At 42.5% G+C, this 57,671-nt stretch carries 65 protein-coding genes and 7 pseudogenes (1 of these 72 running past the window's edge); 47 read left to right on the top strand and 25 right to left on the bottom strand.

The genetic code is table 11. The features are described from left to right. Positions 1-152 precede the first annotated feature (152 nt). From A6J60_RS13570 to creC, 6 genes are all read left to right on the top strand, one after another. Complete coding sequence (locus A6J60_RS13570; protein WP_264755552.1) at positions 153-281, top strand: hypothetical protein; 129 nt, start codon at positions 153-155, stop codon at positions 279-281. Positions 282-562: 281 nt separating this feature from the next. Continuing rightward, a complete protein-coding gene (locus A6J60_RS13415; RefSeq protein WP_227525988.1) occupies positions 563-844 on the top strand; it encodes a response regulator in 282 nt (93 codons plus the stop codon). A gap of 20 nt (positions 845-864) precedes the next feature. After that, on the top strand, positions 865-1,065 hold the full coding sequence (locus A6J60_RS13420; protein WP_227525989.1) for a hypothetical protein: 201 nt from the start codon (positions 865-867) through the stop codon (positions 1,063-1,065). Between the two features lie 26 nt (positions 1,066-1,091). Beyond that, a complete protein-coding gene (locus A6J60_RS13575; RefSeq protein ID WP_264755553.1) occupies positions 1,092-1,217 on the top strand; it encodes a hypothetical protein in 126 nt (41 codons plus the stop codon). A 52-nt stretch (positions 1,218-1,269) separates the two neighbouring features. Then, positions 1,270-1,362, top strand: a complete 93-nt coding sequence (locus tag A6J60_RS13580) for a hypothetical protein (protein WP_264755583.1) — start codon at positions 1,270-1,272, stop codon at positions 1,360-1,362. Next, positions 1,359-3,281 carry a two-component system sensor histidine kinase CreC gene (gene creC / locus A6J60_RS00010; RefSeq protein WP_096064184.1) on the top strand — a complete coding sequence of 641 codons (1,923 nt, stop codon included), beginning with the start codon at positions 1,359-1,361 and terminating at the stop codon, positions 3,279-3,281. The genes A6J60_RS13580 and creC overlap by 4 nt, the downstream gene beginning before the upstream one ends. 72 nt (positions 3,282-3,353) lie before the next feature. Here creC and A6J60_RS13430 read toward each other — a convergent pair whose 3' ends face one another. From A6J60_RS13430 to ispF (A6J60_RS00025), 4 genes and pseudogenes are all read right to left on the bottom strand, one after another. Then, positions 3,354-3,629 (bottom strand): hypothetical protein, encoded by a 276-nt coding sequence (locus A6J60_RS13430; protein WP_227525990.1) that lies wholly within the window; start codon positions 3,627-3,629, stop codon positions 3,354-3,356. 5 nt (positions 3,630-3,634) lie between these two features. After that, a complete protein-coding gene (locus A6J60_RS13435) occupies positions 3,635-3,838 on the bottom strand; it encodes a hypothetical protein (protein WP_227525991.1) in 204 nt (67 codons plus the stop codon). A 269-nt stretch (positions 3,839-4,107) separates the two neighbouring features. Continuing rightward, positions 4,108-4,439 (bottom strand): annotated as a pseudogene (gene grxD, locus A6J60_RS00020) (Grx4 family monothiol glutaredoxin). Positions 4,440-4,762: 323 nt separating this feature from the next. Continuing rightward, complete coding sequence (gene ispF / locus A6J60_RS00025) at positions 4,763-5,272, bottom strand: 2-C-methyl-D-erythritol 2,4-cyclodiphosphate synthase (protein ID WP_096064185.1); 510 nt, start codon at positions 5,270-5,272, stop codon at positions 4,763-4,765. Positions 5,273-5,425: 153 nt separating this feature from the next. Here ispF (A6J60_RS00025) and mnmA point away from each other — a divergent pair. After that, a pseudogene (gene mnmA / locus A6J60_RS00030) lies at positions 5,426-6,522 on the top strand (tRNA 2-thiouridine(34) synthase MnmA). A gap of 287 nt (positions 6,523-6,809) precedes the next feature. Here mnmA and A6J60_RS13685 read toward each other — a convergent pair. From A6J60_RS13685 to A6J60_RS13700, 4 genes and pseudogenes are all read right to left on the bottom strand, one after another. Next, positions 6,810-6,905: an aminomethyltransferase beta-barrel domain-containing protein gene (locus A6J60_RS13685; protein WP_413772348.1), complete on the bottom strand. Its 96-nt coding sequence runs from the start codon at positions 6,903-6,905 to the stop codon at positions 6,810-6,812. A gap of 22 nt (positions 6,906-6,927) precedes the next feature. Continuing rightward, a pseudogene (locus A6J60_RS13690) lies at positions 6,928-6,996 on the bottom strand (hypothetical protein); the annotation flags it as partial. 311 nt (positions 6,997-7,307) lie between these two features. Further along, positions 7,308-7,627 (bottom strand): annotated as a pseudogene (locus tag A6J60_RS13695) (hypothetical protein). Next, on the bottom strand, positions 7,579-7,833 hold the full coding sequence (locus tag A6J60_RS13700) for a hypothetical protein (RefSeq protein ID WP_413772349.1): 255 nt from the start codon (positions 7,831-7,833) through the stop codon (positions 7,579-7,581). The pseudogene A6J60_RS13695 and the gene A6J60_RS13700 overlap by 49 nt, the downstream one beginning before the upstream one ends. 209 nt (positions 7,834-8,042) lie before the next feature. Here A6J60_RS13700 and ispF (A6J60_RS00040) point away from each other — a divergent pair. The 4 genes and pseudogenes from ispF (A6J60_RS00040) (at position 8,043) to A6J60_RS13445 (ending at position 9,940) form a co-directional block, all read left to right on the top strand. Then, positions 8,043-8,538 (top strand): annotated as a pseudogene (gene ispF / locus A6J60_RS00040) (2-C-methyl-D-erythritol 2,4-cyclodiphosphate synthase). A gap of 320 nt (positions 8,539-8,858) precedes the next feature. Then, positions 8,859-9,204 (top strand): annotated as a pseudogene (gene grxD, locus A6J60_RS00045) (Grx4 family monothiol glutaredoxin). Positions 9,205-9,563: 359 nt separating this feature from the next. Beyond that, positions 9,564-9,761 carry a hypothetical protein gene (locus tag A6J60_RS13440; RefSeq protein WP_227525992.1) on the top strand — a complete coding sequence of 66 codons (198 nt, stop codon included), beginning with the start codon at positions 9,564-9,566 and terminating at the stop codon, positions 9,759-9,761. Continuing rightward, positions 9,758-9,940, top strand: a complete 183-nt coding sequence (locus A6J60_RS13445; RefSeq protein ID WP_227525993.1) for a hypothetical protein — start codon at positions 9,758-9,760, stop codon at positions 9,938-9,940. The genes A6J60_RS13440 and A6J60_RS13445 overlap by 4 nt, the downstream gene beginning before the upstream one ends. 71 nt (positions 9,941-10,011) lie before the next feature. Here A6J60_RS13445 and A6J60_RS13450 read toward each other — a convergent pair whose 3' ends face one another. The 10 genes from A6J60_RS13450 to A6J60_RS13595 all read right to left on the bottom strand — a co-directional run bounded on the left by A6J60_RS13450 (position 10,012) and on the right by A6J60_RS13595 (position 15,288). Beyond that, the gene (locus A6J60_RS13450; protein ID WP_227525994.1) at positions 10,012-10,371 is read right to left on the bottom strand and encodes an ATP-binding protein; all 360 of its coding nucleotides are present in this window, start codon (positions 10,369-10,371) and stop codon (positions 10,012-10,014) included. Further along, entirely contained in the window at positions 10,352-10,750 is a 399-nt protein-coding gene (locus A6J60_RS13455) for a histidine kinase dimerization/phospho-acceptor domain-containing protein (RefSeq protein WP_413772371.1), read from the bottom strand. Before A6J60_RS13455 ends, A6J60_RS13450 begins: the two co-directional genes overlap by 20 nt. After that, a complete protein-coding gene (locus A6J60_RS13460) occupies positions 10,747-11,022 on the bottom strand; it encodes a hypothetical protein (protein WP_227525996.1) in 276 nt (91 codons plus the stop codon). Before A6J60_RS13460 ends, A6J60_RS13455 begins: the two co-directional genes overlap by 4 nt. A gap of 761 nt (positions 11,023-11,783) precedes the next feature. Next, on the bottom strand, positions 11,784-11,930 hold the full coding sequence (locus A6J60_RS13330; protein ID WP_193778116.1) for a hypothetical protein: 147 nt from the start codon (positions 11,928-11,930) through the stop codon (positions 11,784-11,786). A 149-nt stretch (positions 11,931-12,079) separates the two neighbouring features. After that, the gene (locus A6J60_RS13660; protein WP_319830047.1) at positions 12,080-12,343 is read right to left on the bottom strand and encodes a hypothetical protein; all 264 of its coding nucleotides are present in this window, start codon (positions 12,341-12,343) and stop codon (positions 12,080-12,082) included. A gap of 654 nt (positions 12,344-12,997) precedes the next feature. After that, a complete protein-coding gene (locus tag A6J60_RS13470; protein WP_227525997.1) occupies positions 12,998-13,243 on the bottom strand; it encodes a hypothetical protein in 246 nt (81 codons plus the stop codon). Positions 13,244-13,612: 369 nt separating this feature from the next. After that, positions 13,613-13,777, bottom strand: coding sequence for a hypothetical protein (locus tag A6J60_RS13475; RefSeq protein ID WP_227525998.1), 165 nt, complete (start codon positions 13,775-13,777; stop codon positions 13,613-13,615). Positions 13,778-14,047: 270 nt separating this feature from the next. Continuing rightward, positions 14,048-14,440 carry a hypothetical protein gene (locus A6J60_RS13585; RefSeq protein ID WP_264755554.1) on the bottom strand — a complete coding sequence of 131 codons (393 nt, stop codon included), beginning with the start codon at positions 14,438-14,440 and terminating at the stop codon, positions 14,048-14,050. Further along, positions 14,422-14,610, bottom strand: a complete 189-nt coding sequence (locus A6J60_RS13590; RefSeq protein ID WP_264755555.1) for a hypothetical protein — start codon at positions 14,608-14,610, stop codon at positions 14,422-14,424. The genes A6J60_RS13585 and A6J60_RS13590 overlap by 19 nt, the downstream gene beginning before the upstream one ends. 72 nt (positions 14,611-14,682) lie before the next feature. Next, entirely contained in the window at positions 14,683-15,288 is a 606-nt protein-coding gene (locus A6J60_RS13595; protein ID WP_264755556.1) for a glycerophosphodiester phosphodiesterase family protein, read from the bottom strand. 301 nt (positions 15,289-15,589) lie between these two features. Here A6J60_RS13595 and A6J60_RS00075 point away from each other — a divergent pair. The 3 genes and pseudogenes from A6J60_RS00075 (at position 15,590) to A6J60_RS00085 (ending at position 18,564) form a co-directional block, all read left to right on the top strand. Then, a pseudogene (locus A6J60_RS00075) lies at positions 15,590-16,260 on the top strand (alpha/beta hydrolase). Between the two features lie 80 nt (positions 16,261-16,340). Then, on the top strand, positions 16,341-17,396 hold the full coding sequence (locus A6J60_RS00080) for an esterase/lipase family protein (RefSeq protein WP_096064186.1): 1,056 nt from the start codon (positions 16,341-16,343) through the stop codon (positions 17,394-17,396). A gap of 46 nt (positions 17,397-17,442) precedes the next feature. Further along, positions 17,443-18,564, top strand: coding sequence for a lipase secretion chaperone (locus A6J60_RS00085; RefSeq protein WP_096064187.1), 1,122 nt, complete (start codon positions 17,443-17,445; stop codon positions 18,562-18,564). A gap of 172 nt (positions 18,565-18,736) precedes the next feature. On the opposite strand, the gene A6J60_RS00090 is transcribed toward A6J60_RS00085, so the two are convergent. The 3 genes from A6J60_RS00090 to A6J60_RS00100 all read right to left on the bottom strand — a co-directional run bounded on the left by A6J60_RS00090 (position 18,737) and on the right by A6J60_RS00100 (position 20,162). Then, entirely contained in the window at positions 18,737-19,129 is a 393-nt protein-coding gene (locus tag A6J60_RS00090) for a hypothetical protein (protein WP_096064188.1), read from the bottom strand. A 93-nt stretch (positions 19,130-19,222) separates the two neighbouring features. Continuing rightward, positions 19,223-19,753, bottom strand: coding sequence for an inorganic diphosphatase (locus A6J60_RS00095; protein WP_096064189.1), 531 nt, complete (start codon positions 19,751-19,753; stop codon positions 19,223-19,225). 268 nt (positions 19,754-20,021) lie between these two features. Next, positions 20,022-20,162 carry an entericidin A/B family lipoprotein gene (locus A6J60_RS00100; RefSeq protein WP_096064190.1) on the bottom strand — a complete coding sequence of 47 codons (141 nt, stop codon included), beginning with the start codon at positions 20,160-20,162 and terminating at the stop codon, positions 20,022-20,024. A 440-nt stretch (positions 20,163-20,602) separates the two neighbouring features. Between A6J60_RS00100 and A6J60_RS00105 the strand changes: the two genes are divergently transcribed. Beyond that, positions 20,603-21,148, top strand: a complete 546-nt coding sequence (locus A6J60_RS00105) for a tRNA (cytidine(34)-2'-O)-methyltransferase (protein ID WP_096064191.1) — start codon at positions 20,603-20,605, stop codon at positions 21,146-21,148. A gap of 94 nt (positions 21,149-21,242) precedes the next feature. On the opposite strand, the gene A6J60_RS00110 is transcribed toward A6J60_RS00105, so the two are convergent. The 4 genes from A6J60_RS00110 to tusD form a co-directional block, all read right to left on the bottom strand. Beyond that, on the bottom strand, positions 21,243-21,611 hold the full coding sequence (locus A6J60_RS00110) for a TusE/DsrC/DsvC family sulfur relay protein (RefSeq protein WP_096064192.1): 369 nt from the start codon (positions 21,609-21,611) through the stop codon (positions 21,243-21,245). 155 nt (positions 21,612-21,766) lie between these two features. Beyond that, positions 21,767-22,114, bottom strand: coding sequence for a hypothetical protein (locus A6J60_RS00115; protein ID WP_096064193.1), 348 nt, complete (start codon positions 22,112-22,114; stop codon positions 21,767-21,769). Between the two features lie 101 nt (positions 22,115-22,215). Continuing rightward, positions 22,216-22,539, bottom strand: coding sequence for a hypothetical protein (locus A6J60_RS00120; protein WP_096064194.1), 324 nt, complete (start codon positions 22,537-22,539; stop codon positions 22,216-22,218). Positions 22,540-22,660: 121 nt separating this feature from the next. Continuing rightward, complete coding sequence (tusD, locus tag A6J60_RS00125) at positions 22,661-23,086, bottom strand: sulfurtransferase complex subunit TusD (RefSeq protein WP_096064195.1); 426 nt, start codon at positions 23,084-23,086, stop codon at positions 22,661-22,663. A gap of 286 nt (positions 23,087-23,372) precedes the next feature. Here tusD and A6J60_RS00130 point away from each other — a divergent pair, with 286 nt between their 5' ends. From A6J60_RS00130 to A6J60_RS00285, 32 genes are all read left to right on the top strand, one after another. Then, a complete protein-coding gene (locus A6J60_RS00130) occupies positions 23,373-24,842 on the top strand; it encodes a glycosyltransferase family 4 protein (RefSeq protein ID WP_227525999.1) in 1,470 nt (489 codons plus the stop codon). A 261-nt stretch (positions 24,843-25,103) separates the two neighbouring features. After that, entirely contained in the window at positions 25,104-25,769 is a 666-nt protein-coding gene (locus A6J60_RS00135) for a phosphatase PAP2 family protein (protein ID WP_413772350.1), read from the top strand. A gap of 351 nt (positions 25,770-26,120) precedes the next feature. After that, positions 26,121-29,030, top strand: a complete 2,910-nt coding sequence (gene glnE / locus A6J60_RS00140; RefSeq protein ID WP_413772351.1) for a bifunctional [glutamate--ammonia ligase]-adenylyl-L-tyrosine phosphorylase/[glutamate--ammonia-ligase] adenylyltransferase — start codon at positions 26,121-26,123, stop codon at positions 29,028-29,030. 285 nt (positions 29,031-29,315) lie between these two features. Further along, complete coding sequence (locus A6J60_RS00145; protein WP_096064196.1) at positions 29,316-30,245, top strand: branched-chain amino acid transaminase; 930 nt, start codon at positions 29,316-29,318, stop codon at positions 30,243-30,245. 229 nt (positions 30,246-30,474) lie between these two features. Continuing rightward, complete coding sequence (gene rfbB, locus A6J60_RS00150; protein WP_096064197.1) at positions 30,475-31,536, top strand: dTDP-glucose 4,6-dehydratase; 1,062 nt, start codon at positions 30,475-30,477, stop codon at positions 31,534-31,536. An 8-nt stretch (positions 31,537-31,544) separates the two neighbouring features. Beyond that, positions 31,545-32,423, top strand: coding sequence for a glucose-1-phosphate thymidylyltransferase RfbA (rfbA, locus tag A6J60_RS00155; RefSeq protein WP_096066388.1), 879 nt, complete (start codon positions 31,545-31,547; stop codon positions 32,421-32,423). Beyond that, positions 32,420-32,821 (top strand): sugar 3,4-ketoisomerase, encoded by a 402-nt coding sequence (locus tag A6J60_RS13665; RefSeq protein ID WP_096064198.1) that lies wholly within the window; start codon positions 32,420-32,422, stop codon positions 32,819-32,821. Before rfbA ends, A6J60_RS13665 begins: the two co-directional genes overlap by 4 nt. After that, entirely contained in the window at positions 32,818-33,207 is a 390-nt protein-coding gene (locus A6J60_RS13670; protein ID WP_096064199.1) for an acyltransferase, read from the top strand. The genes A6J60_RS13665 and A6J60_RS13670 overlap by 4 nt, the downstream gene beginning before the upstream one ends. Positions 33,208-33,260: 53 nt before the next feature. Further along, positions 33,261-34,426, top strand: a protein-coding gene (locus A6J60_RS00170) for an IS3 family transposase (RefSeq protein WP_096064200.1) whose coding sequence is annotated in 2 segments (ribosomal slippage) — positions 33,261-33,519 and positions 33,519-34,426 — 1,167 coding nt in all. Because the reading frame shifts where the segments join, the coding sequence is not laid out codon by codon here. A gap of 20 nt (positions 34,427-34,446) precedes the next feature. Continuing rightward, positions 34,447-34,713 carry a hypothetical protein gene (locus tag A6J60_RS00175; protein ID WP_096064201.1) on the top strand — a complete coding sequence of 89 codons (267 nt, stop codon included), beginning with the start codon at positions 34,447-34,449 and terminating at the stop codon, positions 34,711-34,713. Continuing rightward, positions 34,713-36,032 (top strand): phage minor head protein, encoded by a 1,320-nt coding sequence (locus tag A6J60_RS00180; protein ID WP_096064202.1) that lies wholly within the window; start codon positions 34,713-34,715, stop codon positions 36,030-36,032. The genes A6J60_RS00175 and A6J60_RS00180 overlap by 1 nt, the downstream gene beginning before the upstream one ends. Before the next feature lie 236 nt (positions 36,033-36,268). After that, positions 36,269-37,237 carry a phage protease gene (locus tag A6J60_RS00185; RefSeq protein ID WP_096064203.1) on the top strand — a complete coding sequence of 323 codons (969 nt, stop codon included), beginning with the start codon at positions 36,269-36,271 and terminating at the stop codon, positions 37,235-37,237. Between the two features lie 73 nt (positions 37,238-37,310). After that, entirely contained in the window at positions 37,311-38,222 is a 912-nt protein-coding gene (locus tag A6J60_RS00190; protein WP_096064204.1) for a Mu-like prophage major head subunit gpT family protein, read from the top strand. A 105-nt stretch (positions 38,223-38,327) separates the two neighbouring features. Continuing rightward, positions 38,328-38,798, top strand: coding sequence for a hypothetical protein (locus A6J60_RS00195; RefSeq protein ID WP_096064205.1), 471 nt, complete (start codon positions 38,328-38,330; stop codon positions 38,796-38,798). After that, the gene (locus A6J60_RS00200; protein WP_096064206.1) at positions 38,795-39,250 is read left to right on the top strand and encodes a gp436 family protein; all 456 of its coding nucleotides are present in this window, start codon (positions 38,795-38,797) and stop codon (positions 39,248-39,250) included. The genes A6J60_RS00195 and A6J60_RS00200 overlap by 4 nt, the downstream gene beginning before the upstream one ends. Before the next feature lie 25 nt (positions 39,251-39,275). Then, a complete protein-coding gene (locus A6J60_RS00205) occupies positions 39,276-39,530 on the top strand; it encodes a hypothetical protein (protein WP_096064207.1) in 255 nt (84 codons plus the stop codon). 81 nt (positions 39,531-39,611) lie between these two features. Further along, on the top strand, positions 39,612-40,031 hold the full coding sequence (locus A6J60_RS00210) for a phage virion morphogenesis protein (protein ID WP_096064208.1): 420 nt from the start codon (positions 39,612-39,614) through the stop codon (positions 40,029-40,031). Further along, entirely contained in the window at positions 40,021-40,461 is a 441-nt protein-coding gene (locus tag A6J60_RS00215) for a hypothetical protein (RefSeq protein ID WP_096064209.1), read from the top strand. The genes A6J60_RS00210 and A6J60_RS00215 overlap by 11 nt, the downstream gene beginning before the upstream one ends. Positions 40,462-40,469: 8 nt before the next feature. Further along, positions 40,470-41,405 (top strand): hypothetical protein, encoded by a 936-nt coding sequence (locus A6J60_RS00220; RefSeq protein WP_127891419.1) that lies wholly within the window; start codon positions 40,470-40,472, stop codon positions 41,403-41,405. 75 nt (positions 41,406-41,480) lie between these two features. Then, positions 41,481-41,861 (top strand): hypothetical protein, encoded by a 381-nt coding sequence (locus A6J60_RS00225; protein WP_096064211.1) that lies wholly within the window; start codon positions 41,481-41,483, stop codon positions 41,859-41,861. Positions 41,862-41,869: 8 nt separating this feature from the next. After that, positions 41,870-42,214: a hypothetical protein gene (locus A6J60_RS00230; RefSeq protein WP_096064212.1), complete on the top strand. Its 345-nt coding sequence runs from the start codon at positions 41,870-41,872 to the stop codon at positions 42,212-42,214. An 86-nt stretch (positions 42,215-42,300) separates the two neighbouring features. Continuing rightward, on the top strand, positions 42,301-45,978 hold the full coding sequence (locus tag A6J60_RS00235) for a phage tail tape measure C-terminal domain-containing protein (RefSeq protein ID WP_096064213.1): 3,678 nt from the start codon (positions 42,301-42,303) through the stop codon (positions 45,976-45,978). 68 nt (positions 45,979-46,046) lie between these two features. After that, entirely contained in the window at positions 46,047-46,634 is a 588-nt protein-coding gene (locus tag A6J60_RS00240; RefSeq protein ID WP_096064214.1) for a hypothetical protein, read from the top strand. A gap of 261 nt (positions 46,635-46,895) precedes the next feature. Next, on the top strand, positions 46,896-47,120 hold the full coding sequence (locus A6J60_RS13705; protein ID WP_096064215.1) for a Com family DNA-binding transcriptional regulator: 225 nt from the start codon (positions 46,896-46,898) through the stop codon (positions 47,118-47,120). Next, positions 47,056-47,904, top strand: coding sequence for a DNA adenine methylase (locus A6J60_RS00250; protein ID WP_227526000.1), 849 nt, complete (start codon positions 47,056-47,058; stop codon positions 47,902-47,904). Before A6J60_RS13705 ends, A6J60_RS00250 begins: the two co-directional genes overlap by 65 nt. Before the next feature lie 119 nt (positions 47,905-48,023). Beyond that, complete coding sequence (locus A6J60_RS00255; RefSeq protein WP_096064217.1) at positions 48,024-48,353, top strand: phage tail protein; 330 nt, start codon at positions 48,024-48,026, stop codon at positions 48,351-48,353. A gap of 39 nt (positions 48,354-48,392) precedes the next feature. Continuing rightward, positions 48,393-48,743 carry a hypothetical protein gene (locus tag A6J60_RS00260; protein ID WP_096064218.1) on the top strand — a complete coding sequence of 117 codons (351 nt, stop codon included), beginning with the start codon at positions 48,393-48,395 and terminating at the stop codon, positions 48,741-48,743. Next, positions 48,740-49,441, top strand: a complete 702-nt coding sequence (locus A6J60_RS00265; RefSeq protein WP_096064219.1) for a phage minor tail protein L — start codon at positions 48,740-48,742, stop codon at positions 49,439-49,441. Before A6J60_RS00260 ends, A6J60_RS00265 begins: the two co-directional genes overlap by 4 nt. After that, complete coding sequence (locus A6J60_RS00270) at positions 49,438-50,148, top strand: C40 family peptidase (RefSeq protein ID WP_096064220.1); 711 nt, start codon at positions 49,438-49,440, stop codon at positions 50,146-50,148. Before A6J60_RS00265 ends, A6J60_RS00270 begins: the two co-directional genes overlap by 4 nt. Beyond that, positions 50,148-50,858: a tail assembly protein gene (locus A6J60_RS00275; protein WP_096064221.1), complete on the top strand. Its 711-nt coding sequence runs from the start codon at positions 50,148-50,150 to the stop codon at positions 50,856-50,858. The genes A6J60_RS00270 and A6J60_RS00275 overlap by 1 nt, the downstream gene beginning before the upstream one ends. Further along, entirely contained in the window at positions 50,858-57,523 is a 6,666-nt protein-coding gene (locus A6J60_RS00280; RefSeq protein ID WP_096064222.1) for a phage tail protein, read from the top strand. The genes A6J60_RS00275 and A6J60_RS00280 overlap by 1 nt, the downstream gene beginning before the upstream one ends. 9 nt (positions 57,524-57,532) lie before the next feature. Beyond that, positions 57,533-57,671 carry the 5' portion of a hypothetical protein gene (locus A6J60_RS00285; RefSeq protein ID WP_096064223.1) on the top strand. Its footprint extends 170 nt past the window's final position, so the window shows 139 of its 309 coding nt (coding positions 1-139); its start codon is at positions 57,533-57,535; the stop codon falls past the right edge of the window.

Here is a 57,671-nt window from a genome sequence, read left to right on the forward strand (position 1 = left end):
ATTCATTCTTTGTCGGTATTGCTCAAATCAGCAGTTATGCCTTCTTTGGCGTACTCACGCAGCGCTATGGTTTATGGCCTGGTGTTAGGGGTCGGCGCCATTGTTGGTAATATGATTGGTTTATGGCCTGGTGTTAGGGGTCGGCGCCATTGTTGGGTAATATGATTGGTAAGCGCTTTTTGACCGGCATGAGTGTTACTCAGTTTCGTACTGCGCTGCTTGTTTTGATGAGTATCAGTGGTCTGGTTATGATTATTGATAATATTGATTTAATCTTATAAATCATTTACTGACAACGACATACTCAACCCTATTTATTCTCATCAATTTTCATCATCCGCTCATAGTTATCACACAACCACCAATTTGTTTATGCTAGGATAGCACTTAGCTAATGGGGCTTAACCCGTTGTGCTTTCTCATAAATTTATTATTATAGTCAGAGAAGTCTAAAATGGTTACCAGCCAACCGAGCGCAAGTACTACAAATGTAGCTTAGCGAGGTTAATACCGTAACCCTTTAGTAGTTCGCTGACTATAGTTCTTCAATCTGGCTCATACTATGACTCCCTCTATGCCACAATCAACGCCTGTACATTCAAGTTCGCCTCATATTTTAATCGTTGAAGATGATCCGGCGATTGCCACATCGTTAAGTGACTTTCAAACGCGAAGGCTGGCAAGTGACTGGCTGGATAATGCCACTAGCGTGCTACCCACTTTGACTGACTTTAATGAGCAGCAGCAGCCATTAGCTGGTATCGTGTTAGATGTAGGTTTGCCCGATGGTGATGGTCTAAATCTATGTCAGGACATACGCCGAAGTGAGCAGATTGTAGCTTAAAACAACTGCCTATCGTATTTTTGACGGCTCGCAGTGATGAGATAGATAGAATACTTGGCCTTGAAATGGGCGGCGATGATTATTGTCCCAAGCCCTTTAGTCCAAGAGAATTGGTTGCTCGATTAAAAGCCATTTGGCGCCGTGAACAACTTACCGCATCAGCAACTCTTGATACCCAAACTCAGAGCCAACAAGAGACTGAGCCGCAACAGTTGTGTTAGAGTCAGGCATTTGGCGCTATGAGCCGATGACTTATACCCTATATTGGAATGATCATAAGCTAGAGCTCAGTAATACCGAGCGCAAACTAATACTGGCCTTATTAGCCAATCCAGATCGAGTGTTTAGTCGTGAACAATTAAAATGCCATTAGTGATTATCCCGATCATCGCTTAGCTCGCACCATTGATAGTCATGTTAAATCTATTCGTAAGCAATTGGCTCAGATTAGCGAGCAGCAGGATGTTGAAATCATTCACACTCATCGTGGCTTAGGTTATGGACTTTGTGCGTCATGAGCAACACCCCTTCTCCACAATCTGAAAATCAAAGCCAACAGACCAGTGATTCCAATAGTAACGAAGACAACCGAAACACAGGTAGCACATCCACGCCGCCCAATTGGTATGCCAAGCTACACCCAATAGGCAAAGACAGTAGCGCTCACACTGCTAGCCGTAAACCTGAGAAAATTCTTAATTTGAGTTTGTTTTTTCGGATTTGGATTGCAGTTGGGGTGATTGTCATCATCTCGGGTATTGTGGTTTTCAACCAGTTGTTTACCTACGTTCGCCCTATCACCCAGCAAGTGATTGAAGATACTTTAGTGGACACCTCTAAACTGTTGGCTGCCAGCTTACAATCTGCGGTCGAAAGCGGAGAGATTTATAACAGCAGCTATCAGGCCATGCTTGATCAAGCTTTCACGACCCCTTCACTTCCTGAATCTGACTCAGGGTCGGCTGCAACTGAAATAAGCAACACATCTGAAAACATTAAGACACAGCCATCTAATTCGAGCGTAAATTCTGAGTCATCAAATGAGTCACAACCTTTAAATCCAGTGATTAAAGCGTTACCTTTCGAGACCCAAGCTACTTGGTATCATCAAAAGCAGCGCAGTAGTTTCCGAGTCTATATTACCGATAACCAAGGCATCGTTATCTATGACTCTTTGCCGGAACAAGGCAATCATACTAATCCAGAAGGAAATGCCAGAGGCGAAGATTACTCGAGTTGGAATGATGTCAATCTAACCTTACAAGGTAAGTATGGCGCACGCACCACTCGTAGTGATCCCAATGATTCATCAACGTCGGTGATGTATGTCGCTCAGCCCATATATAGCTCAGATGGTAGCGGTGATATCATCGCTGTGGTCAGTGTCGGCAAACCAACCTCAACCGTGCTACCTTACCTAAATGCCACGCGACAACGGATGTTAACTGCCTCACTGATTATCAGTATCGTCACCTTAATCATGGCAGGCTTGGTCGCTTGGTGGCTGCGTCAAAGTACCTTATTGGTCACTCGCTACACTCAGTCATTGGCACAAGATACTAAAAAGCCTTACTTTTACTTGGGTCGTGAGCTTAATGAGCTAACCGATACCATTGAAAGCATGAAGCATCGGCTTGAAAATCGAGCTTATGTGACTGACTATGTGCATACTTTGACGCATGAACTAAAAAGCCCACTGACGGCGATTCGCGCCAGTGGTGAGCTATTAGAAGAGACCGATTTAGACAGTGAAGACAGACAAATGCTCAGCCAGACCATCACTGAGCAAAGTATCAAATTGCACTCGTTGATTGACCGCTTGTTGCTATTGGCAAAAATTGAACAGCCTACATTCAAGTTAGCGATTCAAGCCATAGATCCAGATGCACTGGTTCAGACTCTAATTGCCGGCAGTGAAATGCAGCGTCAGTATCAGCATCTAGAGATTGACTATCAATGTGACCTGAAGCAGTCCAATCAAAGCTTTATTTTTGCCGATGAGTTTTGGATGACTCAAGCCTTACAAAATGTGCTTGATAATGCCTTATATTTTGCGCATCACAAAGTACTGGTGTCAGTGACTACGCAGCAAATTAACAAAGCACCTTTTATCAAGTTGTCCTTTATTAATGATGGTGAACCCATACCTGAGTATGCTTTAGCTAAAGTCTTTGATCGCTATTTCAGCTTATCGCATCAGTACAATAAGCCCACCAATAACCCAGCTCAGACACCTAGCTCACCAGCACCGAGACAACAAGGTAAAAAAGGTACCGGACTGGGACTAACCTTGGTAAAACAGGTGATTGAACGTCATGGTGGTTATGTCAGTATCCATAATCTAAGCGATCAAAGTCAGCAACATAACAAAACCCCTGAGACTAACTCAGGGGTTGAGGTGGTAATTTTATTACCTATCGCACCGCTTCAAGATTAAACGCGGGTACTATTGAATATGTGGCCTAATGAGTGTGTGTCTTAAAGGGTTTTTATCAAAGCGCTATAAATACTACTCACCCTGGCTAAGCGGTACAATACGTTCATTTTGACCACTACCAATCATACCTTGGCTACCAACGCCTTCAGGATTGCTTTGTAGATAAGCCGTCATTTCAGCAATAATTTCAGGATCATCATTGGCTAAGATACGCTGCTTGATCATCTCTACCGGGGGCACAGGTAAGTTCTTCAATAGCGACAACAGCTGAGTATCATTACCTTTGGCAACGACCAGTTCAATCAATTGACGGGCATCAATTGGCAAATCTGGTGTTGACTGAGCCATCAATGCTAAGTGATACGCACCATGAGTATCTCATCTTGCATGATGCGTCGCTCAATAGCAGTATAGGTCTCACTGGTCGCTCCGCCTGCTACTCTTAGCAAGTGAATACATTTTAATGAAGACTGTTCTTCTTGTTCAGCAATGGCCAGAATCTTTTCTGATTGTGCCTCTAGCATTTGTCTTTTTTGCTGTAATTTATCGTTGCTCATGATTATTTCCTAACGTTATTAATGGTTATTATTTATTCAAGGTTTTCATAAATGACTCTTAGGCGATAAGTAAAAACCAATCTTCTCGCCCTATTGCTACTATATGTGGTGCTAAAGATTCATTTATAAAGTGAGCATATACAAAAACATAACAGGCGGCTCTATCTTTAAAAAATCCCAAAGCAATCGTCAATAAAAAAAGCCTTAGCATGAATCTAAGGCTTTTTTTATTGAACAACTCTAATATAAACTTAAATCATTTAGTGCAATTAGCTAGCAGGGCTATGCTCTTCAACCAATGGCTTTAATTCGCCTGATTGGTACATTTCTAAGATAATGTCTGAACCGCCCATCAACTCACCATTAATCCACAATTGTGGGAATGTTGGCCAGTTGGCAATTTTTGGCAATGTCGCACGAATTTCAGGGTTTTCTAAAATATTAACGAACGCAAAAGGACGACCAATTTGAGTTAACACTTCAATGGCACGAGCAGAAAATCCACACTGTGGAAACTGTGGTGTACCTTTCATATATAAACTGGGTTTTCTTTGATTTGATTGCGGATTAACGTTTCAATATCTTGCGCTTGGTCTGTCATAATAAATCCTTAATTGATTTGGAAAATCGATTACCTAAAAAATAAAATACTAAAATATAATACTTAAAATAATGTGCTGAGTGTTTAAATTTAGGCCAATGTCTCTTTTATGGGGATGCTGATTAAAATTACAATAATAAATCCAGCATAACCACACTTTTAACTGTAGCCATCTCGAACATCTTAACGGATGCTTTCAATAACAGCTGTTGCTAAGCCCTAAAGCTAAAAGCTAGAGTCATATTATGCGTCAGCCCTAGCTGTTTTTTATTACCCCTAACTGAGTAGTGGCTACTACTTTCTATTTAGCTTTAAGCTTAATTTTAAACGTTGTCTGTCTGGGTCAGTAATACCACAGCACTGACCATGATACCCTCTTGACGTCCAGTAAAGCCAAGCTTTTCAGTGGTGGTTGCTTTAACACTGATATTATCAATCTGAGTATTTAAATCTTCAGCAATGTTGGTGCGCATCGCCAGATTGTGTTTAGCCAACTTTGGTCGCTCACACATCACCGTGATATCTGCATTTACCAAATGATAGCCTTTTTTGATAATTAAATCATAGACATGACGCAGCAGCACACGTGAATCTAGTCCAGCATTGGCCTCATCAGTATCTGGAAAGTGTTGCCCTATATCGCCAAGAGCCAATGCACCAAGCAGCGCGTCAGCCAAAGCATGCAATACCACATCACCATCTGAATGCGCCAGTAAACCGACCGGATGCGGGATATTCACCCCTGCTAAAGTCACAAACTGCTCGGCTGTATCGATCACATCTTTTGGATCGCAAAACGCGTGTACGTCAATACCTTGCCCAATTCTTATCATTATTTGCCTTTCAGTGTTATAATTTAGCCAAATTTTAGCATAGTTTGTGAGACTTATGACCACATCCCCTGTTTTTGACAACAACCACGCCACTCTTCCTGCCTAAGCCTAAGCGATGTACCCAATCCGAGTCAAACTCGGGTCATCGTCGGTATGTCAGGTGGCGTCGATTCTTCTGTTTCTGCGGTATTATTGCAGCAAGCTGGTTTTCAGGTGGAAGGCCTGTTTATGAAGAACTGGGAAGAGGATGATGGCACAGAGTACTGCACAGCGATGGAAGACTTAGCCGACGCGCAAGCGGTGTGTGACAAAATTGGTATCAAACTGCATACCGCTAACTTTGCGATGGAGTATTGGGATCGCGTATTTGAACACTTTTTGGCTGAATACCAAGCCGGACGCACCCCTAACCCAGATATTTTGTGTAACAAAGAGATCAAGTTTAAAGCCTTCCTCGACTATGCCGTAACCTTGGGTGCTGATTATATTGCAACCGGTCACTACACCCGTCGTAGCGTGAATTACACCCGTGAAGACGGCGTTGAAGTCGCGCACTTAATGCGTGGACTAGATAACAATAAAGATCAAAGCTACTTTTTGCATGCCGTTGGTGGTGACAAAATTGCCAAGACTTTATTCCCAGTTGGCGAATTAGAAAAGCCAGAAGTGCGTAAAATAGCTGAACAGCATGACTTAGCCACGGCGAAGAAAAAAGACTCCACTGGTATTTGCTTTATCGGTGAGCGCCGCTTAAAGACTTCTTACAACAGTACTTGCCTGCCAAGCCAGGTGATATTGTCACCGATGATGGCATCACGATTGGTAAGCACGATGGGCTGATGTATTATACCTTAGGTCAGCGTGGCGGTATTGGTATTGGCGGCGTTAAAGACCGCCCTGAAGAGCCTTGGTTTGTGCTACAAAAAGACCTAACCAATAACCAATTAATTGTTGGTCAAGGCCATGATCATCCGATGCTATTAAGCCAAAGCTTAGTCGCTTACAAGCTTGACTGGGTTGAACGTATTGCACCTAAAGCCATCTTTAGCGAGGACGGCCTAAAATGTGTGGCCAAAACCCGTTATCGTCAGCCCGATCAAAGCTGCACGGTATTTGCTGACTCTGAAGATGGCAACCGCGTAAAAGTCATCTTTGATGAACCTCAACGTGCGGTTACCCCAGGTCAATCAGCGGTATTTTATATTGGAGAAGTTTGCTTGGGTGGCGGTGTGATTGAGTCGTTTGAGTAGCTTTAGCATTTTAAAGGCTTTAGCACCTTAAAGTATAGTTCCGTACTTATTTTAAGCGGTTACACCCTTATAAGTTGAGGATAAGATATTGACGTTTATTCTGACGTTGGCAGTTATTTGGTTATCAGCGGCATGACTAGTGATGATCAAGCCTATCAAATGGCTAACCAAATAACTGCCAACGTCAGAATAAACGTCAATATTATCCTCAACTTATAAGGGTGTAACCGCTTAAAATAAAGTACGGAACTATACTTTAAGGTGCTAAAGCCTTTAAAATGCTAAAGCTACTCAAACGACTCAATCACACCGCCACCCAAGCAAACTTCTCCAATATAAAATACCGCTGATTGACCTGGGGGTAACCGCACGTTGAGGTTCATCAAAGATGACTTTTACGCGGTTGCCATCTTCAGAGTCAGCAAATACCGTGCAGCTTTGATCGGGCTGACGATAACGGTTTTGGCCACACATTTTAGGCCGTCCTCGCTAAAGATGGCTTTAGGTGCAATACGTTCAACCCAGTCAAGCTTGTAAGCGACTAAGCTTTGGCTTAATAGCATCGGATGATCATGGCCTTGACCAACAATTAATTGGTTATTGGTTAGGTCTTTTTGTAGCACAACCAAGGCTTCAGGGCGTCTTTAACGCCGCCAATACAATACCGCCACTGACCTAAGGTATAATACATCAGCCATCGTGCTTACCAATCGTGATGCCATCATCGGTGACAATATCACCTGGCTTGGCAGGCAAGTACTGTTAAGAAGTCTTTAAAGCGGCGCTCACCGATAAAGCAAATACCAGTGGAGTCTTTTCTTCGCCGTGGCTAAGTCATGCTGTTCAGCTATTTTACGCACTTCTGGCTTTTCTAATTCGCCAACTGGGAATAAAGTCTTGGCAATTTTGTCACCACCAACGGCATGCAAAAGTAGCTTTGATCTTTATTGTTATCTAGTCCACGCATTAAGTGCGCGACTTCAACGCCGTCTTCACGGGTGTAATTCACGCTACGACGGGTGTAGTGACCGGTTGCAATATAATCAGCACCCAAGGTTACGGCATAGTCGAGGAAGGCTTTAAACTTGATCTCTTTGTTACACAAAATATCTGGGTTAGGGGTGCGTCCGGCTTGGTATCAGCCAAAAAGTGTTCAAATACGCGATCCCAATACTCCATCGCAAAGTTAGCGGTATGCAGTTTGATACCAATTTTGTCACACACCGCTTGCGCGTCGGCTAAGTCTTCCATCGCTGTGCAGTACTCTGTGCCATCATCCTCTTCCCAGTTCTTCATAAACAGGCCTTCCACCTGAAAACCAGCTTGCTGCAATAATACCGCAGAAACAGAAGAATCGACGCCACCTGACCGACGATGACCCGAGTTTGACTCGGATTGGGTACATCGCTTAGGCTTAGGGCAGGAAGAGTGGCGTGGTTGTTGTCAAAAACAGGGATGTGGTCATAAGTCTCACAAACTATGCTAAAATTTGGCTAAATTATAACACTGAAAGGCAAATAATGATAAGAATTGGGCAAGGTATTGACGTACACGCGTTTTGCGATCCAAAGATGTGATCGATACAGCCGAGCAGTTTGTGACTTTAGCAGGGGTGAATATCCCGCATCCGGTCGGTTTACTGGCGCATTCAGATGGTGATGTGGTATGCTTTGGCTGACGCGCTGCTTGGTGCATTGGCTCTTGGCGATATAGGGCAACACTTTCCAGATACTGATGAGGCCAATGCTGGACTAGATTCACGTGTGCTGCTGCGTCATGTCTATGATTTAATTATCAAAAAAGGCTATCATTTGGTAAATGCAGATATCACGGTGATGTGTGAGCGACCAAAGTTGGCTAAACACAATCTGGCGATGCGCACTTGCTGAAGATTTAAATACTCAGATTGATAATATCAGTGTTAAAGCAACCACCACTGAAAAGCTTGGCTTTACTGGACGTCAAGAGGGTATCATGGTCAGTGCTGTGGTATTACTGACCCCAGACAACGTTTAAAATTAAGCTTAAAGCTAAATAGAAAGTAGTAGCCACTACTCAGTTAGGGGTAATAAAAAACAGCTAGGGCTGACGCATAATATGACTCTAGCTTTTAGCTTTAGGGCTTAGCAACAGCTGTTATTGAAAGCATCCGTTAAGATGTTCGAGATGGCTACAGTTAAAAGTGTGGTTATGCTGGATTTATTATTGTAATTTTTCAGCATCCCATAAAAGAGACATTGGCCTAAATTTAAACACTCAGCACATTATTTTAAGTATTATATTTTAGTATTTTATTTTTTAGGTAATCGATTTTCCAAATCAATTAAGGATTTATTATGACAGACCAAGCGCAAGATATTGAAACGTTAATCCGCAATCAAATCAAAGAAACCCAGTATTGTTATATATGAAAGGTACCCACAGTTTCCACAGTGTGGATTTTCTGCTCGTGCCATTGAAGTGTTAACTCAAATTGGTCGTCCTTTTGCGTTCGTTAATATTTTAGAAAACCCTGAAATTCGTGCGACATTGCCAAAAATTGCCAACTGGCCAACATTCCCACAATTGTGGATTAATGGTGAGTTGATGGGCGGTTCAGACATTATCTTAGAAATGTACCAATCAGGCGAATTAAAGCCATTGGTTGAAGAGCATAGCCCTGCTAGCTATTGCACTAAATGATTAAGTTTATATTAGAGTTGTTCAATAAAAAAGCCTTAGATTCATGCTAAGGCTTTTTTTATTGACGATTGCTTTGGGATTTTTTAAAGATAGAGCCGCCTGTTATGTTTTTGTATATGCTCACTTTATAAATGAATCTTTAGCACCACATATAGTAGCAATAGGGCGAGAAGATTGGTTTTTACTTATCGCTAAGAGTCATTTATGAAAACCTTGAATAAATAATAACCATTAATAACGTTAGGAAATAATCATGAGCAACGATAAATTACAGCAAAAAGACAAATGCTAGAGGCACAATCAGAAAAGATTCTGGCCATTGCTGAACAAGAGAACAGTCTTCATTAAAATGTATTCACTTGCTAAGAGTAGCAGGCGGAGCGACCAGTGAGACCTATACTGCTATTGAGCGACGCATCATGCAAGATGAAGATACTCATGGTGCGTATCACTTAGCATTGATGGCTCAGTCAACACCAGATTTGCCAATTGATGCCCGTCAATTGATTGAACTGGTCGTTGCCAAAGGTAATGATACTCAGCTGTTGTCGCTATGAAGAACTTACCTGTGCCCCCGGTAGAGATGATCAAGCAGCGTATCTTAGCCAATGATGATCCTGAAATTATTGCTGAAATGACGGCTTATCTACAAAGCAATCCTGAAGGCGTTGGTAGCCAAGGTATGATTGGTAGTGGTCAAAATGAACGTATTGTACCGCTTAGCCAGGGTGAGTAGTATTTAAGCGCTTTGATAAAAACCCTTTAAGACACACACTCATTAGGCCACATATTCAATAGTACCCGCGTTTAATCTTGAAGCGGTGCGATAGGTAATAAAATTACCACCTCAACCCCTGAGTTAGTCTCAGGGGTTTTGTTATGTTGCTGACTTTGATCGCTTAGATTATGGATACTGACATAACCACCATGACGTTCAATCACCTGTTTTACCAAGGTTAGTCCCAGTCCGGTACCTTTTTTACCTTGTTGTCTCGGTGCTGGTGAGCTAGGTGTCTGAGCTGGGTTATTGGTGGGCTTATTGTACTGATGCGATAAGCTGAAATAGCGATCAAAGACTTTAGCTAAAGCATACTCAGGTATGGGTTCACCATCATTAATAAAGGACAACTTGATAAAAGGTGCTTTGTTAATTTGCTGCGTAGTCACTGACACCAGTACTTTGTGATGCGCAAAAATAAGGCATTATCAAGCACATTTGTAAGGCTTGAGTCATCCAAAACTCATCGGCAAAAATAAAGCTTTGATTGGACTGCTTCAGGTCACATTGATAGTCAATCTCTAGATGCTGATACTGACGCTGCATTTCACTGCCGGCAATTAGAGTCTGAACCAGTGCATCTGGATCTATGGCTTGAATCGCTAACTTGAATGTAGGCTGTTCAATTTTTGCCAATAGCAACAAGCGGTCAATCAACGAGTGCAATTTGATACTTTGCTCAGTGATGGTCTGGCTGAGCATTTGTCTGTCTTCACTGTCTAAATCGGTCTCTTCTAATAGCTCACCACTGGCGCGAATCGCCGTCAGTGGGCTTTTAGTTCATGCGTCAAAGTATGCACATAGTCAGTCACATAAGCTCGATTTTCAAGCCGATGCTTCATGCTTTCAATGGTATCGGTTAGCTCATTAAGCTCACGACCCAAGTAAAAGTAAGGCTTTTTAGTATCTTGTGCCAATGACTGAGTGTAGCGAGTGACCAATAAGGTACTTTGACGCAGCCACCAAGCGACCAAGCCTGCCATGATTAAGGTGACGATACTGATAATCAGTGAGCAGTTAACATCCGTTGCGCGTGGCATTTAGGTAAGGTAGCACGGTTGAGGTTGGTTTGCCGACACTGACCACAGCGATGATATCACCGCTACCATCTGAGCTATATATGGCTGAGCGACATACATCACCGACGTTGATGAATCATGGGATCACTACGAGTGGTGCGTGCGCCATACTTACCTTGTAAGGTTAGATTGACATCATTCCAACTCGAGTAATCTTCGCCTCTGGCATTTCCTTCTGGATAGTATGATTGCCTTGTTCCGGCAAAGAGTCATAGATAACGATGCCTTGGTTATCGGTAATATAGACTCGGAAACTACGCGCTGCTTTGATGATACCAAGTAGCTTGGGTCTCGAAAGGTAACGCTTTAATCACTGGATTAAAGGTTGTGACTCATTTGATGACTCAGAATTTACGCTCGAATTAGATGGCTGTGTCTTAATGTTTTCAGATGTGTTGCTATTTTCAGTTGCAGCCGACCCTGAGTCAGATTCAGGAAGTGAAGGGGTCGTGAAAGCTGATCAAGCATGGCCTGATAGCTGCTGTTATAAATCTCTCCGCTTCGACCGCAGATTGTAAGCTGGCAGCCAACAGTTTAGAGGTGTCCACTAAAGTATCTTCAATCACTTGCTGGGTGATAGGGCGAACGTAGGTAACAACTGGTTGAAAACCACAATACCCGAGATGATGACAATCACCCCAACTGCAATCCAAATCCGAAAAAACAAACTCAAATAAGAATTTCTCAGGTTACGGCTAGCAGTGTGAGCGCTACTGCTTTGCCTATTGGGTGTAGCTTGGCATACCAATTGGGCGGCGTGGATGTGCTACCTGTGTTCGGTTGTCTTCGTTACTATTGGAATCACTGGTCTGTTGGCTTTGATTTTCAGATGTGGAGAAGGGGTGTTGCTCATGACGCACAAAGTCCATAACCTAAGCCACGATGAGTGTGAATGATTTCAACATCCTGCTGCTCGCTAATCTGAGCCAATGCTTACGAATAGATTAACATGACTATCAATGGTGCGAGCTAAGCGATGATCGGGATAATCACTAATGGCATTAATAATTGTTCACGACTAAACACTCGATCTGGATTGGCTAATAAGGCCAGTATAGTTGCGCTCGGTATTACTGAGCTCTAGCTTATGATCATTCCAATATAGGGTATAAGTCATCGGCTCATAGCGCCAAATGCCTGACTCTAACACAAACTGTTGCGGCTCAGTCTCTTGTTGGCTCTGAGTTTGGGTATCAAGAGTTGCTGATGCGGTAAGTTGTTCACGGCGCCAAATGGCTTTTAATCGAGCAACCAATTCTCTTGGACAAAGGGCTTGGGACAATAATCATCGCCGCCCATTTCAAGGCCAAAGTATCTATCTATCTCATCACTGCGAGCCGTCAAAAATACGATAGGCAGTTGTTTTAAGCTACCAATCTGCTCACTTCGGCGTATGTCCTGACATAGATTAGACCATCACCATCGGCAAACCTACATCTAACACGATACCAGCTAATGGCTGCTGCTGCTCATTAAAGTCAGTCAAAGTGGGTAGCACGCTAGTGGCATTATCCAGCCAGTCACTTGCCAGCCTTCGCGTTTGAAAGTCACTCTTAACGATGTGGCAATCGCCGGATCATCTTCAACGATTAAAATATGAGGCGAACTTGAATGTACAGGCGTGATTGTGGCATAGAGGGAGTCATAGTATGAGCCAGATTGAAGAACTATAGTCAGCGAACTACTAAAGGTTACGGTATTAACCTCGCTAAGCCTACATTTGTAGTACTTGCGCTCGGTTGGCTGGTAACCATTTAGACTTCTCTGACTATAATAATAAATTTATGAGAAAGCACAACGGGTTAAGCCCCATTAGCTAAGTGCTATCCTAGCATAAACCAAATTGGTGGTTGTGTGATAACTATGAGCGGATGATGAAAAATTGATGAAGAATAAATAGGGTTGAGTATGTCGTTGTCAGTAAATGATTATAAGATTAAATCAATATATCAATAATCATAACCAGACCACTGATACTCATCAAAACAAGCAGCGCAGTACGAAACTGAGTAACACTCATGCCGGTCAAAAAGCGCTTACCAATCATATTACCAACAATGGCGCCGACCCCTAACACCAGGCCATAAACCCATAGCGCTGGCGTGAGTACGCCAAAGAAGGCATAACTGCTGATTTGAGCAATACCGACAAAGAATGAATTGGCTGTTTTAGTGGCAATCAAATCCTTTGGTGAGGCCTGAATTCATATAAAACGGATTAAAACTGGCCCTAAGCCGCCAACTAAGGTGCTGACGAATGCAACCAAAAAGCCTAAGGAATAAAGCCTGATTTTGGCATGTGAAAGGTTTTGTCCACTTTGCCAAATTTGTATTGAAATAAGGTGGATACCAAGAATATACCAACGGCCAGCTGTATCCACTGCGCATTAAGCGGCTAAATAACAGTCCCGATAACCAAGCGCCGGCAATAGCACTAGGCACGTAATATAAGATAAGACGCCAATCAATATCATGCCAAAACAACAGCATACGTGAAGGGCGTGATAAGAAAGTACCTAGGTTAATGATGGGCGGGGCAGAAGAGGCGCCGGTTAACAAGACACGGCGGGTATTAATAGCAGTGCGCCCCCACCCCCGGAGATGGTCGATATCACAAAAGCAACCACACCCAGTAAAAATAGTGCCACAAGGTGCCAAAGCGGTAGGCCAAAGCCAACATCTACAAAAGAGGTAATGTCTAAGGCAGTGGCAATCATAAGGCACCTGTATAATAAAAATACGCAGTCGTTAGTTCATGCTATTTTTGCTAAATAGCGGTTTACTGCGTTTATTATAGCCCTTTGCAATTGGCATAGTAAGTAACAGTAGTTGGCCAGTCTGAAAAAATACCTTTTACCCCAACTTGCTGCGCTAAAACATCAATGTAATATACATATCGCCATCATTATTAATCGCATCCTCAAGCCCGGTATAATACCAGCCGCCGCCATTGGCAAGTGGCCCTGAACGCTCAAGTGACCAAGTGATCATATCAAGTCCAGCGGCTTTGGCCTGCATAGCATACGTTGAAGGTTTAATTTACCTTGGCCATCACTGCTAACCAATAGCCAAGTGGCCGGAGCAATAATATTGACACCCATTGCTTTCAGCTGCTGTGGTGAGTGCTTCCAAGTGCTCGGATCGTCTTTATTAAAGGTTTGGTTATCAGCGGTTTCATTGCTGTCATCAATCAGATACACCGCATTTTTACCAAACTCTGGATCGTGCTGCTGCCAAGCCAATACGTCTGATAACTGAAAAGATTGTGCAAATACATCATCAGGTGCCACGCCAGCACGGCGATAGGCGTTAATCAGCTGCTGACGATAATCTGCTTGAGTATAAGGCTTACCATCCGACCCTATATGTGGCATATCCACGCTAGGCGCTTTAGCTCTGGGGTGTGCTTCAATCCCAAAGACTTTGCAAGCGCAATGTGCTCGTCTAAGCTTAATAGCTGTGCATTTTGGTTATAAAGCTCAGTGCGCCAAGTAGGTGTCGCATTCATATAATCGGTTAGGCTAGTCGCCTTTTTATCAGCGGCATCCATTTTGCCCATGCAATGATTTAAATTCGGCTAAGCTAATGTCCGAGGTGCGACATTCAATATCACTGGCATTGGTCAAGTTACCCATGGCATCAAATTTAGGCGGCTGAGTACATGATTGGCCAAAGGTGTGGTCAATATATTGGTGGTGGTATGCAGATCATTTTGGGCATGGCGACATACCAACTCATGGTCTTTAGTAAAGGCCACATCACATTCTAAAACACCTGCGCCCATACGCGCCGCAGCCATATAACCATCAAGGGTGTGTTCAGGATATTGTAGCGGTGCACCACGGTGAGAAATCGAAAAATCGGTTTTTTTCGGGGTCTGAGCTTCACAGGCCTGTAGCTCTTGTTTTAACGGACTATCGTCCATATCATCTATTAAATAAAACGGCCTTGAACCATAGCTGTAGTTGACTTGTTTTGTGCGATTATCTGACTTATTATCCGCGCTATTCTGAGCATGAATTAAAGGGCTATGAGCGGATTGACTATGCTGCTGATTTTCGGTTTGACAGCCGCTTAATGTCACTGAAATCACGCCAAGGCAGGCAAGCCAAGTGCTGTGCTTTTTAAATAGGGTAGGGCTTGTCTTATTATCACAATGGGTACGCGATACGCTGTCCGACAATAACGGTTGCTTTTTTAGAGAGTGTTTTGACCTTTGGGGTAACATGGGCGCTCCTAGCCGAGTGAACTGTTAGTGATGTGATATAGTCTGCTAAATGATAAACTGACTGTGAATGATTTAAGCGGTATCTTTTAAGCTATTGTTAAAACAGTTTTTTTAACGATTATTTTTATAAAATTGTCAGTTTGGTAATAACCCTATAGATTAAAATAAGCCGGTTAAAATAGCTCATTAAAAACGGGTAAGGGTTAAACTAACCCAACTAATTGACAAGGTTATGACAATCGACACATATAACCGTTTAAACTTAAAATGATTTTAAAATAAGACAAAATAAGGAAGAAATATGACAACCTATTTAGACTGCGTCATTGTTGAACACAACCCACAAAATAAAGCGATTGATAAAGCAGTAATTTGGTTACATGGATTGGGCGCCAGTGGTCATGACTTTGAACCTGTGGTTCCTGAGCTGGGCTTAAACTCAGAGTTAGCGGTACGCTTTGTATTTCCTCATGCACCGCGAATTCCTGTCACTATTAACGGTGGTATGGTGATGCCGGCTTGGTATGACATTCTTGAGATGAGCCTTGAGCGCAAAGTTGATGTTGAGCAGATTCAAAAATCCGCCGCTGCCATTAATGACTTATCCAGCGCGAAGTGGATCGTGGCGTGTCACCTGACAATATTGTGATTGCTGGCTTTTCTCAAGGCGGCGCAATTGCCTATCAAGTTGCGCTAACTCATCCGCAAAAGCTAGCTGGTTTGCTAACATTATCGACCTACTTAGCCATTGATGATTCTGCCAATTTCAGTGATGCCAATAAAACCTTACCAGTCAAGATTGACCATGGTACTCAAGACCCGGTAGTGCCTGTACAGTTAGGGCAGCGTGCGACTGAGTCATTAAAGCAGTTGGGCTATGATGTTGACTTCACCACTTATCCGATGGCGCATCAGGTGTGTATGCCTCAAATAAAATCAATTGGCAACTGGCTAAATACTGTTTTGACCTAATAAAGATAATCTAATTTAGATCTAGATGGTTAGATTGAAAAACCGTCAAATCAATCTCATACCATAGGATAAAGGTAACTATGCAACGATTTGCTAAGTTTGTGGCTGGCAGCATGGTGACACTTAGTGCATTAAGCTTGAGTACGCAAGCAATAGCTGCTGAGTACTATAACTGCTCTAACCCCAGTGGTTGTGTGTTGGTTGCAAACGTGCATCCTGATAATGATGCAACAGCGACTCAATATCCTGTGGTACTGGTACATGGACTGGGCGGATTTAACGAAGTATTTGGTATCGTTAATTATTTTAACGGTATCCCAGAGGCGTTAATGCAAGGCGGCACTGATGTCTATGTGACCAAAACTTCTTCCATGCAAGATGCAGAGTATCGCGGCGAGCAGTTGCTACAACAGGTCAAAACCATTACGGCAGTTACCGGCAAACCAAAGGTCAATTTAATCGGTCACAGCTTAGGCGGTATCGATATTCGTTATGTGGCTGAAGTAGCACCAGAGTACGTGGCATCGGTGACCGCTGTTGCTAGCCCTGAGCAGGGCTCGAAGATGGCGGATTGGCTGTTATCTGTGGTATCCAAAGACAACCCAGCGTCAGATGCGCCCAAAGATCGATTTAACTTATTTGGCCGCGCCTTGATTGCGTTTCATAACGCGGTCGGACGTTTGTTTGACTTTGGATCTGGCATTGACGTTAAGCAGCTTCAGCATCAAGACTCTATTAAAGCAGTGATGGGCTTAACCACAGACTATATGACTGGGTATTATAACAAAAAATACCCTGCTGCCATGCCCAGTGAATATTGTGGTCAGCCTCCTGCGGAATATGTGATAAACGGCATTCCGTATTACTCTTTTTCAGGGGTAGGGACAGTGACTAATAGCTTTGATCCCAGTGACTATATGTTGGCTTTAACCGGGCTAACCTTTGATAAAGATGACCCTAATGATGGCCTAGTATCAGCCTGTTCAAGTCGTATTGGCTACGTGATTCGTGATGACTATAAGATGAATCATCTAGACTCAGTCAATCAGATATTTGGTCTTGTCTCTCGTAGTGAGGTTGATCCAGTCTCAGTGTACCGCAGTCAAGTAAATCGTTTAAAAAATCAAGGTTTTTAACAAAGTTTCAATGCAAGGTTTCACTAAGGTGTAAATAAGAGAGACTATGCCAAATCAGTCACAGCAAAATAGTCAGAAGTCGTTCAGTATAAAAGCTGCTAACCCAATTGTTTTGGCGTTGTTGTTCGTATCGATAATCGCGCTGCTTATATGGCTGTTTAAAAGCAAAGAGTCTGCTGATAATACGGATGCTAATATAGACAATACAAAGCCAGTGCAAGCTGTGAATCAGTCTCAGAATGAAAGTGATGATGTGGTGACTGATGAAGTCATCGAAGATTTAGACTATACCCCAGATGCGTTGACGATAGGCGTAGAAAATATGCCCAGATCATTGCAAGGAACACAGGTTGATGGTGATTTAATTGTCAATGAAGAGTATGAGCTGGTAGAGACTCGAGAGCTACGCCGTTTGTTTGATTACTTTTTATCGGCACAGGGTGAAGAAGACAGTGACACCATTAATAGACGCGTTGAGTCATATATTAGCAGTCGCACGCCTGAGCCCGCCGCATCGAAAGCCATTGATTTGTATTATCAATACCTAGCCTATCTACAACAGTTATCAACCATTGATGGTAAATATGGTAATCAGTCTAAACAGGCTAACGAGATGAATGTGCAGCGCATAAAACAACAACAGCGTGAGGTTCAGGCTTTAAGAAGTAAGCTGTTTTCAAAGCAAGCAAACAAGGCCTTTTTCGATGAAGATGATGCCTTGGTTGATTACAATGCGGCGATGTTAAGTATTGCTCAGGATAAGTCGCTCACTCAGGCGCAAAAGCAGCAGGCGCGTGATAAGTATATCAATCAATTACCTGAGTCTGCGATTAAGCAACACGCCAAGCAGCAAGCCAATATCGAGCAGTTATTGACGCGTACCCAACAGTTACAACAGCAAGGCGCCAGTCAAGATCAATTATTCGCGATGCGCTCGCAGATGGTAGGGAAAGAGGCGGCTCAGCGTTTAGCACAGCTTGATGCCGAGACAGCAGACTTTGATCAAAGGTTTGAGCAATATCAGGCCGTTAAGAATAAAATACTAACCGCGACAAAAGATGAGCAAAGCCAACAACGACAAATAGATCAGCTACAAAATAAGCTGTTTAGCAAAACGGAGCAAAAACGCTTAACCGGCTACGCGCTATTTAAACAACAACAACAGTAGTAGGGCGTTTGTGGTCATCGATTGCTGATTGGTTGTAGTTTTTAATCTGTCACCTATTATCTGACTAAGGTTAATTATCAAATAGCAGTTCTTTTTTATAGTTTTATAGTCCAGATTTGAGATAGAGTCTGGGCTGTAGGGTATAAAAATGTCAGATAACGACCGATAAAATCTACTTCACAAACTTCCAATAAAACAAAATAATTAAAATACAGCACACCAATAAAATAATTAGTAAGCGTTTCATCCAATAGGGAATCATTGGTTTTTGATAACCCATATTGTCTAATCTATTATCAACACTGCTTATTAAACGGTTTTGATTGACTTGACGGGTATTCGCTTTAATAGTTTTAGCTTTGCTAGTGCTGTGCTGTTTGTCGGAAATGGCCTGCACCTTTTTGGCTTGTTTTTGCTTTAAATGCTGCTCATAGTCATCGATAATGGTTTTAGCCTCACTCATGCTAATGTTGCGTTCAGCAGCAAGTTCTTTAATGGCCAACACTAGATTATTTTTCTCAACCATTTGAGCGATGTGTTTGGGCAGGTTATTTGTCTTTGACATAACAATTCTCTTAATGTAAAAAAGCACTTTAATAATTTAAAGTGCTTTTTGTCAATACAAGCCAGATTGGTTTAGCTCTGGGTAGAGCAAAGATTATTTATCTTTCCAACGCTGAATGGCTTCTTTGATAACTTCTTTAGCTTCAGCAACATCACCCCAAGACTCAACCACAGTTGTGCCTGGTTTTTTCAGGTCTTTGTAATGGCTGAAGTGGAATTCAAGCTGCTCGATTAAACGTTTTGGTAGATCTTCTAAGCTGTTGTAAGCGTTGCCAGTGGTGCGATCATCAGCTGGAACTACAACGATTTTGTCATCTACTTCGCCATCATCAACAAACTTCATTACACCGATAACTTTTGCTTTTAAGAAAACACCAGTGGTTAATGGCTCATCAGTAATAATTAGCGCATCTAACTCATCGCCATCTTCGTCAAGCGTTTGAGGGATGAAGCCATAGTTACAAGGCTTAGCAAAGATAGCAGGCTCAACACGGTCTAGCTCAAATACAGCCAGTTCACGGTTCCATTCGATTTTGTGGTTACTGCCTGTTGGGATTTCAACAACAACGTTAATCTCGCCGCCATCAACATCGCCTGCATCTAAAATTACGTTAAAATCTGCCATTTTGTTCTCCAATAACAGCGCTTCTGTGAGCACTAGGTGATGATTGTTTAAAAGTCCTGCTGATTATAACAATTTTTGACCGATTGCCAAGTTATGACAATATTCCAAAATAACATTTGTCAGCTTAAATTCGCTAAGGTTTAGTTTCAGGGGCTTATAAATAAAACCCATAAATATATTCATAACTATAAGCATAAATACAAGTACAAATAAAAAAAGCAAATAACCTAGGGCTATTTGCTTTTTTGTTCTAAGGCTCTATTTAAGCTTAGATCTTTTCTTGTACTTTTTCAGCAGATTTAGAAACGCCTTCGCCTGCTTTAGAAACGTCTTGGCCGAAACCTTTGAAAGTGTTGCAACCAGAAAGAACGATTAGAGCAGCGAAAGAGGCAAGAGCTAGCTTTTTCATAGTAAATCCTTAATATAAAGAATAAAAGTTTAGTGGGTCAAAAATAATGTTGTGCGTCAAGGATAACGCAAACTTGATATGCATAACCAGCCAAAATGAATAACCAGTTACTTATATTATACAATCATATCTTTCCTACAGCCATATTATCAACCGAACTTTTAACTGAATATAGAGTTGTTTGGTAACTCTATTGTATAAAAGTGTTGAAAATTAAACTTAATGCTGGATAACTTTAGTTTAATTTTATATAACCTAAATACAATCGATATCCTATAAGTTTTAGAAACATATCAGAGATATAGAAGATATCCTTGGTAACATATTATATTAATATTATGAATAACGACAACACATTAATGTGTGTAATTTATCTAAAACTGTCATAAAATTGTAAATTTAATTTTCATTGTAATGCAAATACGCTTAAGGGCAGATTTATGACCATCCATATTGTACTGGTACATCCTAGAATTCCAAATAATACCGGCAGCGCGATTCGCCTGTGTGCCAATACGGGGGCGCAGTTACATTTGGTTGAGCCGTTAGGCTTTGATTTAGAAGACAAAAAGTTGCGCCGGGCTGGTCTTGATTATCATGAATATGCCAATATGCAAGTACACAAAGACTGGGAGCAGGCTAAGCAGGCTCTAAATCAGGCAGGATGTGAGCGCATGGTGGCATTGACTACTAAGCTAAGTCACCCTTTTTACGAATATGATTTTGCGCAGACAGACAGTGGCGATAAGATTGAAAATATTGCTTTGGTATTTGGTTCTGAAACCGCAGGACTAGCCGATGATATCAGGGCAGATATCGGTGAGAAAAACTGGCTGCGCTTGCCAATGCTACCAGACTCACGCAGCCTTAATTTGGCAAACAGTGTCAGTATCTGTCTGTATGAGGTGTGGCGCCAGCAAGGCTTTGTTGGAGATGAGGGGCGCAGTACCGGCTATACTGAATTAACGCCGTACGACCCTAAATAACCGCTATGATCCTAAATAATAGGCAATGACTTGTCGTCGTAGGTAGCAGTAAGCAGCCAGATGTTAAGTAGGTTATAACCAAATCATAACCAAATTATAAACAGTTAGGCGGTTTAGGCAGTCCGGCAATACGATTGACATGACGAGCAACCAAGCCAGTGTTAAACATTTGCTGTAGTTTTTGGTTGCTAATATCTTGATCTGGCAGTGTTTTCATCAGGTACTTAATCAGTGGCCGGGTCGAAGGCGGGTGATTAAAGTTATTGTGGAATTCTCGAACTTTATGCAACACAGCGTAGTGTTCCGTGGTTAAAGACACGTCTAAAATATCGGCCAGCTGCTGCGCAACCGCTTCACTCCATAAGGTATGATCGACTAAGTGCCCCTCATTGTCTAATGCAATGGGGGTTTGGTTATCAGAGTGAATATTTAAGCCAGCCAGTGCCGTGGTATCTGTGGTCATAGTGTTTTTTAGCTCGTTTTAGTGTAAAGCTCGTTTTATTGTTTAGTTTGACTGCTAAGTCTGCTCAAATCATAAGCTAGATAAAGTTAATCAGTATTTACTAATAAATCTTAGATATTAAGTTATGTCGTAGATAATAAGCTGTACAGTAAGTACTAAGTCGTGGAGTGTAAGGTCACCACACGATGGGTCTTTTGAGTCAGGTTGACCCAATCTAAGTCACTTAATACGGTTACCCCGGTCAAATCTAGGTTTAGTTTGGCGCTGTCATTAAGACGGTCAATATCCTCAGCAAGTACATACCAAGCACTAACACTGTCGATGCTACTTTGAATCTCATCATCGCCATTGAAGTCTTTGATATATGCCTTCGCCCAGGCATAGTAAGCGCTTGATTCGCCAAGTAACAAAATACTGTCACCTGCCTGCCAAAGTGTGCCTAATTCCCTTATAAGCGGTTTTAGGGTATTCATGGTTGCGTGAATTTGAAACAAAGTGGCCATAATCTAAACTCTTTTAATGGGTCAATGTATTAAGACAAAAGGTGAGTTAACTTAATGGGTTAACTGAATAAGATAAAGTGCTATGAGAGCAGCAGTCTGAATTAAAACGAGAAAATCTGCTCAAACTGGCTGGCATCAAAATCCTCAGGAATAAAGTCAATCTGCTCAGTAATCTCATTAGGCACCATGCCGGTCAGCCAGCTGCTAAACACATCATCAGGCAGCCATGCTGGTGGTAAGTCATATAAATCAAGCGATTTAATCATGCCATGAAGTCGACTGTCTGGCTGCATTAATAGCCCAAATACTGAGCTTCCCAACATCAGTTGTACCTGTTGACCAAAGGTCGCTAAGGTCAATGCCAAAGCACAACCTTCATAGGTTGCCGTTTCTGTTGCGGTTGTCAGACGAATTAAAATAGCCACTGCGTTTCCTATTTGTGTGAATGGTTTTAGACGGTCTTATCTTTTTATTTATTATTATTTGGGTTTTACTGTATTTGGGTTTTATTGTCTTTTTTACGCTCAATTAAATACCAATTAAAAACTAAAAAGACACCACTTTTTCAGCGTCTGCTAAAGCGGTTGCAAGATCACCCAATCCAACCAGCTCAAAGCCTGCTGCTAGATTGTCAGCTGCCAAACCATTTGAGGTTAAATCATGGCGTTTGGCATTGTCTTCATCGGTAATCCCACGCGTTAATGCGGTACTGACGCAAACCGGCAACGGCTGATGAAACTGCTCACTTAGTGCTCGCCATTTTTCGGTTAAGTTATCTCTGTCTGCACTCTGCCAGCGTAGTTTATTGGCCGTATGCGCCGCATCAGCATAAAAAAACACGCTCAGTTTTGATGAGCCCGAGTTGTCAGCAGCTTGTGACTGCAAAAAGGCGTGTGCATAACGATAGGCATGGGTGGCAAGCGGATGGCTTGGGTCAGCTGTGATCAGTAGTAGAGTTGAGGCAATAGTCATAATCAGGGCAACTGTATTTAATAAGATTCAGTGAATGTGATGACCTAAGTTAAGTAAATAACCTTTTATGCTAAAACAAGTTAGCTTAATACAGGTTAGGTCATTAAAAGCGTTATGGTTATATTTATTATTAGGGTTAAACCGCATTATCTCAAGAGCCTAGTGTTAAAAGATAGGCATCTATTAAGTGAGGTTTGTCATCAAACTGTGATTAAAGCGCCATAAAACTGTCAACTGCCATCCGTACAGTGAGGGTATAAAAAATATAACTCATTAGAGGACCTTTATGATAACTCGGTATTGGCAGCAAACACAGCAACCACACTTGCAATCACCTATTCAGCGCAAATCAATGCTGGGTGAGTCAGTAGGGCGCATAGAGCCAATGATGTTTTTCACTAAAAACACAACCTCCACTAAAAAAGCAACTTCTGACACATCTAACTTCCACAGTGCTAAGTCTCAATCATTTGAGCCTAATCATTCCGTAGTACAGCCTACTGATATGCCAACCCTGCACGTGCTATTGGTAACGGAAACTTGGTTACCTGACATGAACGGGGTGGCGATGAGCCTACAGCGTATCATGAAGCAGATGGCTGAGATGGGGCATCAAGTCAGTTTGGTAAGACCTAAGCCAAAAATGAGTGGTAACGATAAATACAAGTTGAGTGTTCAGCAGCTTGTAGAACAAAATAGCTTTATTGCAAATGACATACAAGTGAAAGGTATGTCGATTCCAAAGTATGCAAGCCTACAGTTTGGCCTGCCGTCTTATCCTACCTTTATAAAGACTTTAAAGCGCATTCGTCCTGATATTGTACATATTGCGACTGAGGGTCCTTTGGGGCTGGCGGCATTACTGGCTGCCAAGAGGCTTGGTATTTCTGCAACCACTGGTTATCACACTCAGTTTCATGACTTTAGCAAGCACTTTGGCCTTGGCGTCCTTGCTGAGCCGATCATGACTTATTTTAAGTGGCTGCATAATAGCTCTAAAGCAACCTGCGTGCCCAGTCGCAAAACTTACAATGACCTTGATCAGCTTGGTTTTAAACGTCTATACGAAGTGGGACGTGGTGTCGACTTGGTGCAGTTTAATCCGAAGCATCGTAGTAATGTGCTCAGAACAAAATGGGGTGCCAATAAAGATGACACCGTATTGGTGATGGTCAGCCGTTTATCACCAGAAAAAGGCATTGATTTGGTGATTAAAAGCTTTCAAGCTTTAAAGCAGTCTCAACCACAACGCGCACTGAAACTGGTTATCGTAGGTGATGGACCGGATAAACCACGACTGGAGGCTTTGGCGAAAAACAATAAAGCCGATATCCATTTTGCAGGGGCTCAAACCGGTTTGGATTTATCTGAGCATTATGCCAGCGGTGATGCATTCGTGTTTGCCAGTCAGGTAGAGACCTTTGGTAATGTGGTGATTGAAGCCATGGCCAGCGGGCTACCAGTGTATGCCTTTGATGATGCCGCAGCGGGCATGTTGGTAGGCTCTAATCAAACAGCTGAAGTGGATAACCATCCTATAAAAGATAATCCATCTATCAAACAGAGCGATAAAGGGGCATTGGCAGCATTGGGTAATGAGCAAGCTTTTATTAACATGGTCGCAAACCTACCTGAGCAAGCGCGGTTGCACCAGCAAGGTCAACTGGCGACAGCTAGTGTGGCACAATTTTCATGGCAGCGTCCTGCTAAGCAGATGCTGGAGATGTTTTATAACGCCATTGGTAAAAAGGGCTAAACAGGGCATGGCAAAAAACTAACGCAAAAATAAAAACCAAAGCGTTAATACTAAAATAAAAAGAGATAATAACAATAATAAAATTAAATAGTAAAAAACGATAATTAAAACAATAAGTTAATTGAATAAATTCAAATAAGGAGTAAGGTTAATAGTAATTATAGGGCAACATAAAAATTGGGCTAATGATAAATCAACGTGTGATCGCAATCTAGCAATTACACCAAGATCAATAGGTCAACCAATACAAGGGGATATGACGTGAGACGCAACCACACTAAACTTCCAGATACCAGCAAGCCTCGCACGCTTGCCAAGCAAAGTGTAGAGCCAAGTCCTTTGTTTGATTTATTCACCAAAAACTCCACCATGGCAGTGTATGTCAATCAGTTCATCTCTTGGGATACCAACCTGTGTATCCATATCAATCGATACTCAACCAACTATGTCATAGCCACCTTCTTTAAGGTGGTTAGTCGTTTAGGCGATGGATGGTTCTGGTATTTGATGTTAATTTCCGCTTTTGTATTAAATGGTTTATCGGCAATCATACCTTTAGTATCGACATTGGTTATCAGTCTTAGTGGACTGGCAATTTATAAACTACTAAAAGTTAAAACAGTGCGCCCAAGACCGTATCAAGTGCATCAAGTCATCGTATTGGGTGAGCGACCACTGGATGTGTTTAGCTTTCCCTCAGGGCATACCTTACAAGCGGTTTTATTCACCTCAACCTTAGGCAGCTATTTCCCTGAGTTGTTGCCTATCATGCTCCCGTTTGCTTTATTGGTTGCCTTATCACGTATGGTATTGGGCCTTCATTATCCAACTGATGTGTTGATTGGTGCCTGTATTGGTTATGCACTGTCTTTATGGGTAACCGATGTACAACAATTGATTGAGCAAGCAGTTGTGGTAATCGGTTAGATTTGAATCTAGTGTGGTTTGTATTATACGGCGGCTTTGAAAATTAAATAGTGGTTGTGGTTATAAGATGGAAATAGTTTTTAGATAAATTTAGTTGTTAGATAGCTATATTTATGTTATCAGTATGTCGTTATTAGAAAGCTATCACTGTTAATTATTAAAGCTAAATAGTATCCACTATCAATTGACCAGTAGCCATCATATAGCAATGGAAAGTAATGGATTAATTAAAAAAATATCGCTCACCTTATTTGCAACACAAGCAAAAAAAATTAATACAACCAGTCATCTTGTCAATGTCAGTTATGTGGTAGGCTTATAGATATATCAGTACATATTAGGAGCCGAGCCTTGCCATCTGCGAATCACACCTCTCATCTTTTAGCTCAAGACAAGCTAGCTCAAGACAAGCTAGCTCAAGATAAACAATCTATTTCATCCAATCAGACCATTCCCGCCAGCGCCATAACGCCTGAGTACATTGAACAATTAAGAATAGCCAGTCCATTTGCGTATCAAATTTGGCAAAGTAGACAATCTGTTTGTCAAAACTTTTTGACCAGCTATCCCTTAGGTGAGTCATTATCACCGCAACAAGTCTGTGATCTAATTGATGACTACACCTTAGACGATGGCCTCGATGGTGAGCTGCAGCGTGCTGATGAAGCAGGGGTCATGAAGGGGCTACGCCGCTTACGAGAGCTGCTAATGCTGCGCTGGATTTGGCAAGATGCACTAGGCATTATCAGTTTGGAGCGCCTAACCGCTGAGCTGTCTTATTTTTCTGATAACTGCATTATCTTTGTCAAAGACTATGTGTGGGAGACGATGGTCAAGCGCTATGGTCGGCCTACTTTTATCGATGCCAAAGGTCAACAACAAGTTGATGATATGGCCATCTATGCAATGGGTAAGCTTGGCGCTCAAGAGCTAAATTTATCCAGTGATATTGACTTGATCTTTGTGCATCGCGCGCGCGGTCAGACCGATGGAGATAAAACGCAAGGAACTAAGTGTATTGATAACAAGCGCTTTATGATCAAACTCGGTCAAGGCATTATTAAGATACTTGATACCAATACTGCTGATGGCTTTGTCTTTAGAGTGGATATGCGCCTGCGTCCATGGGGTGAGGGCAGTGACTTAGCGATTCATTTATCGGCGTTAGAGAAGTATTTTGCTGATCAAGGCCGTGCTTGGGAACGTTTTGCTTGGTTAAAAGCGCGTATTGTCAACGATATTGACAATACTTTTAAACAGAATCTAGACGACATTACCAAGCCGTTTGTGTTCCGCTATTATGTGGATTACAGTGCCTTTGCTGCACTGCGCGAAATGAAGTCATTAATTCAGAACCAAGTGGCGCAAAGGGAAGATTTAGACAACGTCAAATTAGGCGCGGGTGGTATTCGTGATATAGAGTTCGTAGTACAGGCCTTTCAGTTAATTTATGGTGGCCGTCATAGTCAGTTAGAGGTGAAACCTTGTTTGCAAGCCATGCAAGTGCTACATGAGTTTGACTTTTTAGATGACCAAACCTATCACAACCTAGAAGCTGCTTATCGATTCTTACGTCGTGTTGAACATGGTATTCAAGCCATTCATGATCAACAAACTCAAAAGCTACCCAGTGACCCTGAGTGTCAGCATAACTTAGCCATTACCTTAGGGTTTGACGGTTGGGATGCCTTCTTGCAGCAGCTTAATACGCATCGTAAAAATGTGCATATTCCCTTTGATCGGATGGTTACTGAGCGTCAAACGGCTACCAATACCAGTGTCGATGCTAAAGATGAGCTACAAAGCCTAACCCGTATCTTAACCGAAGAAAATAACAACAAGCTGGAGCAGTTTTGGAACAGTAAACTGGTCGCTAATTTGACCCAAGAAGCCAAGAATCGACTGGATACTGCCTATCCGGTGCTGGTGCATGCGCTACTTGAGCATGAGAATAAGCAGGGTAAGGCAAATGTGGCTTTGCCGCGCTTAATCGATCTATTAGAAGCCATCTGTCGCCGCTCTATTTACCTGGTGATGTTGGCTGAGAATCCTAATGCTACCGTCAACTTAATTCCCATGTTGTCAGCCAGTCCTTGGATTGCTGGCGAGTTGACGCGTTATCCTGTGCTTCTTGATTCATTTTTGCAGCAGCGCTACCGACATCTGCCGGACAAAGATGAGCTTGCCAATATCTTACGTCAGCGCTTATTGCGGGTTGAGCCAGATGATGAAGAGACACTGCTAAACGTGCTGCGACTGTTTAAAAACAACCAGGTATTGGCAGTCGCTGCCAGTGACGTGATCGCTGAACGTCCGATTATGAAAGTGTCAGATTCTTTAACTTATATCGCCGAAGTGGTGCTAGAGTTTACTTTGGAGCGGGCATTTTCTGAACTGGTTAAACGCCATGGCTATCCGATAAATCAACAAGGCGAGTCGGTGACGGAAGCACACAGTGGCTTTGCCATTATCGGCTACGGCAAGCTTGGCGGCATAGAGATGTCTTATACCTCTGATCTAGACTTAGTGTTTATCCATCAGATTAATGAGCAAGCGATGACTACCGGCGGCAAGCCGGTTAGCGGTATGAAATTTACCGCACGATTAGCACAAAAGCTAATGACATATCTGAATACTCAAACCCGCGATGGTCGTGCTTATGAAATTGACATGCGTTTAAGACCGTCGGGCAATGCCGGTATGATGGTGGTCTCAAGTCGTTCATTTGAGCGTTATCAGCTCGAAAAAGCTTGGGTGTGGGAGCATCAAGCCTTGGTGCGGGCACGTGTTATTTGTGGTGATAAGCGAGTGCAGCACAGTTTTAACCACATACGTAAGCAGGTGTTGACCCGTCATCTAGACATCAATGAGCTGAAACAGCAAGTGATTGAGATGCGTAATAAAATGAAAGATCATTTGGGCAGCAATCAACAAACCCAGCAGCAAGGCAAATTTCATTTAAAACAAGACGCTGGCGGTATTGTCGATATCGAGTTTATGGCTCAGTTTGGCGTATTGGCACATGCCCACGCACATCCTGAGCTGGCTCAGTGGAGCGACAATGTGCGTATCTTTGAAAGTATGGCAGCAGCCGGCGTTTGGGATGAAGAGACCTGTCAGGGCTTGATTCAAGCCTATTTGGACTTACGCACTGCAATACACAAAATTGCGCTGGCCAATGAAGATATCGTGGTCGATGTCAATCCGTGGCAGAAGACACGTGAATTTGTCATATCAAAATGGAATCAGATTGTTGTATAATTTTTACGTGGCTTTTATCAAACTAAAATTTGATGGTCAAATACATTCTCAGTGCTATACTTAAGCTTTAAAACTTATGCTTTATAAGAAATAAGTCATGAACCACTTAGGCGCTCAGCTTAAATGACTATCAGCGCTTAAATAAGTATCAGAACTTAAATGAAAGTAATATAAGTCTAAAATACAAAACGTTAGGGTTTATCCATACCTGTTTTAGTCAGATAGTCTAGATAGACCAAACAGGATGATAGACCCAGTCACTCTCTAAGTTATGGAATAATTATTATGAATATGGCAACAACCGACGGTAAACTTTGGCTAAATGGCACCATGCTTGAGCAGCCAGATGCTAAAATTCACGTACTAACCCACAGCTTGCATTACGGCATGGCTGTTTTTGAAGGGGTGCGTGCCTATGAAACGGATGACGGTCGTACTGCAATCTTCCGTCTTGATGATCATACCGATCGCTTGTTGGGTTCTGCTAAGATTTTCCAATTAGATGTGCCTTATGACAAAGCCACTTTGGATCAAGCACAAAAAGACGTGGTTAAGCAAAATAACTTAGCGTCTGCCTATATCCGCCCACTTATTTGGGTAGGTGCAGAAAAGCTGGGTCTGTCTTCACGTGGCAATAGTATCAATGCAATGGTTGCTGCCTGGCAGTGGGGCGCCTATCTTGGTGAAGAGGGTATTCAAAAAGGTATCCGAGTTAAAACCTCATCGTACACACACCACATGACCAATGTCACCATGTGTAAAGCTAAAGCAGCGAGCAACTATCCTGTATCGATCATGGCCAACCAAGAAGTAACACGCAATGGCTATGATGAAGCAATCCTAATGGATCCACAAGGTTATGTGTGCCAAGGCTCAGGTGAGAACTTATTCTTAGTTAAAAATGGCGAGTTACACACCCCAGATCTAGCCGGCGGTGCGTTAGATGGTATTACCCGTCGTACAATTATCCAGTTCGCTGAAGACTTAGGCATCAAGGTCATTGAACGCCGTATCACGCGTGATGAATTCTACCTTGCTGATGAAGTATTCATGACAGGTACTGCTGCTGAAGTAACACCAATTCGTGAATACGATGATCGCACTATTGGTAATGGCGGACGCGGTGAAATCACTGAGAAGCTACAGACCTTATACTTCGATGTGGTGCATGGCCGCAATGAACAATACAAGCATTGGTTAAGCTTCATTGACTAAAATAGCTCGTTTAGTGAGTTGTTAATAAGCAGTTATGCAGCTAACTATTTAGCCAGTAACTGATTTATAAAAAAGCAAAGGTCAGTGCCTTTGCTTTTTTGTTTTAGTGCTTTTTAATTGATAGAGAATGACGGTATTTGCTTTTAAGGTTATAATAGTACTTTTATCCTATACACCCCACTGAATGACTTTTATCATAAAAACTTATTACAAAAAAAGACTAAATACTATGAAAATTCTAATAACAGGTGGCGCAGGATTTATTGGTTCTGCTGTGGTGCGTCATATTATTGAAAACACCCAAGATGAGGTGCTCAATATTGATAAATTGACGTATGCAGGCAATCTAGAATCGCTGGACAGCGTCTCAGACAACCCTAGATATCGCTTTGAGCAAATAGATATTTGTGACAGACAGGCGTTAGAGCAAGCTTTTGCTAGCTTTAAACCGGATGCCATTATGCATTTAGCCGCTGAGTCACATGTTGATCGCTCTATTGACGGGCCTGCTGAATTTATACATACCAATATTGTTGGCACTTACACTCTGTTAGAAGTGGTGCGCCAATATTGGCAACAATTAGATGCTGACAAAAAACAACGCTTTAAGTTTCACCATATCTCAACTGACGAAGTGTATGGCGATTTAGAAAATACCTCTGATTTATTTACAGAGACCACGCCTTACGCACCAAGTTCGCCTTATTCTGCTTCGAAAGCCAGCTCTGACCATTTGGTTCGCGCTTGGCATCGTACTTATGGTCTGCCAGTAGTAATTACTAATTGTTCTAACAACTACGGACCATATCACTTTCCTGAAAAATTGATTCCACTGGTTATCTTAAATGCACTTGAGGGTAAGTCGTTACCTGTCTATGGTACAGGTAATCAGATTCGTGATTGGCTATATGTAGAAGATCATGCCCGTGCGTTATATAAAGTGGTAACTGAAGGCGTGGTAGGAGAAACTTACAATATTGGCGGACACAATGAGAAGCAAAACATCGAAGTGGTTAAGATGATTTGCCACATCTTAGATGAATTGCAACCACAAGCTGATGGTCAATCCTATGAGTTGCTTATTACCTTTGTTAAAGATCGTCCAGGTCATGATCTGCGTTATGCTATTGATGCCACTAAGATTCAACAAGAGCTTGGCTGGAGGCCGGAAGAAACTTTTGATACCGGTATCCGTAAAACAGTACAATGGTATCTAGACAACCTAACTTGGTGTCGACGAGTTCAAGACGGCAGTTATCAACGTGAAAGATTGGGAGTACAGCCAGAATGAGTAAAAACATGAGTACCAAAGGCATTATTCTTGCAGGAGGCTCAGGAACACGCTTGTATCCTATCACTAAAGGGGTCTCTAAGCAGCTACTGCCAATCTATGATAAGCCAATGATTTATTATCCGTTGTCTGTGCTGATGCTGGCAGGGATTCAGGATGTTTTAGTCATTAGTACCCCAGAAGATATCGATGGTTTTAAGCGTTTGCTTGGTGATGGCAGTCAACTGGGTATTGATATTGATTATGCGGTTCAACCAAGTCCTGATGGGTTAGCACAAGCGTTTGTTATCGGTGAAGACTTTATTGATGATAGTAATGTGTGCTTGGTGTTGGGCGATAATATCTTTTATGGTCAAGGCTTTACGCCCATGTTAAAAAAAGCAGTAGAACGTCCATCCGGCGCTACTGTGTTCGGTTATCAAGTCAAAGACCCTGAGCGTTTTGGTGTGGTTGAGTTTGATGACAATCAACGCGCCATTTCATTAGAAGAAAAACCGGCGCATCCAAAATCGAATTTTGCGGTCACAGGTTTGTACTTTTATGATAATGATGTGGTTGAAATGGCCAAGAAAGTACAGCCATCAGATCGAGGCGAGCTTGAGATTACCAGTATCAATCAGATGTACCTACAGCGTGGCGACTTAAATGTTGAATTACTCGGTCGTGGTTTTGCTTGGTTAGATACTGGCACACATGAAAGCTTGCTTGAGGCAGGGATGTTTGTTGAAACTATTGAAAAGCGTCAAGGTTATAAAGTGGCCTGTCTTGAAGAAATTGCCTATAACAATGGTTGGCTAACCGAAGATGAGGTATTACAGCAGGGTCAAAAGCTGAGTAAAAATAGTTACGGTCAATATTTATTAGCACTGGCAGAAGGCAAGTTATGAGTTTAGTTAATTTGATTGATTTGCCAGTATTAGGCGATGATAGAGGCTCGTTGGTTGCCATTGAAGCAATGGACACCATTCCGTTTGAAGTTAAGCGGGTCTATTATATTTTTGATACCAAAGCTGGCGTTTCGCGCGGTTTCCACGCCCATCATCAGCTACAACAATTGGCTGTGTGCGTATCAGGAAAATGTCGGATGCGTTTAGATAATGGTCAAACCAAAGAAGATGTTTGGCTTGATTCACCAAGTAAAGGTCTGTTAATCGGTGATATGATATGGCGTGAGATGCATGATTTTAGTGAAGAATGTGTGCTACTGGTATTAGCCAGTGAGCATTATGACGAAGCCGATTATATCCGTGATTATGATGAGTTTTTGAAGAGCGTCAATCAATGAGTTTTATTCACCCATTAGCAGATGTGAGTTCTACCCATTTAGGTGAAGGTACTAAGGTTTGGCAATTTGTGGTCATTCTTAAAGGCGCTATTATTGGCAGAAACTGTAACATTTGTGCTCATACCTTTATTGAGGATGATGTAATAATTGGTAATAATGTAACACTAAAATCAGGTGTGTATGTTTGGTCAGGTACAAGAATTGAGGACGATGTATTTCTAGGTCCTAATGCAACTTTGACTAATGATATGATGCCGCGATCAAAACAATATCCTGATAGATTATTTGGTATTACCTTAAAAAAAGGGGCAAGTATTGGTGCTAATGCCACGCTTTTACCAGGTGTGACTATAGGTGAATACGCTATGGTAGGTGAGCTATGCTGAAAAAACCGTAGACAAAAACTTGGTAAACTAAGGAAGACAAATAGGAGTTTACCATGACAAAGAAAGCTAAAAGATACAGTGAAGAATTTAAAGCAGAAGCAGTTAAAGCAATAGAGAATAATGGTGGCAATGTTAGTGCTACAGCTAGGCGGTTAGGGCTGCCAATGCAGACACTGGCTAACTGGCAACGAAAAGCCAATCAAGGCATGCTCAAGGGTACTAAGCAATACGATCCAGAGCTTGTTTCAGCCCTTGAAGAAATGAAGCGTTTAAAGCGTGAACTAAAAATAGCACAAGAAGAACGAGAGATACTAAAAAAGGCCACGGCGTACTTTGCGAAACACGGTCAGTAAGGTACGCCTTTATTGACCATCACAAATATGAATTTAGCATTACCAGCATGTGTAAAACCCTTGATATTAAACCATCAAGCTACTATGACTGGACCAAGCGTAATATCAGTGCTCAGCAAATACATCGTAACCGCTGTGAGCTGCTTGTAAAAGCTGCGCATAGTGAGACTAAAGAGCGATATGGTTATCAGCGTCTGCATGCACATTTAAGTGAGCATGGACATGAGATTAGCAAGTACATGGTGCGTAGTATCAAGGAAGAACATGACATCAAATGTAGACGTCATAAACGCTTTAAAGTGACAACGGACTCAGACCATAACAAGCGAGTCTATCCTAATTTTCTTAAACAACAGTTTGGCGTTAACCGTCCTAATTGTGCTTGGGTCAGTGATATAACCTATATTTGGACAGATGAGGGCTGGCTTTATTTAGCAGGCGTCAAAGACTTATATACCAAAGAATTGGTTGGCTACGCTATCGATAAACGCATGAAAGCAGATTTAGTCTGTAGAGCCTTAAATAAAGCAATCAAGGATAAACGACCTAGCCAAGGGCTTATTGTACATTCAGATAGAGGCAGCCAGTATTGCAGCGAAGATTATCGCAAAATGATCAGTAAATACGGTTTTAAAGGATCTATGAGTGCGAAAGGTAACTGTTATGACAATGCGCCAATAGAGAGCTTCTGGGGCGTTTTAAAGAATGAGCTGATATATCATCATAATTACAAAACTCGATTTGAAGCAATCAACAGTATCATAAAATATATCGAGTTAGATTACAATCAAGTCAGGATTCAGCAGAGTTTAGGTATGAGATCGCCAAGACAAGTTTGGATGGATTTCTATCGTCAAGCTGCCTGATCAAAATCTCCCAAGTTTAGGTGTACGGATTTGACGGCAGGGGTCAAAACAGTACAACACAGTTAAACACGGCTAATCCTGCTTTGGATATTGAAGATGACGATGATTTAGACGGCTTTATCAATGTGACCGAGCAATCTATTAAAGCGTTGGTCACACAGCTACAAAGCGCAAATAGCTTTGATGAGATGCTAACTCTTCTTAATGACGCTCAATTAAACACCAGTGATATTGCGGATGCGTTGGCATTGGCTGGCATTAAGGCTTTTGCTGATGGGGTTAAATAATGGCGGACAAACTTTTAGATGACGAACCCAAAGTTATACCTCATGAGGCCATTGCTTATATTAAGAGTAAAAAGCTGGCAACCAGCTATAACTGGTCAGAGATATACGCACAACAGCATGCCTCAAAGTTTACGGTTGCTAAGATTATGGAGATGGATGTATTAGATGACATCCATCAATCTGTAATTGAAGCCGTTGCTGAAGGACAAAGTTTTTACACATTTAAAAAAGGCATACTTAATCGACTTGGTGAGTCTGGCTGGGGTAACTTTGAGCAAGCAGATGAGGTAACTGGCGAAAAAATAACCCGATTGTCAAACCGTCGATTAAGAAAGGTCTACAGCGTTAATAAAACTCAGTCTTATCACACAGGCTCTTGGCATCGGTTTGAGACTAACAAAGCCACTCACCCTTACTTACGCTATCGCCTTGGGCCAAGCAAAGAACATAGACTTGAACACAAAGGGTTTGAGAGCTTGGTATTGCATGTTGATGACCCGTTCTGGCAAACACATATGCCTATGAATGGCTGGGGCTGTAAGTGCTGGGTGCAAAGCCTAACTGCTGAAAAAGCGGAGAAAATGGGTATCAGCAAATCACCCGAGGTTGAATTGCATGACTGGGTGAATAAATCAACTGGTCGTATTCATAAAGTGCCCAAGGGTATTGATCCAGGATTTGAATATAATGTCGGTAAGCATCACGAACATAAAGCGCTTGAGATGGTGACAGATAAGCTGTCACAGGTCGTGACGCAAAACCCAGGCTTAGCCAATGCCACCATGACAGCCTTGCTTAATGATACAGCTCAAAAAGCGATGATAGCTAAAGTGGTACATGACATGGTTACTGATATTGCTGAGAATAAGCGTGCTTATGGCAATACGCTGGCAGTTGGCACTATAAAAGATGAGGTTGTTGATAAGCTTGAGCAACTGGGTAAAGCGCCATACCATCGCATTATTGCCGTACGAGATGTGGATATATTGCATGGTTTAAGAGATAGTAAGCAGAAATTAGATAAGCATTTAGATATAGAGTTCTGGCAAAACCTACCAATCGAGCTACAAAACCCTACTGCAATTTTATTACAGAGTAAAGAGCAACAACGGCAAAAGAATGCACTTGATACATTAGTGTTTGTTTACGCTCAACAAAATGGAAAGCTACTCGTTAAAGTTGATTATGCTGTCAAAACAAAAGATACCAATGGCGAGAAAAAACAAATTTTATTGAATTTGGTAAAAACAGGGTCGGCGTTATCTAAGGATGAGCTATCTACTTTAAGGGCGTTTGAACTACTGTGGGGGGAGTTATAAGAAAAGATGGCGTTTTTATGTTGGGTTGGATTTGAACCAACGTCACTTGCTAACCTATTTTTGTAATACCGCCATCATAATACTACAAAACCACAGTTAACAATCCCTTCTACCTGAATTGGGCTCTACAACATAAAAACTAACTAATATTATACGCCAAACCCCACTCCTATCAAGTAAAAATCAGTAAACCACTTTAATAATACCCTCCTTGACATATTGCTAATCTAAGCAATATGAAAACACCTCTATATACCACGCTTAACAATACCAATCAAAGTCAAAGTGACGTTATCACTGCACTTTGCCGTAGCTTGCCGTCTGACTCTAATACAGACAGCGGGCTATGGTTGCCGCTTATTCCCATTGGTAAGTTTAGTGGACGTGATGGACGTAGCTGGAACAACAGCGACCCTGAAGCGGTCATTAAAAACACCACCCTGCCGTTTATCTTAGATATCGACCATGCCAGTGAAACCACACCAAACACTGAAGCTAGCGGCTGGATAACTCAGCTTAAGATTGAGAACAACCATATCTTGGGATTGCTTGAGCTCAATGGTCTTGGCAAACAAGTCATAGCCGATAAGCGTTATAAATTCTACAGCCCCGCCTTTAACGTCACCAAAGATGGCGTGGTACATGCACTAGCTAGTGTCGGCTTGACCAACAAGCCGAACTTAAATGTACCCGCCCTAAATAATGCAACCACCAACCCAACGCAAAAGGACACTCCTATGGATCCAGAATTATTAAAAGCCCTTGGCTTACCTGAGGATGCTGATCAAGCAGCAGTGCTTGACGCTATCAAAGCATTAAAAGCTGCTAAGTCAGAAAAAGAGCCACAAACGCCTGATTTAAATAGCTTTGTGCCGCAAGCAACCCACACTCAAGTGGTCACTGAGCTTAATACTGCTAAACAACAGCTTGCAGACATGAAAGCTGCAAAGCATCAAGAAGCAGTAGAGACGGCCATTAACACGGCTATTGTAGATAAAAAGATTGCCCCTGCTGATAAAGAGTTTTACACAAAATGTTGCTCAACTGAGCAAGGCTTGGCTGACTTTAATAAGTTTGTATCAACCAAAGCAGCAATTATTGGCGACAGTAACTTACCAAATACATCACCCAAAGATGACAAAAGCACAGAGCTAAACAGTGCGCAACAAGCAGTCCTGGCTCAAATGGGTGTTGTCTTAGATTAAGCAACACCTGCTTTAACACTTTATTAATCAGTAAATTTATTCAAGTAAATCATAAAACATAAGGAACAAGCTCATGGCTTTAGTTAATGCTGCAACGCTATCAGCACTCAATACGGCGATTAAACAGACATTCCAAAAAGGTTTGGACAGTGTTGAACCTGAATACACCCAGATTGCGACCGTCGTACCCTCTAGCACTGCCAGCAACACTTACGGATGGCTGGGTGAAATGCCGGACATGCGGGAATGGATCGGTGAACGTGTGCTAAATGATATTAAAACGCACGGTTACACCATTGTTAATAAGCTGTATGAATCAACGATTGCGGTGAAACGTACTGATATCGAAGATGACAATCTTGGCACATTAACCCCACTTGCAGAAGCACATGGCCGCCGTGCGATGCAACATCCAGATAAGCTGGTGTTTGGTGCATTAAAAGACGGTCGCAACCAACTGTGCTATGACGGCCAAAACTTCTTTGATACTGATCATCCCGTGTATGAAAAGCACGATGGTACTGGCTCTGCCACCACTGTATCAAACCTTGACTACGATGCTGACTCTGGTGAACCAGCGTGGTATTTGCTAGATACCAGCAACATCATCAAGCCAATCATCTTTCAGAAGCGTAAAGACGTTGAGCTGACAAGCATGACCAAGCTGGATGATGAGTCAGTATTTATGCAAGACATCTTCCGTTGGGGCGCTCGAGCACGTCATAACGTCGGCTATGGCTTTTGGCAAATGGCGTATATGTCAAATAAACCATTAACTAGCGACAATCTAAACGCTGCCATTGCACATATGCAGTCACAAAAGGCTGACGGTGGCCGTGAGCTTGATATTAAGCCTACTTTGCTAGTTGTCCCACCATCACTACGAGCCAAAGCGTTAGAGCTCGTAAAAGCGGAACGCTTGGCGAATGGTCAGACCAACATCAACAAAGATGTGGTTGATGTGTTAGTCACTCAGCGAGTGTAACCAATCTTTTAATGTAACGATTTAACACCAAGCTGGGCTAAAACGCCCAGCCCTTAAATCACATAACTTAATAACTTAGCTTTATAAAAATCAAAGGACACAAACATGAGTAACAAAGTTTTAGTATCAGTGATGGCAGCCGGTTGCCTAAGTCGATTTCGTAATGGCATGCAATTCACAAAGACACCAAGAGATATTGAGGTTACGCAAAGCGAGCTGGCAGCGCTTGAAGCCGATAGTTATCTTAAAGTTAAGGTGCTCTCCGATGATGCTGATATCAAAAATGCAAGCGGTTCATTGGGCGTTGATGAAGATATCGCAGCAGATTCAGGTGCTGATACGGCTCAAAGCGATGATGCAGGTGCAAATGCTACTGAAAGCGATGATGATTCAGAGGCATCTGTTGAGCGTTTAGCTGTCATCACTGAGTCAATGCGTGGCTTAAATCTTGATATGACAGCAGATAAGCCAACTGTCAAAGAGCTTAAAGATGCTGGTCTTGATGTGAGCGCAAAAGAGCGTGATCACGCTTGGGATGTGCTTGTTGCCGAATATACCGAGAGTATCCCAGAATGAGCTATGCCGCTGTCACAGATCTAGAATTGCGCTTGGGCACGCAGACAGTTATTGAACTGACTAACCCGAAGCGCCGTGCTGACAGCATTAATACGCCAGTTGCTGATGCAGCTATTGCAGATGCCACTGGCATTATTGATAGCTATATCGGTCAGCGTGTGAGCCTGCCGCTTGATATCGTACCTGCTTTAGTTAAGACGCTGGCTATTGATTTAGCTGTGTACTATCTAAAGGTCAAGCTTGGTAATACAGGCAATGCGGATAACGCTACTACTAAGCTATACGATGATGCCATCAAGCATCTTGAGCGATTTGCCAAGGGCGACACCAGTCTTGGCTTAGCTATTCCTGAAGATAATGGTGATGATGACGCCAATCAAACCAGTGATCATGCAGACATTAGCAGTGAGCCACGGCAGTTTACTCGTAATAAGATGGGTCGTTTAACTTAGCATAAAAATATTAAGAGGTTGGGTTATGTACGCATCTGATGAACAAAAAAGCGCCCAGCAAGCGATAAAAGATTTTAATGAAGTTATTCGTCCTATTATTGCTAATCTAAGTTTAGAAAATGAAAAAAAAGGCTATGCAAAAGCTTTGTTTATATTAGCTTGTCATGAGCTAGCAGCTGCAACTGGTGATAAATTCGAATTTACAGTCGATTTTTTAACTAGCGCTGCTAAAAGCTATTTTGAAGATCATGCTTCTCAGACGCCCTCTGAGCCGTCGTAAAGATAAAAAGCGGTCATAGCACCATAATTAAGTTTTGAACAAATTTAAAAAGGGTTTAAAGCGATTTAAAAAGGGTTTGATGTGAGTACAGCGATAACATGGCAAGGCTTGGCTGATTGTAGAGCGCTTTTTGCAAGATTGCGTGAGCAGACTGACGACTTGACCCCAATACTCGACACCATTGGTCATGAGCTCACTGAAAGTACAAAAGAGCGTATCGCTGATGAAAAGAAAACGCCTGAAGGCACAGCGTGGAAACCTCTCACTGAAAAGTACGCCAGATATAAAAGCCGAAAATCAAGCGGTGGCTTACTTGTATATACAGGCATGTTATTGCAATCAATTACATACAACGTGCCTACTCAACGCAAAGTAGTGGTTGGTGCAACTGAAGAATATGCTAAATATGTCCAAGCAGAACGTCCATTTTTGGGGATTAGTAATGATGACAGCAACGCCATTATCAAGCACATTAAGCGAGCATTAAGAGATGCAAATTAGACAACAAATCGCCCAGCGTATCAATGACTATGACCAAGCTCATGACCAGTTATTTATTGAGGTTGCTGACAGCGGGCAACTTGATGAGGTGCTAAGAAACCGAAGTACAACTGAAGCTTGTTATGTCATCAAATTGGAAACGCAAGCGCAAAGCCAAAGCGAATACTATCAAGCCGTTACGGAGCGTTATCAGATTATTACTATTTGCAGTAACTACACAGATAGCTATGGTGCAGCGGTTGGTGAACGTGCGGAAGCCATGCAAGATACGGTGTTTAACGCTATTAGTGGCTTTATTTGTACTAAAAAAGGTGACACCACTGACCCGCTCAAGTTTGTCACTGGCGGACTGGTCGATCTAAAAGACAGCTTGCACGTGTGGGCGGACATATATGAGCTGGGCTATACCCAACAAATTAATCAGCAATAAAGGAGTAAATGATGCCACAAGTTGCATTAAGTCGTAAATTCAAGAAAAAGCTATTGCTATGGGGTATTGGTGACCTCGCCGCTAACGAGCTGACACCCGTTGAAACTAAGGATGTCGATATTAGCTTTGAAGGTGACACCATCGAGCAAGAAAAAGACGGTGAAAGCTGGGGTGCTAACAAGAAGTTTCGTACAACAGATAAGGTCAAAATCACAGGTAAAGTCGCATTTGCAGCAAGTGGCACCGCCGGTACCGCCCCTGCTTATCGTGACTTGTTCTTGATGGCTGGGCATAGTGAAACTGTATCAGAAGAAGGAAGTACAGTCACTTATACGCCTGAAACCACAGACACCAATCATGGCACCGTGGCGTTTTTACTCGATGGGCAGTTTCACATTGGCAAAAAGGCCCAAGCTGAAGTCAAACTATCAGCGAACAGTGGCGAACTTGGCTACTGGGAGTTTGAAATTAGCATGGTAGGCGGTACTGTGCCAATCGAAAAACCGAGCGACTTAAATACAATCGTTGAAGGTTATAAAACACCAAAAGCGGTTAACTTCGCTAACACGCCTGTATTTAAGCTGGGTAATAAAGACTATGCCATGAAAAGCTTCAGCCACACCACAGGCAATGAGGTGACCTCGCTTGATATGGTCAACCACCAATCATCCATGATTAGTGACCGCAAACCTGTGGTTTCTATTACCGTTGGTGCGCCGCAATTAAGCGAGATTAACTTATATCAAAAAGCCTGGGACGGTGAAGAAATGCCATTGGTGCTTGAGCACGGCACCACGGCCGGTCAGAAAATCAAACTGGACTATCCAGCGGTAGCTTTAGATATCCCCAAAGCGACCGATATGGACGGTGCATTGGGCTACGAGATTGAGTGCAGCGTCATGCAATCAGCAAGCAAGCCACCATACACCATTGTATTTAGTTAACTCATCAATCCAACTCTAACCTAGCAGTTAACCCGTTTAACTGCTTTTAAACCCACTTAAATTAGGAATAAAACCATGTTTAAACTTAGCGATGTCACCGATACCTATCCTTGGACAGTAACTATTAAGATGCCACATAACGGCAGTTATAAAAAGACAACTGTAAAAGTGGACTTTAACCGTTTACCACATGATGAACGTATGCGTTTAATGGAGCGTATCCAAACAACGCAAGACGTTGAAAGCGTAGAAGAAGTTGAAAACGACTTCTTTGATAAGGTCTTTGCTGGTTGGCATGCAGGTCAAGTGAAAGATGAGAATGGTGACGACTTAGAAGTTACTGACGATACTAAACGCCAAGTGCTGACTATTTCAGAGTTTCGCCAAGCTGTTATTGATGGCTACTTTGACAGTGTGGCTGGTGACAAGCTAAAGCAAAAAAACTCCATGCGCTAGGTAGTCATGTGGCTTGTCAACGGCAAGCCTATCAAACCTACCTAGCCGACCAACAAGCCCTTGATGACGCATTTGCAGAGTTTGGCGTTGAAGCAGAAAAAGAAGAGTTTGAATTTGAAGTGATGACAATATGGCGTGAGTTTGAACCAATCTTGCCGTTATTTGACTACATTGTATTACAGCACAATAGCTTTAACGGTCATGTTATGGGGATTGATTGGATTGCAGTAGATATTTTGCTAAGACGAGAAGATGTCACTGTAACGCCAGATGACTTTGCAAACTTTAGAGCCGCCACCGATGGCTATGTGAATAGCATCAATGAGCATTTAACACATGGCTCTACAGCCTAAACAGTAAACAGCTTTAATAATACTCAGCAAGCCCAGTGTTTATCTTAAACACTGGGCTTTTTGTATTTATATTAAAGGATAAATAAATGGCTGAAGAGCTAAAGTTTGGGCTAGTTATATCTGCTGACGGCACAGCAGCGATACGTACACTTGAAGAACTTGAAGACGGTCTAAATGACGTTGATAAGACGTCAGACAAGGCAGGCAAAAGCACAAGCACAACGTTTGATACGATGCGACAACGTGCAATGAGTTTCGGTGGCACGCTAGCCAACGTAGCTAAAAAAGTAACCATGTTTGGCGGTGTAGTTGGTACGTTGGCAGGTGCGTTAAGTTTAAATTCTCTCGTAGATACTCAACGTCAGTTTGATGTGCTTAACTCTCAGCTTGTTACAGCAACAGGCGGAACAAAAGAAGCGGCTGCTGCATTCGATGAGTTGACTAAGTTTGCATCAACAACGCCTTATGCTCTGGAGCAATCTGTCAGTGGGTTTGTGCAGCTCAAAAACTTAGGCTTAGATCCAAGCATGCGTAGTATGCAAAGCTACGGCAACTTTGCAGCGGCTATGGGTAAAGACTTAAATCAGATGATTGAAGCCGTTGCTGATGCGTCTACATTTGAGTTTGAGCGATTAAAAGAGTTTGGTATCAAAGCTAGTCAGCAAGGCAATAAAGTAGCGTTTACTTTCCAAGGCGTCACTACAACGGTTGGTAAAAATTCAAAAGAAATTCAGGAATATCTATTAGCTATCGGTGAGACAAAGTTTGGTGATGCGATGGCTAACCGAGCCAAGACCTTGGATGGTGCGCTTAGTAATTTGGGTGACAACTTCAATAGTTTGAAGCTGGCGGTAGTGCAATCAGGTATTGGTGATGTCATACAAGACATCGTTATCAGAGCGTCTGACGGTCTAGCAAGGATGACAGATGCGTTGAGAGAGCCTGAAAACGCCGCTAAGCTCAAAAGTGCTATTGAGTCAGTAGGTGATGCTTTTAATCAACTGCAAGGCTTTGTTGATCAAGCAAAAGATGTTATTGCGCATGTCATCGAAGTAATGAGCCAACCTGAGAATATCGAAAGAATGCATAGTGCATTGGATGCGCTGGGTGATGCTTTTAATGATTTGAAAGATTTTGCATCACAAACAATTGATGTCATCGGTCAAGTAACAGATTTTTTAATTGATAACAAAGAGATTGTTATCGCGTTAGCGAGCGGTGTTGCGGCGGCAGCGTCCGCATTTTTGTTATTAAACGGTGTGATTGCTGCTTGGACAGCAATTGGTACAGCAGCAACCGCAGTAACTACGGCATTTGGTATTGCTGTCGGTATTGCCACCAGTCCAGTCACTCTGATATTAGCAGCAATCGCAGGCTTAGTCGCTGTCGGTGTCTATTTATACCGCAACTGGGATGAGTTGTCTGCAAAAGCAAGTGAAGTCTGGCAAGGCATCAAAAACTATGTGTCTGAAGCGTGGGAAGGTGTTAAAGCCAAGACGTCCGAAGTATGGGAAGGCATCAAGAGTAAAGTAGCCGAAGTATGGGACGGCATCAAGCAGAAAGTTGTCGATACTGTGGCGGGCTTACCGCAGCCGGTGCAAGACATGATTACCAATATACAGTCTATGTTTACTGGTATCAAAGATCTGGCTGTTGCTGCTTTTGAGTTTGTTGCAGACAAGGCACTGTGGGCTGTCGAACAAATTACTGTCATTTGGCAAGGCGCAAAAGAAGTCTTTAGCACGGTTTGGGATGGCCTGTCAGCGGCTGCATCTGTTGTATTTGAGAGTATCAAAGGTGTTGTAGCGACTGGCTGGGAAGCGATTAAGTCAACTGTGAGTGCTGGTGTTGATATCGTTGTATCAGTGACTAAAGTTGCGTTTGATGGTTTAAAGACCGCCATATCAAATACATGGGATGGTATAAAAGCCTTTGCCAGAGATGGTTGGCAGGCCTTAAAAGCTATCTTTACAGCAGGCATTACCGCTGTCGCTATTGTATTTAACACAGGGTTTAATACGGTTAAAACGGTTGTTAAAACTGCTTTTAATGCGATTAAAGCGCTGGCAAAAGGCGATATTGAGGGCTTTAAAACAACGATTAAATCAGGGCTGGATAAGCTAAAAGGCATTGCTAAAACAGCAATCAGTCAGTTTGTTGATGCATTTGGCACTTTGGGATCTAAGCTGTTGCAGATTGGACGGGATGCTGTACAAGGTCTCATTAATGGTGTTAAGGAAAAAATCAGCGGTGCGATTGATGTTGCTCGCAATTTAGCAAGTAGTGTCAGCGATACTGTCAAAAACTTCTTTGTCATCCGATCGCCATCAAGACTATTTAAAAAGTTTGGTGAATGGCTGTCAATAGGCTTGGGCTTGGGTATTAAAGGCAAGCAAAGCGAGGCTGTACAAGCGGCGCTAAATCTGGCTCAAAATATCTATAATGCGATGAGTGGCATTAAAAAAGACATCGCTTTATTCGGCAAAAATAGTGAGTTAGCCAGCTTTGATTATGACCGTGCAAACGGTATGTATAAGGGTATCAAAGACAGCGTATTAAACAGCTATCGCAATTTAATCAAAGCAAAAGAAGATTTAATCAAACTGGATGCCGAAATAAACAAAGTAAATGAGTTTACGATTCGACAGCAAACGTCTTTAGAGCAGTATGCGTTTGAAACATCGCTGATCGGCAAGCAAGCCGATGAAGTTGAGCGCTTGCGGTTTAGTCACAACCTACTTAATCAAGCCAAACAAGATGGCAAAGATTTATCTGAGCAAGCCCAACAGCAGTTGTTGGCAACCACACAACAAATCATTGCTCAGCGTGAAGAATTGGTTGCTTTACGCACTAAGAAACAAGAAGCTGAAAAGATGGCAGACTTTACTGCTCGACAGCAATCAGCTTTAGAAAAATACGCTTTTGAAACCTCACTGATTGGCAAGCAAGCCGATGAGGTTGAACGCTTGCGCTTTGAACGTAACTTGTTAAACCAAGCGGAGCAAGCAGGTATTACTTTATCAGAACAGGCAACCCAAAAAATCATAGCACAGCGTGAAGAACTGATTGAGCTACGCAAGCAACAGCAAGCGCTACAAGATAATAACTGGGTCGATGGATTGCAGTCAGGCTTTCAAAGCTTATCTGATGGCGCTAAGAGCTTGAATGAAACTATGCAACAGGCCACGACTGGCGCCTTTAACAAAATGAGTGACAGCTTTAGTAACTTTGTGGCGACGGGCAAAGGCAGTTTTAAAGACTTAACCGCATCTATCTTACAAGATATTAGTAAGATGCTGATTAAGTTTGCTATGTTACGTGTCGCTAAAATGGCTGTGGGTATGTTTGAAGACGGTGGTGCTTTTGCTGGCAGCGGTCTGCTTGAGCTTGCTAAAGGCGGTGCGTTTAATAATCAAGGCATCCAGTACTATGCCAATGGCGACATCTTTAATAAGCCAACAGCTTTCCGGCATGCTGGTGGTCTTGGTGTCATGGGTGAAGCAGGCCCTGAAGCGGTTATGCCATTAACTCGTGGACCTAATGGCAAGCTAGGTGTACAAGTCTTTAACAGCAAACAGAATAATCAATCTGCTGGTGTTGTTAATCAAGTGAAGATTGATATACATATCAATAGTGACGGTGCTAGTGCAGACGTACAGACAACTACCCAAGACAGCAAACAACTTGCTGAGTCTTTAAAGGCAGTTGTGTTGCAAACGTTGCAGAACGAGATAAGACCAGGGGGAATGTTAGCCCCTGTCTAAATGTTTTGCAGTGATTAGTAATAACAGGGTATGATTAAAGTTTAAACGAGCACAGATAAGGTTGAGTTATGATTAAGAAAATCCTAATTGGTTTTGGTTTATTTTTACTATTTATCCTAATAATTGGCTTTTTTGCAGGTGAAGATACTACTGAAAGCCCAGAAGATAAAACGGTAGAGGCGACACCAGTAGAAATGACGGCTACAGAAACAGAAACGCCTGAAGTGGCACCTGAGCAAGTATCAGTAGAGCCAGAACCTGACATGACACCAACAGAGGTTGCACCCGTTGAAGACACCAAAACAGTAACACCACCTGCCAAAGTAGAAAAAGAAGCTAAAGAGGCTGAGACTGTAAAGCTGAAAGAAAAAAAAGCGGATGACGGCAAACTGTCTGATGCAAAAAAAGCCGAAATAATTGAGTATTTTAAGGGTAATGATGAACCGAATGTTCTTGATGCATTATTCCCTTATGACACATTAAAGTTAGGTATGCATAATGACAGCGGCAATCGTGACGGATATGCAGAGTATGCTTGCGAAGTGCTTAAATCAGACTTTAATGTTAAGCAGGCTGTTATTGTAAGAATTATTGATATTGATAAGCTTGTTAGCTCAGATAAATGGGAAACCATCGGTGAGGCAAACTGTAACTAATAAACAGTGATAACTATCTTTTAAAGCTCTTTTAACCAACCGTTAAAGGGGTTTTTTAATGCCTAAAAATCAGTAAATCACTTTAATAAAGATAATATAGTTTTAGAGCTATTATAAGAATGTAGAACAAGCGGCCAGCAGATATTGACAGTATCTACTAGCCCCGCAGGTGAAAACACCACCATTGGCAAGGCTTGCCTCCCCGTACGGAGAACGCATAGCCTACCTATATTTTTTGTTAAAATCAATGGTGGTGTAATTATGCAATCAATTAGATGCAAATCATGTAATAAGCTTTTAGCCAAAGCAAGATATCAACAGTTAGAAATCAAATGCCCTCGTTGTAAACTCTTAAATAAACTGAGCGTCAGGAACGCCTTACAAGAAGACCATGAGTCTCATACTATTCAGGTTAAGACTCGTGGACAATCAAATACCCAAGCTATACAACAAAGCACCAACTCCGTTTGTCGGTCAAAAACGTAATTTTTTAAAAGCCTTTCGTCAAGTCATTACTGAACACATTAGTGATGGCGGTGAAGGCTGGACGATTATTGATGTCTTTGGCGGTAGTGGTTTATTAGCAAATAATGCTAAGCATCTATTGCCCAAAGCTCATGTTATCTATAACGACTTTGATGATTACAGCAGTAGATTGAGGAATATAGCAGATACTAATAGGCTGCTTATACTTTTAACAGAGGTGCTTAAAGACTCACAACGAGGCAAAAAGCTATCTGTAGAAGTAAAAGCAAGGATCAAAGCTGTAGTTACTAGCTTTAATGGGTTTGTAGATTTGCAGACATTGAGCACTTGGTTGTTGTTTAGCGGTAAGCAAGTCAGCACGCTGGATGAGTTGTGGCAACATACGATGTATAACACTATTAGACGCACTCAATATCAAGGTGCTGATGGCTATTTTGATGGTATTGAGATAACTTGCGAATCATTTGAATCACTAATGCCAAAGCATCAAGATAGCGATAAGACACTGTTTATATTAGACCCACCTTATGTCAGCACTAAACAAGGGGCATATGCACTTGACGAATACTTTGGCATGGTGCAATTTTTAAAACTTATGAACTTAACTAGCCCTCCATATATTATGTTCAGTAGCACACGCAGCGAATTGTTAAGTTATTTAGACTATATAAAAGAGTTTGATGCAAAGGCATGGGATAAGCTGGGCAACTATGATGTAATTAGTCAAACATCGAATATTAATAATAAAGCCCGCTATGTTGATAATATGATTTATAAGTTTTGATGAATGACTCAGGTCATTGATTCTAGCCCTTGATATAACTATCAAGGGCTTTTTTAATGCCTAAAAATCAGTAAACCACATTAATAACCGCATAACTCACGCCCTGCTAATCTAAGTATATGAAAACATTTACTTATGACATTGGCATACAAGCGGCAGGCAGCACTGACAACGATGTTGTGATTGTGCAATTTGGTGACGGCTATGCCCAGCGTCAGCCCAAAGGTCTTGCACCACGTTTAGAGCATTGGCAAGCAAGCAAAGTTGGCAATAAAGCCACTATTGATGAGATCAAAGCCTTCCTTGATGCACACACAGTAACGCCGTTTTTATGGCGTGTCACAAGTGATGAGCCTTTGCGTAAATACATAGCCAAAGATATATCACGCAGCCCACAGGGTGGCAGTAAATGGACGCTGAATTGGACGATGCAACAAGTACTAGCGTAATAACAATCACACCCCCAACCAATCCAAACGGAGCAAACTATGAGCGAATCTACAAACACAACTAAAACGGTCACTCTTGACGAACTATCAGTCTTGATGAGCTTTCATTATGCGAAAGAAGCTTGGGATAAAGAAGATACAGCTCAAGTCAGTATTGATTTTGATAACGAATACAAAGATTTTTTAGTTACGACCAGTGAAAATAATGTGCGTCCTGGTCGTTTCTCGAAACTACAAGCTGAAATTACTGCATGGGCTGATCAACAAATTAAGACTTTTTCTTATCAAAATAAAAACGTCAATGCATTTGTGCTGACCTTTGTAGATGATGTTTTAAGCATTGAACTTGGCTTTGAGTCTGATGCTGAGCAAGTAGACACAGAAGCATGAGAGAGTTAACACCAGAGCAAAATAAAGCAATCACTCAGCTTGAGCAAGACGTACTGCTTGAGCTGTTTGATATCGACTTTACCAAGTTTGGTGGCGACGTCTATCACTTTTGCAATCAGACCAATGAGCTTGGTCAGCCGATCGTCTGGCAAGGCGTCACTTATCTGCCATATCCCATCACTGCTGACGGATTTGAGCTTAAAAATACGGGTGCAAGCAATCGCCCTAATGTCACGCTGTCTAATCTATATGGCTTGGTAACTGCTGTCGTTGAAGATTACCAAGGTGGTGTTGGTGCAGTGGTTACAAGACGTCAAGTCTATGCCCAGCATTTAGACGCAGCTAATTTTGCCAACGGCAACCCAAACGCTGATCCTAATCAACAATTAGTGTCTCGCTATGTCATTGAGCGTTATTCAGCGTTAAATAATCAATCAGCCACCTTTGAGTTGGCAGTACCTAGCGAAACTGACGGCGCTATGTTGCCACGCCGTATCATTGTCGCCAATACGTGTGGCTGGACGTATCGTGGCGATGGCTGTGGTTATACGGGTCATCCTGTCGCTGATGAGTTTGATCAGCCTACCAATGACCCTGATAAAGACAAATGCAGTAAGTGTCTACAAGGTTGCCGTGCAAGGTTTGGCCGTAAAGCGGTACTGCCGTTTGGTGGCTTTGTTGGAGTCGATAAGTTATGACGTTAGAGCAGCAAATAATTGACCATGCAAAGCAAGCCCTGCCCAATGAGTGCTGTGGTCTTATTGTTGACGCTGTTTATATCCCATGTGACAACGTCGCAGACAAACCCATAGAGACCTTTAGGATTAGTCACGATGAGTGGCAGCCTGCTGATGTAGTCGTGCATTCGCACCCGCAAGGTCAGCGTTATTTGAGCGATGCAGACCGTAAAGCCCAGCATAAGATGCGCTGTGATTGGTGGATTGCTGTTAATGGCTCTGATAACTGGGAGTTAATCAAATATCGTTACTCCCCTCTGTTACGTGGTCGCATCTTTGAATATGGCAAACATGATTGTTACTCGCTTGTTGAAGATGCTTATATTCTGTGCGGTATTGAGCTAATGGCTTATAAACGCAAAGGCGAAGCCCAAGAAATAGCGGATAACGCTTTTATTGTTAACTTTCCACGTACTGGATTTTACCAAGTTGAATTGGCTGAGATGCAAGCTGGTGATGTCATCTTAACGTCAATCCGTGGCAACGCAAACCACGCAAGCATCTATCTGGGTAATGAGCAAGTACTACACCACCCATACGGCGGACTATCACGGCGTGAGGGGTTTTGTGACGTCTGGCACAAGCAGATGCACAGCGTATGGCGTCATAAAGACTGGCAACCAGACATGATGACGGCAATACTCAATGATTTAGAGGCAACAAGATAATGGCAATCGTAAGACTATATGGCGACTTGACTGATTTTGGCACCCGCTTTGACTTAAAGGTTAAAACAGCGGGTGAAGCCATGCGTGCTTTATTTACTCAAATAGACGGGCTGCAAAGGCGTATTAGCGAGGGCGGTTATTTTGTGCGTGTTGCTCGCAAAGATGTGACAGATAATACGATAGGCACTGACTTTAGCCGTGATTTAACGGATAACGATGTGATCCATGTTGTACCAGAAATTGCGGGGGCCGGTAAGTTTGGTCAGATTATCTTAGGCACGGCAATGATTGGTGCGGCCTTTTTCACAGGTGGTGCATCGATTGCAGCATGGGGTGCCTTATCGACAGGGCTATTAACTGCTGGTATTGGCATGGTATTGGGCGGTGTCGCCCAGATGCTGACAAAGCAGCCCAGCTTTGGCGATACGAGTAATACCAATAAATCACGCTCATCATCGTTTAGTAGCCTAGGTAATAATACTGCTCAAGGCTCATGTGTGCCAGTCGCATATGGCGAAATAATGATTGGCAGTAAAGTCATCTCACAATCGATTGAGAGCTATAAAGTGAGCGGTGATGTTGTTGCAAAAGATGCGGCACAGCTAGTGCAAACTCGTGATTATCATGTGCCAACAGCGTTTGATAACTATAACTTAGATGCAGATGATGACTCTGTGAGAGCAGTTAACTATATAGTGAGGGTAGATTAATGGGTGGCGGCGGAAAAGGTGGCGGCGGCGGACATACGCCCATCGAGCAACCAAACACACTAGAATCAGCACAGAAGCTGAAAATCATAGATTTGTTATGTGAAGGCGTGGCAGGTCAAGATGTGACTTTTAAAAACATCTATCTGGACAATACGCCAATCCAAAACCAAGATGGTAGTTATAACTTCACGGGTATCCGTGTGTCTGCACTACCTGGTACCCATAATCAGGATTATCTAGCAGGCTTTGATAGCACGGATAAAATCGTATCCGTCGGTGCTGAAGTAAAAGCAGATAAGCCAATTACCCGTACCATCACAGATCCGCTTGTTGATAGCGTCAGGGTAACATTGGCGCTGGGGTCGTTAGTTGAGATGAAGAACAATGGCGACCGTGTCGGTAGCTCTGTATCACTAACCGTCAGATGCGGTAATAAAAGCTATCCAGTTACCATAACAGGTAAAACTACGTCTGCATATCATCAAGATGTTGTTTTAACTGATTTGCCCGATACACCATTTAATATCAGCGTACATCGCAACACACCAGACAGCACTAGCGACAGTACAAGCAACGCTACGCATTGGGTAAGCTATGTTGAGTCAATCGATGCTAAATTTAGCTATCCAAATTCTGTAGTAGTCGGTCTTGAGATTGATTCTGCACAATTTGGCGGCAAAATCCCAAAACGTACTTATTTAAACAAATGGACACAGATTAAAGTACCTGACAATTACGACCCAATCAAACGCACGTATGATGGTATTTGGACGGGTGAATTTAAGACCGCTTGGAGTGATAATCCAGCGTGGGTGTTTTATGACTTAGTGACTGATAAACGCTACGGCTTGGGCGACCGTCTTGGCGACTTTGGCTGTGATAAATGGTCACTGTATCAAATCGCTAAATACTGTGATCAGATTGTACCAGACGGCTTTGGCGGTGAAGAACCCCGCTTTACCTGTAATGCGTATCTAAGCGAGCCGCGAGACGCCAAAGCACTGCTTGATGACTTAGCAAGCGTGTTCCGTGGCATTGCTGTGTGGGATGGTCAAATGGTGACGGCACTGCAAGACGCCAAAAAAGACCCAGTTGCCACTTACACTAATGCTAACGTGGTGGACGGTGCATTTGCATACTCTGGTGCAGCTCAAAAGACCATATTTACTGCTGTGCATGTCAAATACAACGACAAAGCCGACAACTACGCAACAAAGACCGAATACGTCGCAAACGATGATGCAATCAAGCGTTATGGACTCAATGTTAAACAAGTCACCGCCTTTGGTTGTACTAGCCGTGGGCAAGCAGCCCGTGTCGGTAAATGGCTCATTGAAACCTCAATTCGTGAGCAACAAATGGTTAATTTTAAGATCGGTCGTGAAGGTATCCGCCATTTGCCGTTTGACATCATTGAAATCGCTGACAATGACTACGCTGGCGATATGATCGCTGGGCGTGTGCTGTCAGTCACTGGCAATACAATCACTGTTGACCGTGCAATGACTGATATCAGCAGTATCCGCTACTATGCTAACGGCCATAGCAAAACTGTGTCTGTGCAATCAGTAAATGATACCAAAATCACGCTTACAGATACCCCAAATGGCATCGAGCAATTAGGTGTATTTAGTGCTGCTAAAACAGACGTTAAACCCCGTTTATTTAGGGCTTTAAGCATTAAAGAAGATGGCGACACTTACACAATCAGTGCCGTACAACACGATGAAAACAAAGAAGCCATCGTTGATAAAGGTGTAACTTTTGAACAAGATGATACAGCGACCAAACACACGCCTCAAGTTAGCTATGGCCGTGTCTCTAAAGATGGCGATGAATTACTAATTGCGTGGGAAGGCACTAACACCACTGAGTATCTGATCAAAATCTATAAAGACGGAGAGCTATACCGCAGCTACAGCCAAGACAGTGCCGAGATTAAACTTAAAGGCTTACCGAATGGTGAGTATAAAGCCGAAATCCGTGGTAAATCAGCAAACGGGCAACTGACTGAGCCAGTTATCAAGACATGGTCTATCGACTATGACATCAAAGGGCTAAAAGCAACATCTGAGCTGTTTGCGATTAAGCTGGATTGGACCAACCCAACGAGGGTTATTAATAAAGCCAAGATTGAGATATATCGTAGCTTAAGCAATAACAGAGCGACTGCAACCAAAGTTGCTACTTTGTCTTACCCCACCGATACATTTATTCAAAATGGCGTTAAGTTATCGGAAACACATTACTTTTGGTTACGCTTAATCGATGACCAGGGCAATATGGGCGACTGGGTAACTGTGAGTGGTCAGTGCAGTAGTGACACATCGCAAATTGTCGCAAGCATTAACGGCAAAATCACCCGAACTGAGTTATCGCAAGCATTAATTAATAGCTTACAGACTGATATTAATACGGCTAAAACCCAAGCTATTAACAGTGCCAATGTTAACGCTGATAATAAAGTAGCCGCTGAAGCCACTAAACGTGCTCAAGCATTGCAAGCAGAAGCGACCAAGCGAGCTGATGCAATACAAGCTGAAGTCACAGCACGGCAGAAAGCACTGGCAGCACAAGACAAAAAGCAAACAGACGCTTTGACTGCTAAAGCTCAACAGCTTGGCACGCAAATTAGTGCGGTTGAGACTGTCAATGATGCTCAAGCTAAGCAGTTAACAACATTGACGGCTAAACAAGGCAATTTAACATCTGGTTTGGAAGTAGAACGGACAGCACGTATTGCGGGTGACAATGCTGAGGCTGAGGCTCGTCAAACGTTGGTAAGCAGAGTTGGCTCTGCTGAAAGCAGTATCAACACTCTGCAATCTACAAAGGCCAGCAAGACCGAAGTAGCAAGCCTTGCACGCAGCGGACTACAAAGCGAGTGGCGTGATGATATTGACGCTATTGAGATAGGTGGTCGGAATTTATTAAGAAATAGTGAGTTTAATCAAGGTTTAAATTTTTGGTACAAGCAATCGACAGGTTCTTCATTAGAAAAAGATGGCACCATGCGGTTAACTAAAGGTGCTGATATTTACCAAACAGGAGTAATTGCTAGCACTCCATTGATAGCTACTGTTTGGTGCAGGGGCAATGGCTCTATATTATGTAGATATGGAGGAGGTTCAAGGACTGGTTATGTAACACTAAAATCTGATAGTGAGTATTTACCATATTCGTTTGTCATTAGCAGTAAAGGCAATACCAACTTAATTATAGACAGTCTAGGAGATGTGTTTGTTCAGAAAGTAAAACTAGAAAAAGGCAACAAGGCTACAGACTGGACACCAGCACCCGAAGACGTCGCTGAAGAAATCAACAACACAAAAGCCAGTCTTGATGAGTTTAAACAGACTCAAGCGACTAAAGACCAAGCTCAGACTGTGGTTAATAGCCAAGCACTGTCTCGTATCAATAGTGCCGAAAGTAGTATCAGCAATCTGCAAAGCACCAAAGCCTCTAAGTCTGAGGTAGTGAGCCTTGCACGTACTGGGCTGCAGAGTGAATGGCAAAGTGCAGCGAATACAGCTAAACAGCAAGCAATCAATGCTGCCAAAGCAGATGCCAAAGCTAAGGCAGATGAGGCCAAGTCTGCTGCTCAAGAATACGCTAACGCTCAAATTAATGCTAAGAGCGTTAGTGATAAAGCATACGCTGACGGTCTCGTAAGTGCTGAAGAGCAAAGGGCTATTGACGATGCCAATGCTAAACTAGCTGTTGCTAAGGCGGACGCTAAAGCCAAGGCAGATGCAGCTGAGTCAGCAGCTAAAGCTCATGCAGACGCTATTGAGATTGGTGGGCGTAACTTACTGATTTCTGAAAGATATAAATATACACCAAATATAGATGGTGAGTTTCAAACACTCACATTTTCTAATAAAACGTCAGAGGACTTGCTAAAAGCATTTTGGCTTGAGCCAGGTACTTATACGTTCTCATTGTTGGCTAGTTTTGCTAACAATGGCTCAGAGGGTCAGTTTAGGGTGTATAGAATTTATGGGAAAAATACTATAGGTTATTTTAGAGCGCCTAGTGATTATGTAGATGGGGATACTGTCAAGCTATCTCATACATTCACATTGGAGTCTCGTGCAGCTGTAAACCTGCAAGTATATAACCATAATTTTGGTACCGCTTTTGTTAGCAACGCCAGTGTCGGTGCTATTAAGCTAGAAAAAGGCAACAAAGCAACAGACTGGACGCCAGCGCCAGAAGACATTGCTGAAGAAATTAACAGTACAAAAGCAAGTCTTGATGAGTTTAAGCAGACTCAAGCGACTAAAGACCAAGCTCAGACTGTGGTTAATAGCCAAGCACTGTCTCGTATCAATAGTGCCGAAAGTAGTATCAGCAATCTGCAAAGCACCAAAGCCTCTAAGTCTGAGGTAGTGAGCCTTGCACGTACTGGGCTGCAGAGTGAATGGCAAAGTGCAGCGAATACAGCTAAACAGCAAGCAATCAATGCTGCCAAAGCAGATGCCAAAGCTAAGGCAGATGAGGCCAAGTCTGCTGCTCAAGAATACGCTAACGCTCAAATTAATGCTAAGAGCGTTAGTGATAAAGCATACGCTGACGGTCTCGTAAGTGCTGAAGAGCAAAGGGCTATTGACGATGCCAATGCTAAACTAGCTGTTGCTAAGGCGGACGCTAAAGCCAAGGCAGATGCAGCTGAGTCAGCAGCTAAAGCTCATGCAGACGCTATTGAGATTGGTGGGCGTAACTTACTGATTTCTGAAAGATATAAATATACACCAAATATAGATGGTGAGTTTCAAACACTCACATTTTCTAATAAAACGTCAGAGGACTTGCTAAAAGCATTTTGGCTTGAGCCAGGTACTTATACGTTCTCATTGTTGGCTAGTTTTGCTAACAATGGCTCAGAGGGTCAGTTTAGGGTGTATAGAATTTATGGGAAAAATACTATAGGTTATTTTAGAGCGCCTAGTGATTATGTAGATGGGGATACTGTCAAGCTATCTCATACATTCACATTGGAGTCTCGTGCAGCTGTAAACCTGCAAGTATATAACCATAATTTTGGTACCGCTTTTGTTAGCAACGCCAGTGTCGGTGCTATTAAGCTAGAAAAAGGCAACAAAGCAACAGACTGGACGCCAGCGCCAGAAGACATTGCTGAAGAAATTAACAGTACAAAAGCAAGTCTTGATGAGTTTAAGCAGACTCAAGCGACTAAAGACCAAGCTCAGACTGTGGTTAATAGCCAAGCACTGTCTCGTATCAATAGTGCCGAAAGTAGTATCAGCAATCTGCAAAGCACCAAAGCCTCTAAGTCTGAGGTAGTGAGCCTTGCACGTACTGGGCTGCAGAGTGAATGGCAAAGTGCAGCGAATACAGCTAAACAGCAAGCAATCAATGCTGCCAAAGCAGATGCCAAAGCTAAGGCAGATGAGGCCAAGTCTGCTGCTCAAGAATACGCTAACGCTCAAATTAATGCTAAGAGCGTTAGTGATAAAGCATACGCTGACGGTCTCGTAAGTGCTGAAGAGCAAAGGGCTATTGACGATGCCAATGCTAAACTAGCTGTTGCTAAGGCGGACGCTAAAGCCAAGGCAGATGCAGCTGAGTCAGCAGCTAAAGCTCATGCAGACGCTATTGAGATTGGTGGGCGTAACTTACTGATTTCTGAAAGATATAAATATACACCAAATATAGATGGTGAGTTTCAAACACTCACATTTTCTAATAAAACGTCAGAGGACTTGCTAAAAGCATTTTGGCTTGAGCCAGGTACTTATACGTTCTCATTGTTGGCTAGTTTTGCTAACAATGGCTCAGAGGGTCAGTTTAGGGTGTATAGAATTTATGGGAAAAATACTATAGGTTATTTTAGAGCGCCTAGTGATTATGTAGATGGGGATACTGTCAAGCTATCTCATACATTCACATTGGAGTCTCGTGCAGCTGTAAACCTGCAAGTATATAACCATAATTTTGGTACCGCTTTTGTTAGCAACGCCAGTGTCGGTGCTATTAAGCTAGAAAAAGGCAACAAAGCAACAGACTGGACGCCAGCGCCAGAAGACATTGCTGAAGAAATTAACAGTACAAAAGCAAGTCTTGATGAGTTTAAGCAGACTCAAGCATCTAAAGACCAAGCTCAAACTGTTGTTAATAGTCAGGCGCTGTCTCGTATTGATAACGCTGAAGGCAAGATCACGTCTTTACAGCAAACGTCAGTAACCAAAGACAAAGCCCAATCTACTCACACCATCAAAACACAAGCCATTGCTGGCGGTAAACGAGCTCTCGCAGGCATTGCTGTTGGGGCAATGGCAAATGAGCAAACAGCAGAAAGCGAAGTCATTGTTATGGCTGATAAGTTTGGCGTTGTCAGAGATGCGGGTGATGGCGTCGTCAAGCCAATGTTTACTGTGCTTAATAACCAAGCGGTCTTTAATGGCGATTTGATCGCAGACGGCACAATCTTGGGTAAGCACATCAAAGCCAATCAAACACTATCAGCACCAAAAATACAAGGCGGTGAGTTAAATATCAACAACCGTTTTATTGTTGATAAGTACGGCAACACGACTATCCAAAGTAGCACAGCTAAGACTGGACTGAAAATCACGCATGAAAAAATCGAAGTCTATGACAGCGCTGGGCGGTTACGTGTCAGATTGGGCAAGTTAAATTAAGGAGCAATGATGCAAGGGTTACAAGTATGGGATGAGAAAGGTAAAAAAGTATTAGATACGTCATTTACCACTTTCAAAATTTTAAAAGAGGTGCAAGGCATAAATCAGTCAGAGATAACAAGGACTGTTAGTTTTACACACCCCTTGC

Origin of the sequence: Psychrobacter sp. FDAARGOS_221 (assembly GCF_002313155.2) — a bacterium.
In the GTDB taxonomy this organism is placed as follows: domain Bacteria; phylum Pseudomonadota; class Gammaproteobacteria; order Pseudomonadales; family Moraxellaceae; genus Psychrobacter.

Bases quoted from the DNA above. Each gene is read 5' to 3' on its own strand.
- A6J60_RS13415 (WP_227525988.1), top strand. From the start codon at position 563: ATGACTCCCTCTATGCCACAATCAACGCCTGTACATTCAAGTTCGCCT.
- A6J60_RS13575 (WP_264755553.1), top strand. From the start codon at position 1,092: ATGACTTATACCCTATATTGGAATGATCATAAGCTAGAGCTCAGTAAT.
- creC (WP_096064184.1), top strand. From the start codon at position 1,359: ATGAGCAACACCCCTTCTCCACAATCTGAAAATCAAAGCCAACAGACC.
- A6J60_RS13430 (WP_227525990.1), bottom strand. From the start codon at position 3,629: ATGGCTCAGTCAACACCAGATTTGCCAATTGATGCCCGTCAATTGATT.
- A6J60_RS13435 (WP_227525991.1), bottom strand. From the start codon at position 3,838: ATGAGCAACGATAAATTACAGCAAAAAAGACAAATGCTAGAGGCACAA.
- ispF (WP_096064185.1), bottom strand. From the start codon at position 5,272: ATGATAAGAATTGGGCAAGGTATTGACGTACACGCGTTTTGCGATCCA.
- A6J60_RS13685 (WP_413772348.1), bottom strand. From the start codon at position 6,905: ATGAACCTCAACGTGCGGTTACCCCCAGGTCAATCAGCGGTATTTTAT.
- A6J60_RS13445 (WP_227525993.1), top strand. From the start codon at position 9,758: ATGAAGAACTTACCTGTGCCCCCGGTAGAGATGATCAAGCAGCGTATC.
- A6J60_RS13460 (WP_227525996.1), bottom strand. From the start codon at position 11,022: ATGCCACGCGCAACGGATGTTAACTGCTCACTGATTATCAGTATCGTC.
- A6J60_RS13330 (WP_193778116.1), bottom strand. From the start codon at position 11,930: ATGGACTTTGTGCGTCATGAGCAACACCCCTTCTCCACATCTGAAAAT.
- A6J60_RS13475 (WP_227525998.1), bottom strand. From the start codon at position 13,777: ATGATTGCCACTGCCTTAGACATTACCTCTTTTGTAGATGTTGGCTTT.
- A6J60_RS13590 (WP_264755555.1), bottom strand. From the start codon at position 14,610: ATGGATGCCGCTGATAAAAAGGCGACTAGCCTAACCGATTATATGAAT.
- A6J60_RS13595 (WP_264755556.1), bottom strand. From the start codon at position 15,288: ATGTTACCCCAAAGGTCAAAACACTCTCTAAAAAAGCAACCGTTATTG.
- A6J60_RS00080 (WP_096064186.1), top strand. From the start codon at position 16,341: ATGCAACGATTTGCTAAGTTTGTGGCTGGCAGCATGGTGACACTTAGT.
- A6J60_RS00085 (WP_096064187.1), top strand. From the start codon at position 17,443: ATGCCAAATCAGTCACAGCAAAATAGTCAGAAGTCGTTCAGTATAAAA.
- A6J60_RS00090 (WP_096064188.1), bottom strand. From the start codon at position 19,129: ATGTCAAAGACAAATAACCTGCCCAAACACATCGCTCAAATGGTTGAG.
- A6J60_RS00095 (WP_096064189.1), bottom strand. From the start codon at position 19,753: ATGGCAGATTTTAACGTAATTTTAGATGCAGGCGATGTTGATGGCGGC.
- A6J60_RS00100 (WP_096064190.1), bottom strand. From the start codon at position 20,162: ATGAAAAAGCTAGCTCTTGCCTCTTTCGCTGCTCTAATCGTTCTTTCT.
- A6J60_RS00105 (WP_096064191.1), top strand. From the start codon at position 20,603: ATGACCATCCATATTGTACTGGTACATCCTAGAATTCCAAATAATACC.
- A6J60_RS00110 (WP_096064192.1), bottom strand. From the start codon at position 21,611: ATGACCACAGATACCACGGCACTGGCTGGCTTAAATATTCACTCTGAT.
- A6J60_RS00115 (WP_096064193.1), bottom strand. From the start codon at position 22,114: ATGGCCACTTTGTTTCAAATTCACGCAACCATGAATACCCTAAAACCG.
- tusD (WP_096064195.1), bottom strand. From the start codon at position 23,086: ATGACTATTGCCTCAACTCTACTACTGATCACAGCTGACCCAAGCCAT.
- A6J60_RS00130 (WP_227525999.1), top strand. From the start codon at position 23,373: ATGATAACTCGGTATTGGCAGCAAACACAGCAACCACACTTGCAATCA.
- A6J60_RS00145 (WP_096064196.1), top strand. From the start codon at position 29,316: ATGAATATGGCAACAACCGACGGTAAACTTTGGCTAAATGGCACCATG.
- rfbB (WP_096064197.1), top strand. From the start codon at position 30,475: ATGAAAATTCTAATAACAGGTGGCGCAGGATTTATTGGTTCTGCTGTG.
- rfbA (WP_096066388.1), top strand. From the start codon at position 31,545: ATGAGTACCAAAGGCATTATTCTTGCAGGAGGCTCAGGAACACGCTTG.
- A6J60_RS13665 (WP_096064198.1), top strand. From the start codon at position 32,420: ATGAGTTTAGTTAATTTGATTGATTTGCCAGTATTAGGCGATGATAGA.
- A6J60_RS13670 (WP_096064199.1), top strand. From the start codon at position 32,818: ATGAGTTTTATTCACCCATTAGCAGATGTGAGTTCTACCCATTTAGGT.
- A6J60_RS00180 (WP_096064202.1), top strand. From the start codon at position 34,713: ATGGCGGACAAACTTTTAGATGACGAACCCAAAGTTATACCTCATGAG.
- A6J60_RS00185 (WP_096064203.1), top strand. From the start codon at position 36,269: ATGAAAACACCTCTATATACCACGCTTAACAATACCAATCAAAGTCAA.
- A6J60_RS00190 (WP_096064204.1), top strand. From the start codon at position 37,311: ATGGCTTTAGTTAATGCTGCAACGCTATCAGCACTCAATACGGCGATT.
- A6J60_RS00195 (WP_096064205.1), top strand. From the start codon at position 38,328: ATGAGTAACAAAGTTTTAGTATCAGTGATGGCAGCCGGTTGCCTAAGT.
- A6J60_RS00200 (WP_096064206.1), top strand. From the start codon at position 38,795: ATGAGCTATGCCGCTGTCACAGATCTAGAATTGCGCTTGGGCACGCAG.
- A6J60_RS00205 (WP_096064207.1), top strand. From the start codon at position 39,276: ATGTACGCATCTGATGAACAAAAAAGCGCCCAGCAAGCGATAAAAGAT.
- A6J60_RS00215 (WP_096064209.1), top strand. From the start codon at position 40,021: ATGCAAATTAGACAACAAATCGCCCAGCGTATCAATGACTATGACCAA.
- A6J60_RS00220 (WP_127891419.1), top strand. From the start codon at position 40,470: ATGATGCCACAAGTTGCATTAAGTCGTAAATTCAAGAAAAAGCTATTG.
- A6J60_RS00225 (WP_096064211.1), top strand. From the start codon at position 41,481: ATGTTTAAACTTAGCGATGTCACCGATACCTATCCTTGGACAGTAACT.
- A6J60_RS00235 (WP_096064213.1), top strand. From the start codon at position 42,301: ATGGCTGAAGAGCTAAAGTTTGGGCTAGTTATATCTGCTGACGGCACA.
- A6J60_RS00240 (WP_096064214.1), top strand. From the start codon at position 46,047: ATGATTAAGAAAATCCTAATTGGTTTTGGTTTATTTTTACTATTTATC.
- A6J60_RS13705 (WP_096064215.1), top strand. From the start codon at position 46,896: ATGCAATCAATTAGATGCAAATCATGTAATAAGCTTTTAGCCAAAGCA.
- A6J60_RS00255 (WP_096064217.1), top strand. From the start codon at position 48,024: ATGAAAACATTTACTTATGACATTGGCATACAAGCGGCAGGCAGCACT.
- A6J60_RS00260 (WP_096064218.1), top strand. From the start codon at position 48,393: ATGAGCGAATCTACAAACACAACTAAAACGGTCACTCTTGACGAACTA.
- A6J60_RS00265 (WP_096064219.1), top strand. From the start codon at position 48,740: ATGAGAGAGTTAACACCAGAGCAAAATAAAGCAATCACTCAGCTTGAG.
- A6J60_RS00270 (WP_096064220.1), top strand. From the start codon at position 49,438: ATGACGTTAGAGCAGCAAATAATTGACCATGCAAAGCAAGCCCTGCCC.
- A6J60_RS00275 (WP_096064221.1), top strand. From the start codon at position 50,148: ATGGCAATCGTAAGACTATATGGCGACTTGACTGATTTTGGCACCCGC.
- A6J60_RS00280 (WP_096064222.1), top strand. From the start codon at position 50,858: ATGGGTGGCGGCGGAAAAGGTGGCGGCGGCGGACATACGCCCATCGAG.